The organism is Shinella sp. JR1-6 (genome assembly GCF_004284735.1).
Lineage (GTDB): Bacteria > Pseudomonadota > Alphaproteobacteria > Rhizobiales > Rhizobiaceae > Shinella.
This window is the reverse complement of sequence record NZ_SHMI01000009.1, coordinates 1-57488: the sequence shown is the minus strand read 5'-3', so window position 1 is coordinate 57488 and position 57488 is coordinate 1. Positions and strand designations below refer to the sequence as shown.

Below are 57488 nucleotides of genomic sequence, written 5' to 3'. Positions count from 1 at the left end.
TTCACCAGCGAACTCTATCCGGACGCGATCGACTATACGGATGTCTATGCGAAATACGGTCTGCTCGGCCCGAAAAGCCTGTTCGGCCATTGTATCCATCTCTCCGAACGCGAGGCGGACGCGATGAGCGAGGCGGGCGCCGTCGCGGTGCACTGCCCCACCTCCAACCTCTTCCTCGGCTCCGGCCTCTTTCCCCTCAAGGCGCTGTCGCGCCGGGAAAAGCCGGTACGCATCGGCGTCGCGACGGATGTCGGCGGCGGCACGAGCTATTCCATGCTGAAGACGATGGACGAAGCCTACAAGATCCAGCAATTGCTCGGCGAGCGGCTGAACCCGTTCGAGAGCTTCTACCATATGACGCTCGGCAATGCCGAGGCGCTGTCGCTGGAAGACCGCATCGGCACGCTGGACGCCGGCACGGACGCCGACTTCGTGGTGCTGGACGCCGCCGCAACGCCCGCCATGGCGCTGAAGATGGAAGTGGTTCGCTCGCTGACGGACGAACTCTTCCTGCTCCAGACGCTCGGCGACGACCGGGCAGTGCGCGAGACCTACGTGGCCGGCAAACCCATGAAGGCGACGCTCTAACGCATTGTCCGACGCCGAAGCGATCCCGCTTCGGCCGGACATTGCTCTAGCTGCCGCGATAGGTCGAGTAGCTGTAGGCCGAGAGCAGCAGCGGGACGTGATAGTGGCTCGACGGATCGGCGACGCCGAAGCGGAGCGGGATGCGGTCAAGGAAGGCGGGTTCGCTGACATCCGCCCCCGCCGCGCGCAGATAGTCACCGGCGTGGAACACCAGCTCGTAGGTGCCAGCCATGAAGCCGACGCCCTCGACCAGCGGGGCATCGACGCGGCCGTCGCTGTTCGTCACCGCACGCACGATGTGCTGGTGCTCGCCGTTCTCTATCCAGAACAGATCGATCGCGAGACCCGCGGCGGGCTTGCCGAGTGCGGTGTCGAGGACATGGGTCGTGAGGCGGCCGGGCTTGCTCATGGTTCCCTCAAGGGTGCTCGATGATGAAGGGCTCGTCGAAAAAGAACTCTTCCAGATTGACGCCGCCGCCGAGGCGATCGACGACGAGGAAATCGCTCACCGCATCCAGGGTCATCAGCGGGTGATGCCAGACGTTGCGGCGATAGTTGATGCCCTGCCGCCCGCCGGCGCGGAAGACCTGCGGCCGGCCCGGCTTGCCACCCTCGTCCTCCGCCACCACCACCAGCCAGGGCCGGTTGTCGATCGGCGAGAAGCTCTGGCTGCCGAAAGGGTGGCGCTCCATCATGTCGACGGCGTAGGGGAAGCGCCGCGGGCTGCCGCGGAAAAGGTTGATGATGACCTTCGCATCTTCGCCGACGGCCTCGGCCTCGGCAAGCGCATGGTAGCGCTCCGTGTTGCCGCCGTTGATATGGCGCATCGTGGCGGGATCAGCCTCGATCACCGTGCCGAAGGGGGCGAAGGCTTCCTGGGTCAACGGCCGGATCGTCAGTTTCTCAGCCATGAGACAGCCCTCCCGGGGAGAGGAAGGGCGGTCTTTGGTGGTCGGGCATGTTCATTCTCCGGGGAGGGCAGCGGTCAGTCTGAGAAGCGCGATGCGCTCCACCTGTTTCTTCGCGGTTTCGAATTCCACCGCCGTCGCATTGCCGATACGGGCTTCGAAGGCGGCAAGGATGTCGTCCTTGGTAAGCCCTTTCACCGCGATGATGAAGGGGAAGCCGAACTTTTCCATATAGGCGGTGTTGAGTTCGGTGAAGCGGGCGTGGTCGGCCGGGGAAAGCCGGTCGAGGCCGGCACCGGCCTGCTCGTTGCGGCTGTCCTCCGTCAACTCGCCCGCAATCGCCAGCTTGCCCGCAAGATCCGGATGGGCGCGCAGCACGCCGAGCTGCTCGGCCTTGCTCGCCCTGCGGAATGCCGCCGCCAGCACGGCATGCACGCCCTCTGCCGTCAGCGGCAAGGCAACGGTGCCGGCATCCAGCGCACGCTCGGCGATGAAAGGCGAGTGCTCGAAGACGCCGCCGAAGCGGGCGAGGAAATCGGCGCGGTCGATCATGCGCCCTTCGCCTTCGACGGGTGGTGATTCTCGATCCAGTGGCGCGCGATGTCGATGCGGCGCGGGATCCAGACCTTCTCGTGGCCGAGCACGTAGTCGACGAAGCGGGCAAGCGCCGCGGCACGGCCCGGACGGCCGACCAGCCGGCAATGAAGGCCGATGTTCAGCATCTTCGGGCTGCCTTCCGCACCTTCCTGGTAGAGCACGTCAAAGGCGTCCTTCAGGTAGTTGAAGAACTGGTCGCCGGCATTGAAGCCCTGCGGCGTCGCAAAGCGCATGTCATTGGTTTCGAGCGTATAGGGGATGATCAGGAAGGGTTCGCCATCGAGACCCGGCACGAAATACGGCAGGTCGTCGGCGTAGGAATCGGAGGAATAGACGAAACCGCCCTCCTCCATGACGAGACGCAGCGTGTTGTCGGAGGGCTTGCCCTGGTACATGCCGAGCGGGTGGGAGCCGGTCAGCTCCTTGTGCAGGCGCACGGCCTCGCGAATGTGCTCGCGTTCCTTCTCTTCGGAAAAGTCCTTGTATTCCAGCCAGCGATAGCCGTGGCTGGCGATTTCCCAGCCGGCTTCCTTCATGGCGGCGACGGCTTCCGGATTGCGCGCCATGGCAAGCGTCACGCCATAGACGGTGGTCGTGACGTTGCGGCTGGTGAACAGGCGATGCAGGCGCCAGAAGCCGGCGCGCGAGCCATATTCGTAGATCGATTCCATGTTGAGGTTACGCTGCCCCGGCCAGGGCTGCGCGCCGACGATTTCCGAGAGCAGGTTCTCCGATGCCGGGTCGCCGTCCAGCAGGCAGCTTTCGCCGCCCTCCTCGTAATTGATGACGAATTGCACGGCGATGTTGGCATCACCCGGCCAGCGAACCTTGGGAGGCGTGCGGCCGTAGCCGATCAGGTCGCGCGGATAGGTCTTCTCAGTCATTCGATCACCTCGACAATGGACGGCACCGGTGCAGCGGACGGCCGGAAGCCGAATTGGATCCGATGCATACCCTCATAAGGAACCATTACCGCCTTGGCCCGTTTCCTGTCCATCACAAGCAAGGAGAAACACCTATGGCCATGCAGGATGCAAACATTCGCGAAACCCAGGATCTGATCGCCAGCGACAAGGTGGAGGGAACGAGTGTCTACGGGGCCGACGGCAAGCATATCGGCTCGGTAGAGCGCCTGATCCTCGACAAGCGCAGCGGTCACGTCTCCTACGCGGTACTCAGCTTCGGCGGTTTCCTCGGCCTCGGCCAGGACCACTATCCCCTGCCCTGGGCGAAGCTGAACTATGACGAAGGCCTCGGCGGCTACCGCGTCGATGTGACGAAGGACCAGGTCGAGCGCGCGCCGCACTATGAAAGCGATGCTGAATACGACTGGAACCGCCGCAACGGCAAGGTGATTCACGACTATTACGGCGTGCCGCCCTACTGGATGTAAGGCACGGTCAGGTCCGTCCGGCTTCCTCGAAGTGGGCCGCGACGGTGAAGGAGGGCGGTACGCGAAGCGTGCCGCCCTCAATTTCGTCCACCACAGTGCGCGCCAGTTCATGCGCCAGGCCGAAGCTCACCTTGAAGCCCCCGGTCATCAGGCTGACATTCGGATGATCGGGATGCCGCCCCACCATCGGCTCCCGGCCGATCGCCTTTGGCCGCAGCCCTGCCCAGCGCTCCACGACCGGCGCCTCTGCCAGAACCGGAGCCGTCTGCCGCGCCTTGGCGATCAGCGCGTCCAGAAGGCCGTCGGTGCCTGAAGGATCGGAGAAGCTGTTCTCGCTGGTGCTGCCGATCGCAACCAGACCATCTTCATGCGGCACGATATAGAGCCCGTCAGCAAAGATCACCGGCAGCGCCGGATCGACAGAAGCCCGAAGCAACGCCGCCTGCCCCTTCACAGCGCTCCCCATCGGCCTTGCCAACGGAAGAGCAAGAGGGGCAAGCAAGGCAAAGGTCTCGACGCCAGCTGCCAGCACGCAATGGCCGAAGGCAAGGCTAGTTCCGTCCTCGAAACAGGCGACGCCGGTGGCAGGATCCAGTGCCTGAAGTCCAGCGCCTTCACAGATCGTCACCTTCGGCAGGCGCGCAAGAGCAGCCCGTAACACGGCGAGCAGTGCACGCGGCGCCAGGCGACCAGCAAGATGATCATGAACGAGCCCCGAGACCATCGCGACCTCGGCCGGCCATCCGGCGACGAGGGGGGCATCCAGCACCTCGAAGGCGAAGGTTCGATCAGGCATAGCCCAGGCGGACAATGCGTCCTGCGCATGGCCGATTGCAATGGCACGATTGTGCGGCTTCGAAAGAGGAATGAGGCGGCCCGAGCGGCGGTAACCGGCGGAAAGCCCGGTCTCGGCCTCCAGCGCCGCGATCTCCGCTTCGAGCGAGACCAGAGCGGCAAACTGGAAGGCCTTCTTGGCGTTCCAGCGATCCGGCAGGTGCGGCATCAGCGCGCCGAGCACGCCGCCGCTCGCACCGGCCCCGATCGTCCGGCGCTCGGCAAGGTGCACCGAGAGGCCCTGCCGGGCGGCAAAAAGCGCGGTCCACAGGCCCATCACCCCGCCGCCGACGACGATGAGGTCCACGGCCGGTTGACCGGCGGCCTTCCCGCGATTATCGGCATTCGACATGGCTGACCACAATCCTGAAAACGCGCCGCAGACCGAAGCCGCCCTCGACTGGCACGACGGCGATATGCCCTATTCCCGGGCCTTTGACGACCACTTTTATTGCCGCAGCGACGGCCGGCTGGAATGTGGCCACGTCTTCCTTGCCGGCAATGGCCTGCCGGACCGCTGGCGGCGGACGGAACCGTTCCGCATTGCCGAACTCGGCTTCGGCACCGGCCTCAACCTCTGCGAGACCTGGCGGCAGTGGCGCGGGACCGCGCCGGAAGGCGCAAGCCTCCACTTCACCTCCTTCGAGCGGTTTCCGATGGCGCGCGCGGATATCGCCCGGGCGCTCGCGCATTGGCCGGAAATCGAACACGAACGTAAAATCCTTGCCGAGAAATGGCCGGAGGCGCCGGACGGACGTGTCGAGATCGACCTTGCCCCCGGCGTCCGCCTCACCGTGGTCTGCGGCGCGGCCATCGAAAGCCTCGAGAGCGAGACGACGCCGTTTGACGCCTGGTTTCTCGACGGCTTCGCGCCTGCACGCAATCCCGACATGTGGTCGGCCGAGCTGATGGCCGCGGTTTTCCGCCTGACCGTTCCGGGCGGTCGCTTCGGCACCTATGCGGCGGCCGGTTTCGTACGGCGCAACCTTGCTGCCGCCGGCTTCGTCGTGGAGCGCCGCCCGGGTTTCGCCGGAAAGCGTGAAATGCTGTGTGGGGAAAGGCCGGCAACCTGAGCCGTCAGGACAGCGTGCCCGTCACGGCTTCCCTGCCGCTGCGCTTCAGCCAGCGGTCGAGCTTTTCTTCCAGCTTCTCGATACTGATCGGCTTCGTCAGATAATCGTCCATACCCGCCGCAAGGCATTCCTCGCGGTCGCCATCGAGCACATGGGCGGTGACGGCGACGATCGGCACGCGGCGGCCGGAGCCGCTTTCGATCGCGCGGATCGCACGGCTTGCCTGCAACCCGTCCATGACAGGCATGGAGATGTCCATCAGGATCATGCCGGGGTGCGACGCGCGGAAAACATCCACCGCCTCCTGCCCGTTCTCCACCAGCCGGAAGCGCAGGCCGCAGGCCATCAGCATCTGGGTGAAGAGGATCTGGTTGACCTCGTTGTCCTCGGCCACGAGGACATCGATGACTTCATCATCAGCAGCCGTGACCTCGGGAGAGGCCGCAAGCGGGCGTAGCGGCAGGACCTTGCCTTCGGTCACGCCTTGCGTCGGCGCCTTCATTCCCCGTGTCGCCCGCAGCACCTCGGATACCGTCTCCCGCAGCAGATCGGCCCGCACGGGCTTCATGAGATGGGCCTGGATATCCGGCGAGGAGAGCAACTTGTCCTCGGCCGAAAGGTTCATCGAGGTGAGCACGATCACTGCGGTGCCGGCGGTCGGGGCGCCTTCCCGCAGTGTTTGCACGAAATCGGGCGCACGGTCGGGGTGGTAGTCGAGCAGGATCGCATCGACCGACACGCCCATGTCGCCAGCGGCCGCAAGAACGGCAAGCGCTTCCGTCTCGGAGCCGACGGCGGTCGCGTCGAAACCCCAATCGAGCAGCATGTCGTGCGAAGCCTTGCGGGAGAGATCGTGCCCATCGACGACAAGAATGCGCGCACCGGGCGCCTTGGCCGGCACGATGCGGGCCGGCAGGGCGGCAACAGCAAGCGTCATCGGCAGGCGCACCGTAAAGGCCGACCCGTTGCCGACCTCGCTGGTCGCCGTCAGCGTACCGCCGAAGAGGCGCGTCAGCCCGTCGGTAATCGCAAGACCGAGGCCGGTGCCCTCATGGCGACGGGTCGAAGACGCATCGACCTGCGAGAACTTCTCGAAGATCGATTCCATCTTCTCGGCCGGAATGCCTGCCCCCGTATCCTCGACACGGATGATGATCTCCACCTTGCCGTCTCCACCCATCTGCGAGGAGAGGTCGATGAGAACGTGGCCGCGATCGGTGAACTTGACGGCATTGCCGACGAGGTTGGTGACGATCTGGCGGAAGCGGCCGGCGTCCCCCATCACCACCGCCGGCATGCTGGCCGCGCCGCGCACGACGAGCTCGATATCCTTCTCCGCTGCCTTCGTCGACAGCAGCGTCGCCACGTCCTCGATCGCCTCCACCGGGTTGAAGCTGACGGCGCGCAGCGTCATCTGGCCGGCATCGATCTTCGAGAAATCGAGGATGTCATTGATGATGGTGAGAAGCGCATTGCCGGACTTCACCATGATATCGATGAAGGTCTTCTGCCGCGTGTCGAGGTTCGATTTCGCAAGCAGTTCCGCCATGCCGAGCACGCCGTTCATCGGCGTGCGGATTTCATGGCTCATATTGGCAAGGAATTCCGACTTCGCCTTGTCGGCCATCTCGGCGCGCGTGACGAGGCGGCGCAGTTCGTCTTCGCGGCTCTTGAGATCCGTGATGTCCGAAAAGACCATGACGTCACGGCCGCGGCTGGTCGGGGTCACGTCGAGACGCAGCCAGCGCTGGTAGCCGCTGAAGATCGTCAGCGAAGCAGGCTTGCCGGTGAAGAGGATCGTCCCGAACTGGCTGGCATCGACCGGTTCTTCGCCGAGGAAGCCGGTAATGTTGCGATCGATGTTGCTTTGCAGCACATCCTTGACGAGCGCACCCGGCTGCAGGAGTTCGCTCGGCATGGCGATCATCTTCGACAGCGCCTCGTTGGAGAGAACCACCACACCATCTTCAATGATGAGGAGGCCCTGACTCATCGAGGAGACCGCATCCTTGACGAGGCTGCCGACCTCTTCAAGGGCACTGCGGGTTTCCAGTACCTCGCGCTCGCGCTCGCGCCGCTCCGTAATGTCGATATAGGTCAGAAGGCAGCGGCCGCCGGAAATTGCGCAGCCGGCCTCGATCACCGTCCGGCCATTGGCATAGGCGACCTCGCGCACCGGCGTCTCGCCGGCGCGGATGCCTGAAATGCAGGCCGCATACCCCTCGGCATGCGGGCCGTCCTCCCCGCTGATGCCGCCCTGTGCCTGCTGGAAGCGCAGGAGATCATCCAGCGGGCGCCCCTTCACCGGCGGCAACGCGCCGCCCCACAACTCCTCGAAGGCACCGTTCACCAGTTCGATATTGCCGGTCTCGTCGACGACGACGATGCCGACCGGCAGCGATTCGACGATACTCTCGATGTCCGCCCTGGCGGCTTCCGCCTGCCGCTGGGCCTCGATGAGCTGGCTTTCACGCTTCTTCAGCACCGTGGTGTCGGTGATCGAGCCGATGAGATAGCTCTTCTCGTCGAGCGTGGTGACCCGGTAGAGCCGCGAGATCGTCGGCAGCACCGAGCCGTCCGGCCGGATGTATTCGATCTCGGTCTCGAGCAGTTCGCCGGTATCGAGCACCTTCTGGTTCTGCGCGTGGAATTCCTCACCCTGCTCCGGATACATATCGAGCGTGGTGAGGCCGAGCAGCTCTTCCGGCTGCCGGCCCGTCAAGGCGACATAGGCGCGGTTGGCGAAGATCATGCGCTGGTTTTCGTCGCGCATGAAGCTTGCGACCGGTAGCTCGTCGAGCAGCGCCCGATAGAGACTGATCTCCTGCGAATGCTGCTTGAGGCGTCCTTCGCTTTCCTTCAGCGCCGTCACGTCGATGCGCAGCGCAACGAGCGTGCCATCGGGCCGACGCTGGGTGACGAGGCGCGTCCAGCCACCAGCGAGGCGGACGACACATTCATGCAGTGGCAGATCATAGCTGGCGAGCCGCGCCGCCACCCAGCGCTCGCACTCCGCCTCCGATGTGCGTCCCACCTCGATGTCGTGCAGCGCACGCGTGAGCGCGGCAAGACTGACGGGTCCATCGGCAAATTCACCAACGAGCACATGGTAGAATTCCCGCATGCTGCGGTTGGCATAACGCAGCCGGTTGTCGGCACCGAAGACGGCGACCCCGGCGCCGAGCGCGTCGAGCGCGTGCTCCACATGATCGGTGGCGGTCTCGCCCCGATCCGGGGCCAGGTCATCCACCGACACCCCTCCGGCACAATTCGCATTGGCGACCACGCCGACCGTGGCGGCCAGCGCTTCGACCGACGGCGTAAAGAGGCCGACAAGCACCGAGAGGGTCGCAGAGATCCGCTCGCGTTTCATGGCGATATCGAAACTGCCGCCGCCGAACGGATGCAGATAGCGGGCCCGCTCGGGATTTCCGAAGATCAGGCAGCGGCGCTCCGGATCGTCCCGGTCGCCATGCCCCGGCGTCTCGCCGATTTCCTCGCTGGTCAGCCCGATCATCTCCGCAGCGCTATGGCCGAACAGGCGGGCATAGGCCTCGTTCACCGCCAGATAACGCAATTCGCTGCTTTTGACGTATGCCGGGTGCAGGTGTTCGCGAACGCGCGCACAGGCCGCCACCAGCAATTCGTCTTGAGATTCAGCCACGCCAGTTGCTCCCCAAAGCGGCACGGAGGGAGAGATTCATACCCCTCGGGGAGTATCATCAATCCTTGAACGGATGGTTAACCGTTCGTTGCCGGAAGTCATGCATCCGGGCAGGCGTGTTCCGAAAATGCGCTTCGACACGACTGCTTATCCACCAGGGCATTTCGCTGTCGCAAATGGCGGAGGCACGCGCGTGCAAGATGTGCAACAAGGGCAAGAGGCAAACCAGACCAGGGCTGCGCTGCACATGGGCGACGTGATCAAACTCGAAAATCACCTCGAACAACCGGAGGCATCCGAGGCGCCCGTCGAGCGCCGGCGCCGCAGCGGCGGGCGCAGTGCAGAGCGCACCCGCCGGCCGCGGACCACATCGAAATATCTCAATCTCGTCAACACGACGGCCCCCTCCGCGGTGCTTTCCGAGGATGCGCTGGAGGCCGTCCATCAGGCCTCGCTCGCCATCCTAGAAGAGATCGGCATGGACATCATCCTGCCGGAGGCCCGCGAGCGCATGAAGGCGGCCGGCGCGGACGTGACGCCCGGTACGGACCGCGTGCGCTTCGACCGCGGCCTCATCCTGGATATGATGTCTTCCGTCCCGCCGGCCTTCACGATGCATGCGCGCAACCCCCTGCGCAATGTGGAGATCGGCGGCAACAATCTCGTCTTTGCGCAGATCGCTTCTGCCCCCTTCGTCGCCGACCGCGACGGCGGCCGGCGCGCCGGCAATCAGGAGGATTTCCGCAAGCTGGTGAAGCTCGCCCAGTCCTACGACATCATCCATACAACGGGCGGCTATCCCGTCGAGCCGGTCGACATCCACGCCTCCGTTCGCCATCTCGACTGCCTGTCGGACCTGGTGACGCTGACCGACAAGGTCTTCCACGTCTATTCGCTCGGCCGGCAGCGCAATCTCGATGGCATCGAGATCGCCCGCATCGGCCGCGGCATCTCGATGGAGCAGATGGAGCGCGAGCCCTCGCTCTTCACCATCATCAACACATCTTCGCCGCTGCGCCTCGACGGACCGATGCTGCAGGGCATCATCGAGATGTCGGCGCGAGGGCAGGTCGTGGTGGTGACGCCCTTCACCCTCGCCGGCGCCATGGCACCGGTGACGATATCAGGCGCAGTCGTACAGCAGAATGCCGAGGCGCTGGCCGGCATCGCCTTCACGCAGATGGTGCGGCGCGGCGTGCCGGTCATGTATGGCGGCTTCACCTCCAACGTGGACATGAAAACGGGCGCGCCGGCCTTTGGCACGCCGGAATACATGAAAGCGGTGGTTGCGGGCGGGCAGCTCGCACGCAAATACAACATCCCCTATCGCACCTCGAACACCAACGCCTCGAACACGCTGGATGCGCAGGCCGCCTACGAATCCGCCTTCTCGCTCTGGGCGCTCACACAGGGCGGCGGCAATTTCATCATGCATTCAGCCGGCTGGAGCGAGGGCGGCCTGACGGCCTCCTTCGAAAAGTTCATCCTCGACGTCGACATGCTGCAGATGGTGGCGGAATATCTGGCACCACTCGATGTCAGCCCCGATGCCCTCGGCCTGGAGGCCGTGCGCGACGTCGGGCCGGGCGGCCACTTCTTCGGCACACCCCATACGCTCGCCCGTTACGAGACGGCATTCTATTCGCCGATCCTCTCGGACTGGCGCAACTTCGAGACCTGGACGGAAGCCGGCCGGCCGACCACCTACGACCATGCCAACCGGGTCTTCAAGGAAAAGCTCAACGCCTACGAGAAGCCGCCGCTCGACCCGGCGATCGAGGACGAACTGGAAGCGTTCGTCGCCAAGCGCAAGGAAGAGGGCGGCGTTCCCACCGATTTCTAAGACGCTTTTCGCACAGAATCAGGCGTTGAACATGATGGACCGCACGGAGGAGATCAGCTTCTCCGTCGGCAGATTGGAAAAGTTTTTGTCGATTTCGGCCATGGTCAAGGTGCGCGTCTTGTCGGAGAGCTTGTTGCGCAAGTCCCCGAGTGTCTGCGGCGCGGCGCAGACGACAAGCCGGTCGAAGGCGCCTTCCGCGGCATAGTCATCGATGCGGCCGGCGACTTCGGCGGTGAACTTCTGCTGTTCCTCCCGCACCGGATCGCTCGAATATTCCATTGCGGAACGGCCGGGACCCACGGAGGAGTGGCTGCGGCCGGGTTTGTCGGCCATGATGTCCTGCGCCTTCTTCGGCTCCCAGCGAAAAACCTCCTGCTCCGGGCTCTGCTGGCCATCCTTCAACAGGTTCACCCCCTTGAGCAGGCGAGCCTGATTGCCATCAGCGGCGAGAATCCAAGTCGTAGCGGTCATATTTCACTCCCGTAGCGAGATTCATGGACAGGCGGACGAATCCGCCCCGCGCAGCATCCGACAGGATTGTGGCAGGATGCGCGTTGATCCAACGCAAGGAGGAGGCACATGTTCCTGATCGCGCGGGTCACGAAGCTGTTGGAAAGCCGCGCCCGCCCCTATCCCCACCCGGTGATGGCTCGCTAGGGTACCCGAAAGGACAGGAGAGCCCCGTGGCCGAACCGCTCAAGAACCTGCTGCATCCCGGACTGGTGAAGGAGATGGCGGATCACATTTCCCGCGTCGCACCGGATTTCGATGCGGCACGCTTCACGCAGCTTGCAAGCGACGGCATGGATGCACTGGAGCTGATGCAGCGTGCCGAACGGATCAAGGACGCGCTGGTAGAGACGCTGCCCGCCGACTATGCCGCCGCCGCAGAGATCCTCCGAAGGGCACTGCCCCAGGCGGATGGGCCGGGGGTTTCCGGTTGGGCCCTTCTGCCGGTCAACCAGTTCGTCTCGCAACAGGGCCTCTCGCATTTCGACCTGTCGCTTTCCCTCCTCAAGGCGCTGACACCGCATTTCACAGCGGAATTCGGCATCCGCCGCTTCGTCCATGCCGAGCAGGACCGCGCGCTTGCGGAAATCGCGCACTGGACGGCCGATACCAATCATCACGTCCGCCGGCTTGCCAGTGAGGGCACCCGGCCGCGGCTGCCCTGGGCGATGCGCCTGCCGGCGCTCGTCAGGGACCCGGCACCGATCCTGCCGATCCTCGTCGCCCTCCTCGACGATCCCGAAGACTATGTGCGCCGCTCCGTCGCCAACAGCCTCAACGACATCGCCAAGGATCATCCCGCCCTCGTCACCGGTTTCGTCGAGCGGCATATCGAGGACGCCTCCGCCGAGCGCCGGCAATTGCTGCGCCATGCTTCGCGTACGCTGCTGAAGAAGGGCGATGCTAAGGCGCTCGCCAATTTCGGCTTTGCGGAAGCCAGGGGCATCGGCGCGATCCTCACGCTCACAACGCCGAACGTCGTCTTTGGCGACAAGCTCGGCTTCTCCATCGTCGTGACGAACGGGGATGTGGCGCCGCAACGGCTGATGATCGACTATGCGATCCACCATGTGAAGGCAAACGGCACGCTGGCGCCGAAGGTCTTCAAGTGGAAGCAGCTCGATCTGCCGGCCGGCAGCAGCCAGACGATCGACAAGGAACACGCCATCCGGGCGATTACCACGCGGCGCTACTATCCTGGAGCGCACCGCATCGAGATCCTGATCAATGGCTCGATCTGTGCGTCGGCTGACTTCGACCTGCGCATGACGTGAAGCCTCCCCTTCGCATCTGCGAAAACTAGGACTTGACTTTTCACCGCAAAACAACGACATGAGCCGCAGCGTCGCCCTTCGGCCGCCGCGTGAGCGAGCCTGAGATGTCCCTGCAACGGGACGCTAAGAAGGACAAGCGCAAGAGAACGATCCGCCTCCCATTTGCGGATGACTGCGCAGACGATTGCAAACCAACCCACAAGTTCCCAATTCACGCGGGGTTCTTGACGCCAGACGAAACCGGAAGCGCATGGTGCGGTTCCGGTCCGAGGCAGTTCGAGCGAAAGCGGGACGCGATCCCGCGTCCGGAACTGCGGTCGGGAAAGTCGCCTGGCGCCCCGAAAGGTATTTGACTTGACCACTTTCCACGACCTCGGCCTCTCGAAGACCATCGTCGCAACGCTCTCCGCCCTCGGCTTTGAAAAAGCAACGCCGATCCAGGAAAAGGCCATCCCGCTCGTCCTCGAAGGCAGCGACCTGATCGGCCTTGCCCAGACCGGCACCGGCAAGACGGCCGCCTTCGGCCTGCCGATGATCGAAAAGCTTCTCGCCGACGCCCGCCGTCCCGATCCGCGCAACATCCGCGCCCTCATTCTCGCCCCGACCCGCGAGCTGGTGAACCAGATCGCCGACAACCTGCGCGACTTCGTCAAGAAGACGCCGCTGCGCGTCGTCACCGTCGTCGGTGGCGCATCGATCAACAAGCAGTCGGAAATGCTCTCGCGCGGCACCGACATCCTCGTCGCCACCCCCGGCCGCCTGCTCGATCTCGTCAACCGCAAGTCCGTGACGCTGACCCAGGCCCGCTACCTCGTGCTCGACGAAGCCGACCAGATGCTGGACCTCGGCTTCATCCACGACCTGCGCAAGATCTCCAAGATGGTGCCGAAGAACCGCCAGACGCTGCTCTTCTCGGCCACCATGCCGAAGCTGATCGGCGAACTTGCCGGCGAGTACCTCGTCAACCCGAAGAAGGTCGAAGTCACGCCCCCCGGCAAGGCTGCCGACAAGGTGGAGCAGTATGTCCACCACGTTCCCGGCAAGGACCAGAAGGCGCAGATCCTGCGCAAGACGCTGTCAGACAATCCGGACGGCCTGTCGCTCGTCTTCTCGCGCACCAAGCATGGCGCCGAGAAGCTGATGAAGCACCTCGACCATATCGGCTTCAAGGCCGCCTCCATCCACGGCAACAAGAGCCAGGGCCAGCGCGAGCGCGCCCTCAAGGCCTTCCGTGACGGCGAAATTCGCGTTCTCGTCGCCACCGACGTCGCCGCCCGCGGCATCGACATTCCGGGCGTCACCCACGTCTACAACTACGACCTGCCGGAAGTGCCGGACGCCTATGTGCACCGGATCGGCCGCACGGCCCGCAACGGCCGCGACGGCATCGCGATCGCCTTCTGCACGCCGGACGAAGCGCACCTGCTGCGCGATATCGAAAAGCTGATGGGCATCCAGATCACCGTCGCAAGCGGCGAAGCGCCTGCCGTCATCACCGCAGGCCCCGGCGGCAAGTCGCGCAAGCCCCGCTCGGGCAGCGGCCATCGCGCCAGCCAGGGTCGCGCAGGCCAGCGCCCAGCGCGCAAGCCGTTCGGCGAAGGTGGGCAGGCCGATGGCGGCGCACCGGCGGCCGGCAAGCGCGCGCATGGCAACCGCCCGCCGCAGAAGCAGGGCGAGCGCCAGAACCGCAACCACGGCGGCGGCAACGGCCAGGGCCGCCCGAACCAGAACGGCAAGCCGCGCCGTTCGGAAGGCCAGCGCCGCGAACAGGCATAAGCGCATCTTTATAGAATGAGGAAACGGCGGGCTTCGGCCCGCCGTTTTTGTTTGTTCATTCCGCCGGCGCAGGGTCCTCGCGGTTGGTGAGGTAGACACCGACAACGACGATCAGCGTGCCCAGGATCATCGGGATCGTCAGTTCCTCGCCGAAGATGGCAGCAGCCTGGAGGGCGGCGATCGGCGGCACGAGGTAGATGAGGGAGGCCGCACGGGACACCTGTCCACGGCGCAGCAGGTAGAGCAGCAGCAGGATCGCCCCCATGGAGATGCCGAGAACCGACCAGGCGAGCAACGCGACGAAAGCCCAGCCGAAATCGACATGCAGGTTTTCCAGACTGAGCGCGAGGGGCACGGTGACGATCAGCGCGCCGATATATTGCAGGGTCGCGATCGCCCTGATGTCCCCCGTCGGCAGATATTGCTTCTGGTAGATCGTGCCGTAGGTGACGGCTGCCATGCCGAGCATGTTGACGACGATGGCGAAGGCCGGGATTTCTGCCGCCCCTTGGCCGAAGAATTTCGGCAGTACGGCCAACAGCACCCCGAGGAAGCCGAGACAGAGGCCGGCCTTCTGTGCCGGGCTCAACCGCTCACCGATAAAGAACGGTGCGGCCAGCGCCGTCATCAACGGCTGCAGCGCCGCTATGATGGAGGAAAGCGCCGCCGGAACGCCCTCGCCGATCGCCCACCAGACCGCCCCGAGATAAAGGCCGTGCAGGAAAGCGCCGGAGACGACGGCGTGCACGACAGTGCGCCGGTCACGCGGCCAGGCAGCGCCGGTCACGACGCAGAAACCGGCAAAGAGCAGCGCCGCGGTCAGGTAGCGGATGCCGAGAAAGGTCAGCGGCTCGGAAACGAAGGTCGCGTATTTCGCGACGACCCAGCCGGTGGACCAGAGCAGGACGAAAATGGCAGGAGCCAGGCGATCGAGGGACATGGGACTTTCGGCAGGGAAACAATCAGTGCGCGAGCGATAGGCGCCGCTTCCACGACGGTCAAAGGAATTTCCTTGATGATTAGGTTCAGCGAAAGAGCGGGCAAAATCGCTTTTTCAGCATCTGCCCATGTTTTCGGCAGATCCGTCCCGCCCGCTCCCCGCAAACCAGCCCGGGGTAAACACGCGCATGGACCACGCATCGGGAAAACCGTCCTTCCGGCCGGTTTGGCTGTTCCCAAAGCGGTGTGAGAATTCTTTCCTGCTAATTGAGCATGGTTCTTGCATTGCCCCTGATGTTGTACTCAAATGGCGAAAAATGGGGAACACGCCTTTGGCATTTGATGAAATGATGAATGCGGACCAAGGCCCGCGGCAGCCATACGAAAACTACCATGACTGGTACGAAGGACAGGATCGGGCTCGCCTGATCGCCAAATCAAGAGACGCCGAGAACCTCTTTCGAAAGACCGGCATCACCTTCGCGGTCTACGGACACGAAGACAGCTCCGAAAAGCTCATCCCCTTCGACATCATCCCGCGTATCATTTCCGGCCGAGAGTGGCGCAGGCTCGCCCAGGGCATCGAACAGCGGGTCATCGCCCTCAACGCCTTCCTTGACGACATCTACCACAAGCAGGAAATCATCAAGGCGGGCCGCATTCCCCGCGAGCTGATCGAGCGCAACGTCGCCTTCCTGCCGCAGATGATCGGCTTCAAGCCGCCGGGCGGCGTCTATACGCACATCGTCGGCACCGACATCGTACGTACGGGCGAAGACCAGTTCTACGTGCTGGAAGACAATGCCCGCACACCCTCCGGCGTCAGCTATATGCTGGAAAACCGGGAAACCATGATGCAGATGTTCCCGGAACTGTTCCACCTCAACAAGGTGCGGCCGGTCGAGGATTATCCCAAGACGCTGCGCCAGAGCCTTGCCTCGCTGGCCCCGCCCGGCTGTTCGGGAAAACCGCGCGTCGCCGTGCTCACGCCGGGCATCTTCAATTCCGCCTATTACGAACACTCCTTCCTCGCCGACATGATGGGCGTGGAGCTGGTCGAGGGCTCGGACCTGCGCGTCGTCGACGGCAAGGTGAAGATGCGCACGACCCGCGGCTACGAGGCGATCGACGTGCTCTACCGCCGCGTCGACGACGACTTCCTCGACCCGATGACCTTCCGGCCGGATTCGGCGCTCGGCATTCCCGGCATCATGGATGTCTACAAGGCCGGCAACATCACCATCGCCAATGCGCCCGGCACCGGCATTTCCGACGACAAGGCGATCTATTCCTACATGCCGGAGATCGTCGAGTTCTATACCGGCCGCAAGGCGCTGCTCGAAAACGTGCCGACCTGGCGCTGCTCGGAAGAGGACAGCCTGAAATACGTGCTGGAACACCTCAGCGAACTGGTCGTCAAGGAAGTGCACGGTTCGGGCGGCTACGGCATGCTGGTCGGCCCAACCGCCTCGAAGAAGGAATGCGCGGCCTTCGCCGAAAAGCTCAAAGCCCGGCCGGCGAACTACATCGCCCAACCGACGCTGTCGCTCTCCACCGTCCCGATCCTCGTCAACAAGGGCATCGCGCCCCGGCACGTCGATCTCAGGCCCTATGTGCTCGTTTCCGACAAGGTGCAGATCATTCCCGGCGGGCTCACCCGCGTGGCGCTGAAGGAAGGCTCGCTGGTGGTCAACTCCAGCCAGGGCGGCGGCACGAAGGACACCTGGGTTCTGGAGGACTGAGCCGATGCTGGGAAGAACTGCAAACGGCCTCTACTGGATGTTCCGCTATATCGAGCGCGGCGAGAACATCGCCCGCCTCGTCGATGCGGGCCTGCGCATGGCGCTGACGCGCTCCGGTTCCTCCGACGAGGACTGGGACGGCGTCTTGCAAAGCGCCGGCGTACGCGAAGACTTCGACACCGTGCACACCAAGCTGACGAGCGCGGATGCCATCGACTATCTCCTGCGCGACCACGCCAACCCGTCGAGTGTGATGTCCTGCATCGAATCGGCGCGCAACAATGCCCGTATGGTGCGCACGGCGCTGACGCGGGAGACCTGGGAAGCGACCAACGAGTGCTGGATCGAGCTGAAGCTGGCACTCTCCAAACGCGTGAAGCCCGCCGACATGCCGGAGGTGATCGGGACGATCAAGCGTTGCACCGCCCTCATTCGTGGCGCGTTCCACGGCACCATGCTGCGCGACGACATCTACAATTTCTCGCGCATCGGCACCTTCATCGAACGGGCGGACAACACGGCCCGCATCCTCGACGTGAAATATTACGTGCTGCTGCCGGCGATCGCCAAGGTCGGCTCCTCGCTCGACAACATGCAATGGGAATCGATCCTGCGCTCGGTCTCGGCGCACCGCTCCTACAGCTGGGTCTATGACGGCGACTATTCCTCCACCAACATCTCCGACTTCCTGATCCTCAACGACCGCATGCCGCGCTCGCTCGCCTATAGCTACGACAAGATCGTCAGCAACCTCGGCTATCTGGCAAAGCTTTACGGCGACAACCACGCGGCGCACGAGACGGCCTCCGCCACGCTGATGCTGCTGCGCAGCCGCACCATCGACGACATCATGGAACAGGGGCTCCATGAGTTCATCGAGGAGTTCATCGTACACAACAACCGCCTCGGGGAAGAGATCTCCGACGGCTACCGCTTCTATCGCTAGCGGGAGCGAGCCATGCGACTGAAGATCAGCCACACGACAGAATATCACTACGACGACCCGGTGCAGTATTCGCTGCAACGCCTCCGCCTGACACCGAAAACCCAGCCCGGCCAGATCGTGCGCGACTGGAAGACCACCGTGCATGGCGCGCGGCTGGAGGCCGGCTACACCGATCATTTCGGCAATCATGTCGATCTCGTCAGCACCAATGCCGAGCAGGTGGCGATCCGTATCGTCGCCGAGGGCGAGGTGGAGACGGAAGACCGGGCCGGTGTCTTCGGCCCGCACCAGGGCTTCGTGCCGCTCTGGCTTTACCTGCGCGAAACGCCGCTGACCAAGCCCGGCAAGCTGATACGCGACCTTGCCAAATCCGCGAGCGGCGACAATGAACTGGCACGCATGCACGCGCTGATGGCCGCCATCCACGAGACCGTCGCCTACAAGCCGGGAGAAACCGCCCCCGACACGACGGCAGAGCAGGCACTGGAGAAGAAGCAAGGGGTCTGCCAGGACCACGCCCATGTCTTCCTTTCTGCCGCGCGCCATCTCGGGCTGCCGGCCCGCTATGTCTCGGGCTACCTGCTGATGGAAACGCCCGAACAGACGGCGAGCCACGCCTGGGCAGAAGTGCATCTGCAGGGCCTCGGCTGGGTCGGCTTCGATGCGGCCAACAAGATTTGCCCGGATGCGCGCTATGTGCGCCTGTCGACCGGCCTCGACTACAAGGACGCCGCCCCTGTTTCCGGCATGGTGCTCGGGCACTCGGCCGAGACGATGAGTGTCGCCATCACGGTGGAGCCGGCCGGCCAGAGCCAGTCGCAAAGCCAGAGCTGACCAGCCGAACCTGAATCAACATGCGCAAGGCGCGCCGTAAGCCTCTGAATCGATTCACAGGCCCTTACGTCGAAATCGCTTTAAGGGCCTGTGCAACTGCTTCAACGCGATGCCGCTTCGAGCAGACGGAAAAAAGACGGGCGTGATCCGAAGAGCGCGCCCGAAAAGTTCAGTGGCTGTCCTTGCCAACCGCACTGCCCCGACAACCCTTGAGGAAATCGAGATCGGCGCCGGTATCGGCGCCCTGGACGTGCTGCTGGTGCAGCCAGGCGTAACCGGATGTGGGCAGGTCGTGGTGCGGCTTCCATTCGGTGAGCCGACGGGCCAATTCCTCCTCGGGAATGTCGAGATGCAGGCGGCGGTTCGGCACGTCGAGCTCGATCATGTCGCCGTTCCTGACGACGGCCAGCGGCCCGCCGACGGCCGCTTCCGGCGAGGTGTGTAGGACGACGGTGCCATAGGCCGTGCCGGACATGCGCGCATCGGAGATGCGCACCATGTCGGTGATGCCCTTCTTCAGCACCTTCGGCGGCAGGCCCATATTGCCCACCTCGGCCATGCCCGGATAACCCTTCGGCCCACAGTTCTTCATGACCATGACGCAGGTCTCGTCGATGTCGAGCGCGTCGTCGTTGATCTTGGCCTTGTAGTCGTCGATGTCCTCGAAGACGACCGCCCGGCCCCGATGGGTCAGGAGATGCGGCGAAGCGGCCGAGGGTTTCAGCACCGCCCCCTTCGGCGCGAGATTGCCGCGCAGCACGACGATGCCGCCCGACTGGGTCAGCGCCTTCTCCGCCGGCAGGATCACGTCCTCGTTCCAGTTGACGACGTCCTTGACCTCATCCCACATCGTCTCGCCGGAGACCGTCAGCGCATCCTTGTGCAGGAGGCCGGCCTCGCCGAGACGCTTCAGCACCACCGGCAGGCCGCCGGCATAGAAGAACTCCTCCATCAGGTATTTGCCCGACGGCATCAGGTTGACGACGGTCGGCACGTCGCGGCCGCAGCGATCCCAATCGTCCAGCGTCAGATCGACGCCGACCCGGCCGGCGACGGCGAGCAGGTGGATCACCGCATTGGTCGAGCCGCCGATGGCCGCATTGGTGCGGATGGCGTTCTCGAAGGCTTCCTTCGTCATGACCTCTGATGGCTTCAGGTCGTCCTTGACCATCTGCACGATGCGCCGGCCGGTGAGCTGCGCCATGACCTTGCGGCGGGAATCGACGGCCGGGATCGCGGCATTGCCTGACAGCGCCATGCCCAGCGCCTCGGCCATCGAGGCCATCGTTGAGGCGGTGCCCATCGTGTTGCAGGTGCCCGACGAACGGCTCATCGACGCCTCGGCCTCGAGGAACTCGGCCTGCGTCATCTCGCCGGCCTTCACCATTTCGGAGAACTTCCAAAGATGCGTGCCCGAGCCGACCCGCTCACCGCGGAAATAGCCGTTCAGCATGGGGCCACCGGTGACGACGATCGCCGGCAGGTCGACCGAAGCCGCCCCCATCAGCAGGGACGGCGTGGTCTTGTCGCAGCCAACCATCAGCACACAGCCATCCATCGGCTGGCCGCGGATCGCCTCCTCCACCGCGAGCGCGGCAAGATTGCGGTACATCATCGCGGTCGGGCGGAAGGTGTTTTCCGAGGCCGAGAACACGGGCACTTCGAGCGGGAAGCCGCCCGCCTCCCAGACACCGGCCTTTACCTTCTCGGCGAGCTCCCGCAGGTGCCCGTTGCACGGCGTCATGTCCGACCAGGTGTTGAGGATGCCGATGACCGGGCGACCGTCGAACAGGTCGTGCGGATAGCCCTGGTTCTTCATCCAGCCGCGGTGGTAGATCACGTCGCGGCTGGTGCCGCCGTACCACTCCTGCGATCTCAGCCTGCGCGGCCACTCAGCTTTCTTTTTCATGTCCTCAGTCCTTGAAGGGACCGCTCGGCATGGGGTCGCCGAGCGGCCTTTGTCTCACGCCAGGGTGTAGGCGGTCTTGACGGTTGTGTAGAATTCGCTGGCGTATCTGCCCTGCTCACGCGGGCCATGCGACGAGCCCTTGCGCCCGCCGAAGGGCACATGGAAGTCGACGCCCGCTGTCGGCAGGTTGACCATGACCATGCCGGCCTCCGCATTGCGCTTGAAATGCGTCGCATGCTTGAGGCTGGTCGTGGCGATGCCGGAGGAGAGGCCAAAGGGCGTGTCGTTGGCGACAGCCAGCGCCTCCTCGTAATCCTTGACGCGGATGACGGCGGCGACGGGGCCGAAGATCTCTTCCCGCGAGATGCGCATGTCGTTCGTCGCCTCGGTAAAGAGCGCAGGCGAAAGATAGAAGCCGGGCGTGTCCCGCTTCAGAAGCTCGCCGCCGAAAGCGAGTTTTGCGCCTTCCTTCCGGCCGATCTCGATATAATCGGTGTCCTGCTTCAACTGGCTTTCATCGACGACCGGGCCGATATGCGTGCCGGCCTTCAGTGCATCGTCGACGACCACACCTTTCAAACGCTCACCAACGGCCGCGACGAACTTGTCGTGGATGCCCTCGGTGACAATGACGCGCGAGGAGGCGGTGCAGCGCTGGCCGGTCGAGAAGAAGGCCGAGTTGACGGCGGCTTCCACAGCGACAGAAAGGTCCGCATCGTCGAGAACGACGAAGGGGTTCTTGCCGCCCATTTCGAGCTGATACTTGCGGTTATGCTCGACGGAGGCGAGCGCCACGCGTTTTCCGGTGCCGGTGGAGCCGGTGAAGGTGACGGCGTTGACATCGGGGCTGTCGAGCATGGTCTGCCCGACGACGGAGCCCTTGCCCATGACGAGGTTCAGGACACCCTTCGGCAGGCCGGCGCGCACGAGAATGTCGACGATCGCCCAGGAACAGCCGGGCACCAGTTCGGCCGGCTTGAAGACGACGGTGTTGCCATAGGCAAGCGCCGGGGCGATCTTCCACGCGGGGATGGCGATCGGGAAATTCCAGGGCGTGATGATGCCGACGACGCCAACCGGCTCGCGGGTAATCTCGACGCCGATGTTCGGACGCACGGACGGCAGCGTCTCCCCGGCAAGCCGCAGGCATTCCCCGGCGAAGAAATCAAAGATCTGGCCGGCGCGCACCGTCTCGCCGATGCCTTCGGCCAGCGTCTTGCCCTCCTCGCGCGACAGCAGCCGGCCGAGTTCGTCCTTGCGGGCCAGAATCTCGTCGGCGGTTTTCCGCAGGATCGCGTGACGCTCAAGGATGCCCGAACGCGACCAGCCCGGAAAAGCGGCCTTCGCCGCCGCGATCGCTGCCCTGGTATCCTCGACGGAGGCGCGGGCATACTCCCCCACCACGTCGCCGGTATTCGACGGGTTGATGTTCTTGATCGCATCCGAGCCGACCCACTCGCCGGCAATCAGGTTCTGGTGGATGGTCATGGGTAAGGCCTCCTGTCTGTCCCGCGCCGCGCGAAGGCGGCACATCCCTTACAATTGGCGGATTTCGATCCGTTCTTCCCGGGCAATGGCCAGCGGATTGCGCAGCGGCAAGCCGAAACCATCCGCCCCGATCTCGAACACATCCCCAGTCTCGGTGCGGATGCCGTCACCGAAGGAGAGCGTCGCCGTGCCGAACATGTGGACGTGGATGTCGCCCGGCGCACGGAACAGGCCGTATTTGAAATGGTGGTATTCGAGATTGGCGAAGGTATGGGACATGTTCGCCTCGCCGGAGACGAAGGGCTTTTCCCACAGCACCGTGCCATTGCGCACGATACGCGAGAAACCGCGGATATCATCCGGCGCGGCGCCGATGCGGATTTCCGGACCGAAACTCGCCTGGCGGAGCTTGGAATGGGCAAGGTAGAGATAGTTGATGCGCTCCGTCACATGGTCGGAGAACTCGTTCGCAACGGCAAACCCGAGACGGAAGGGCGAACCATCGGCGGCGATCACATAGATGCCGGCCATCTCCGGCTCCTCGCCGCCATCGAGCGCGAAGGCTGGGGAGGTGAGCGGGCTGCCGGGCGCCACGGCCTGCGTGCCGTTGCCCTTGTAGAACCATTCGGGCTGCACACCCTTCTCGCCCGGCTTCGGCTTGCCATTTTCGAGACCCATGCGGAACATCTTCATGGAATCGGTCAAGGTTTCCTCGGCCGCCTCCGTCGTCTTCTTGTGCATGGAATCGCGCGTGGCGGCCGAGCCGAGATGGGTGAGACCCGTGCCGGTCAGATGGAGATGGGCGGCGTCCGGATGGGTGATCGGCGACAGCAGCCGGCCCGCGGCATAGGCCGCCTCCAGGTCGACGACCTCGCCGAACCCCCTTTCGTCGACGACGGCTTTCAGAGACTGCCCGCTGTTGGCGGCTTCCATGGCCAGCGCGTAGACGCTGCCCGCGCCCTTCACCGCACGGCCCTCGCCGCCTTCCTCGCGCACGACCACCGTGATCGAACCGTCGGCATTCGCTACCTGTGACATCAGCATTTTCGTTTCCTTCCTGAAGCCTGGACCAAGCCAAAGCTTCGCACCTGCGGCGGACAGACGTCACCGCACTGGCTGCATCCGCAGCCGGTCAAACACGTTGGCAACCCATGGGCGGACCGGTCCCCGGTCAGCCCTTGTTCTTGTTGTAGACGTCGAAGAACACGGCCGCGAGCAGCACCAGCCCCTTGATGAGCTGCTGGTAGTCGATGCCGATGCCCATGATCGACATGCCGTTGTTCATGACGCCCATGATGAAGGCGCCGATAACCGCGCCGGTGATCTTGCCGACACCACCCGACGCGGAGGCACCGCCGATGAAGCAGGCCGCGATGACGTCGAGCTCGAAGCCGACCCCGGCCTTCGGCGTCGCCGAGTTGAGGCGGGCCGCGATGATCATGCCGGCGAGCGCCGCAAGCGCGCCCATGTTGACGAAGGTGTAGAAGGTCAGCCGCTCGGTGTTGATACCCGAGAGTTTCGCCGCCTTCTCGTTGCCGCCCATGGCGTAGATGCGCCGGCCGATCGTCGTGCGGGTCGTGACGAACGTGTAGAGCGCGATGAGCAGGCCCATGACGACAAGAACGTTCGGCAGGCCGCGATAGGTCGAGAGCTGGAAGCCAAGGAAGATCGCCACGGCGCTGATGATCGCCATCTGCACGGCGAAGAAGGCGAAGGGCTCGTTCTCCGTCTCGTGCAGCGCGTTCATGCGGCGCTCGCGAAGCCCGGCATAGATGGCATAGCCGACGAGCAGGATGACGACGAGAAGGGCGAAATAGTTCTTGATGAGGCTGGTCGCGGGATCCGTGAGCGACAGGAAGTCCGGCACGAAGCCCGTGGAAAGGATCTGGAAGTCCTTCGGGAACGGGCCAACCGGGCGGCCGCCGAGCACGACATAGGTCATGCCGCGGAAGACGAGCATGCCGGCGAGCGTGACGATGAAGGACGGGATTTTCTGGTAGGCGACCCAATAGCCCTGCGCTGCGCCCATCAGCGCGCCGACGAAGATGCAGAGCGGCACGACGATGATCGCCGGCATCCCCCATTTCACCAGCATGATCGCCGAGATCGCGCCGATGAAGGCGACGATCGAGCCGACCGAGAGATCGATATGCCCCGCCACGATGATCAGGAGCATGCCCAGCGCCATGATGACGATGAACGAGTTCTGCAGCACGAGGTTGGTGATGTTGACCGGGCGGAAGAGCACGCCGTTGGTGATGACCTGGAAGAAGATCATGATGACGACGAGCGCGACGAGCAGGCCGTACTCGCGGATGTTCTTGCGCAGGTAGTCTCCCACCGAGGGCTGGGTCGTCTTGGTCGCGGTATCGGTGGACATTAGTGTTTCTCCCCGGAGCGCATGATGGCGCGCATGATGGATTCCTGGCTTGCTTCCGCCCTTGAAAGCTCGGCCACGATGCGTCCTTCGTTCATGACATAGATGCGATCGCAGGTGCCGAGCAGCTCCGGCATCTCCGAAGAGATCATCAGGATGCCTTTGCCCTCGGCGGCAAGCTGGTTGATGATGGTGTAGATTTCGAACTTCGCGCCGACATCGATGCCACGCGTGGGTTCATCGAGGATCAGAACCTCGGGATTGGTGAAGAGCCATTTCGACAGCACCACCTTCTGCTGGTTGCCGCCCGAAAGATTGACCGCTTCCTGGTAGATCGAGTGCGAGCGGATGCGCAGCTTCTGACGATAGCCGGAGGCGACCTTGGCTTCCTGGTGATTGTCGATGATCGTCGCCTTGGAAACGCCGTTGAGATTGGCGAGCGTCGTGTTGTGCATGATGTTGTCGATCAGCACGAGACCAAGCTGCTTGCGGTCCTCGGTCACATAGGCAAGGCCGGCCTCGATCGCCTTGGGGATCGTGCTCACATCCACCGGCTTGCCGCGCATGAAGACATCGCCGGTAATCTTGTGGCCCCAGCTCTTGCCGAAGAGGCTCATCGCCGTCTCGGTGCGCCCCGCCCCCATCAGGCCCGCAATGCCGACGACCTCGCCGGCGCGCACGGTGAAGCCGATATCGTGCAGGAACTGCCGGTCGCGATGGTGCTGGTGGAAGACGTTCCAGTTCTTCACCTCCAGCAGCGTCTCGCCGATCTTTGGCTCGCGCGGCGGGTAGCGGTCTTCCATCTCGCGGCCGACCATGCCCTTGATGATGCGGTCCTCTGAAATGTCCTCGTGATGACAGTCCAGCGTCTCGACCGTGCCGCCGTCGCGCAGGATGGTGATCTGGTCGGCGACCTTTTTGATCTCGTTCAGCTTGTGCGAGATGATGATCGAGGTCATGCCCTGCGTGCGGAACTCCATCAGCAGCTTCAAAAGCGCATCGGAATCCTTTTCATTGAGCGAGGCGGTCGGCTCGTCGAGGATGAGCAGGCGCACCTTCTTGGAGAGCGCCTTGGCGATCTCGACGAGCTGCTGCTTGCCGACGCCGATATCGGTGATCAGCGTGCCCGGCGGCTCCTTGAGGCCGACCTTGTTCAGAAGTTCCTGCGTACGCCGGAAGGCGAGCTTCCAGTCGATGATGCCGTTCGTCGCGACTTCGTTGCCCAGAAAAATATTTTCGGCGATCGACAGGAGCGGCACCAGCGCCAGCTCCTGGTGGATGATGATGATGCCCAGATGCTCGCTGTCCGAGATCGTGGAGAAACGGCGGACTTCGCCGTCGAAATGGATTTCGCCCTCGTAGGAGCCGGCCGGATAGACGCCGCTCAACACTTTCATGAGGGTGGATTTGCCGGCGCCGTTCTCGCCGACAAGGGCGTGGATCTCGCCTTCGCGGACCTTCAGGTTGACGTTGTCCAGGGCCTTCACACCCGGAAACGTCTTCGTGATGCCGCGCATTTCGAGAAGGGTCTTGCTCATGTACCAGTTTCCAGCGGCCGGCCATCACCCATCGATGGGGAAGCCGAGCCTATTCGCTCTGCGATCCGGAGAAAAGAGGGTTCGCGCGTCGCAGCGCGAACCCCGGAGAAGGAAGAAACGATCAGTTCTTCAGCTGGTCGGCCGTGTAGTAGGCCGAGTCCGTCACGAGGATCTTTTCCGCGTTGGACTTGTCGACGGCAACGGGCTTCAAGAGGTAGGACGGGACGACCTTGACACCATTGTCGTAGGTCTTGGTGTCGTTCACTTCCGGCTCCTTGCCTTCCAGGAGCGCGTTGACCATGCCGACGGTGACCTTGGCAAGCTCGCGCGTGTCCTTGAAGACCGTCGAATACTGCTCGTCGGCGAGGATCGACTTGACGGACGGCAGCTCCGCGTCCTGGCCGGTGACGACAGCCATCGGCTGGTCGCCCGAGCCGTAGCCGACGCCCTTCAGGGCCGACAGGATGCCAATGGAGAGACCGTCATAGGGCGACAGGACGCCATCGACGCGGCCATCGGTGTAGGTCGAGGACAGCAGGTTTTCCATGCGGGCCTGCGCGACCGCGCCGTCCCAGCGCAGCGTGCCGACCGTTTCCATGCCGGTCTGGCCCGACTTGATGACGATGTCACCCTTGTCGACCAGCGGCTGGATGACGGACATCGCACCATCGTAGAAGAAGAAGGCGTTGTTGTCGTCAGGCGAACCGCCGAACAGTTCGACGTTCCATGGCTTGGTGTCCGGGAACTTTGCCTTCAGGCCATCAACGAGGCTGGTGGCCTGGAGAACGCCGACCTGGAAGTTGTCGAAGGTGGCGTAATAGTCGACATTGCCGGAATCACGGATGAGGCGGTCATAGGCGATAACCTTCACACCAGCGTCGGCGGCCTTCTGCAGGATGTCGGAAAGCGTCGTGCCGTCGATGGCACCGATGACGAGGACCTTGGCACCCTTCGTCACCATGTTCTCGATCTGGGCGAGCTGGTTCGGAATATCGTCGTCAGCAAACTGCAGGTCCGGCGTGTAGCCGGCGTCCTTGAAGAGCTTTTCCATCGTCTCGCCGTCGGAAATCCAGCGGGTCGAGGTCTTGGTGGGCATGGAGATGCCGACCATGCCCTTGTCCTGGGCGAAGGCCGGCGCCACGAACGACGCGACGCTGATGGCGGCGGCGGCGAGGAGCGAAGTGATCATTTTCATTGAAAGGTCTCTCCCTGGTGCGCACTGGCCGAAATTGCGGCCAGGCATTGTTCTGTGCACGGGCGGGGTCGCATTCAGACGACGGCCTGGACTGGAAGGCATGGAGCCCGCCGGTCCCCACTCCCAAGGACCCCAGCGCACATTGGCGCAACGTCTACCGAATTGCCATAACTGTCAAATGCAATGAACTTCTATTTCGATATCAAAACTGGTATATGGAGGCAGATATATACTATTTTTACCGATCGAGATAACCATGCGTTTAGACGATGATATCGACGAACAGCTCTTCCCCGGCGAGGGCGGCGGGGATCTCAAGGACGTCGGCCTCCTGCGCAGCGGCCTGAAGCTCAGTCACCTGCGCATGATCGTCGCCATCGAGGAGCACAAGCAGGTCAGCGCCGCTGCCGATGCGTTGAACATATCCCAGCCCGCCGCCTCCCGCATGCTGACGGAAATGGAGACCATCCTCAAGGCGCAGCTGTGCGAGCGTGTCTCGCGGGGCGTGGCGCTCACCGCCTTCGGCCGGGCCTTTGCGCGGCGCGCGCGCACCATCCTTCTCGAACTGCGCGAAGTCGACCGCGAGCTTTCCGCCCTGAAATCCGGCACCGGCGGCTCGGTCTTCCTCGGCTCGGTGACGGCGCCGGCGATCAGCCTCGCCGTCCCGGCGATCCAGCAGGTCAGCGCCGCCTATCCCGGCATCGAGGTGAATGTGCGCGTGGAGACGAGCAACGTGCTCGCCCGGGAGCTTCTGGCGGCACGGCAGGACTTCATCATCGCCCGCGTGCCCGACGATCTCAATCCGCGGCTCTTCAACGTCACCGAGATCGGCATCGAAAAGGCTTGCCTCATCGTGCGCAAGGGCCATCCGCTGCTCGAAAAACCCGCCGCCAGCCTTGCCGACCTGCCGCACTACGACTGGGTCTTCCAGCCGGCTGGCACACTGCTTCGCCGGCGCATCGAGGAACTGTTCCTCGCTGCCGGCGTGCCGCTGCCCTCCACCGTGGTCAACACTTCGTCCATTCTGCTGACGACCGCCATCGTCTGCGGCTCGAACGCCATCGCCCCCGTCGCCCGCGACATGGCCGTCTTCATCGCCGATGTCGGCGCGCAGGCGGGTGAAATCAGCATCCTCAACACCGATTTCGAGATCGACATCAAGCCGTACAGCCTTATCTCGGTCAAAGGCAGGGCGCTGCCGCCGAGCGCCAAACTGCTCTATGATCTGATCCTGCAACGCAGCCGGATGCTTTCGCCGGATTGAGGAGGTCCTTCATGTTCGGCATGACCGTATTCGAATCCGTGCTGGAGCGGCTGAAGACCGAGGCACGCCACGCGGCTGAGGAAGAGGCGGCCGATGAAGGGCACGATAATGGGGGGCCGGCCGAAGTGCGCGGATTGCCCTCCGGCTTCGCCGGCCTCGGCACGGGCGGCGCCTTCATGTCCGGCTCGCAGGCTGCAGCCGCCTATCTCGATCTCTACGAGGAACCTGCCCCTGTGGAGCCGGAACAACCGGCTGCTGCCGAGCCCCCGCCACCCCCACCGCATCTCCTGCGCATCGCGCCGGAGGAGGTGGCGAGCGACCTTTGTCTCAACGGCAAGGAAAGCGTGGACGAACTGCTCGCCCGCCGGCGTGCCTTTGCCCGGGAAAACCACCCCGACCGCGCGCCGGAAGAGCTGCGCGCCAATGCGACCTTGCGCATGAAGATCGCCAACATGCTGATCGACGAGACCATCCGGCGGATCAATGTCGAAAAAAGCCTCGGCCTGGCGCGCTGAGACGATGCCCCTCCGAGCATTTCCGCTTTTCTACGAAAAGCTAAAACGCTCCAATTCCGGTTTCAACGCAATTCCGAACGCAAAACCGCTTCGCACTCTTGCTGGAATTGCGTTAGCCCTTCGGCTCCTGCTCTGGCGGTTTTGCGGCCGGATCGGACGGCTTGAAGAAGAGGATGAGCTGCGCGAAGGCATAGGCCGAGACGACGAGGAAGATGGTGCCCCAGGTCTGCTCGCCATTGTAGAATTCCACCGCCGTCCAGGCAGCACAGATCCCAACCAAAAGCAGCCGCCGCCAGAGCGGACGGTAGAACGGATGGTCGGGATCGATGAACTTCATGAACGTCTCCTCACGCTTCAGCGCCTACATAGGCGGTTTTCCCGTGCGAGGGAACCGGCTTTCAGGCATCGAGCCGATCGAGGAACGCTGCAAGCTCGGCTGGCGCGATATCGACGAGATGGCCCTTTTCCGGATAAGCGCCCGAGCGCACGTCGTCGGCATATTCGCGGAAGGCCGCGATGCGCTCCAGCTGCAGCCGGTCATATTCGGCAGCGAAGTTGCGGTAGACCTTCGCATGGCGCGGATAGTGCCCGCGATTCTGGCCGAGCACATCCTCGGCAAAGAGGTATTGCGCATCGCAGCCCGTGCCCGCCCCCATTGAGAGCATGACGAGCCCTGTCCTCGCGCTGATCGCCGTGGCGATCTCGCCCGGCACCACCTCGATCTCCGCCGCGAAGGCGCCTGCCTCCTCCAGTGCCTTCACCTGCCGGAAGATCTCCAGCGCGCTCTCGGCCGTCTTGCCAACGGCGCGGAAGCCGCCCGTCCAGGTGGCCTTGGAGGGAATGAGCCCGACATGGCCGCAGACCGGGATGCCCTCCTCCCGCAGGCGCCGGACGGTGGAAAGCCCGGCGGCGCAATAGACCGCATCGCCCCCGGCCTTCATCGCCTGGAAGGCGCTGCGCAGATAGTCGTCCGCCGTGACGAGATCGCCGTATTCCAGCCCCGGAAAGGCAAAGACAGTCGGCGCCGCCTCCCGGAAGGCCGGGCCCAGCAGCGCTGGCGGCACGGAAACGAGATCGACACCCGCCTTCTCGGCGGCCTCCGCCTCCTCCAGTGTCACGACGCGCAGCATGGTGAGCTGCCGCTTGCCCTTCATTGCCTTGAGGTCGGCAACGGTTGGTCTTCTGATCTTCATCTGTCCTCCGGACCGCCCTTCAGGCGGCAAGCAACGTCTTCAGTTTGGTTTCCGGCGCGGCAAGCGCGACAGGATCGGGATGGCGGCGGGCGGCGATCAGCATTTCCGCAAGGCGGATGTCCCGGGCGACCGCATTGCCCTTGCCGATGCCGCTTGCCGCGATCAGCCGGCCCGCGGCATCCAGATGGAAGAGGATGAAGGCCCCCTCGCCGAGGTCGCGCCGCACGGTCATCGCCGCGTCGTCGGCCAGCCCGGCGATCTGCAGCGTCATGTCGTACTGGTCCGACCAGAACCACGGCACGGCGCTATGCGCCTCGCCGCCGCCGAGCATGTTGGCCGCCGCAAGCTGACCCTGCTCCTGCGCATTGCGCCAGGATTCGAGCCGGACGCGCCGGTCGCCGTAGAGCGGCAGCGGATAGGAGGTGCAGTCGCCGGCTGCAAGGATATCCGGATCGGAGGTGCGCAGCAGGCCGTCGACAGCGATGCCATTGTCCACGGCAAGCCCCGCCATCTCCGCCAGTTCCGTGTTCGGCACCGCGCCGATGCCGACGACCAGCAGGCTGGCCGCAACGACGCGGCCGTCTTCCAGCGTGAGGCGAACCTCGCCCGGCCGCTCTTCGATGCCGGCAACCTTCGCAGCGCACAGCACCTCGACGCCTTCTTCCGCATGGCGGCTTGCGACGATCGCGGCGATCTCCGCCGGCACGCCGCGGCTGAGAATGCGCGGCAGGCCCTCGATGAGGGTCACGCTCGCGCCGAGCTTGCGGGCGCTCGCCGCCAGCTCCAGGCCGATGAAGCCGCCGCCGAGAATGGCGATATGGCTTCCCTCCACCAGATAGGCGCGGATGCGTGCGGCATCGTCATGGCTGCGAAGGGCGGCGATGCGCCCGCCGCAAACCGTGCCCGGCAGGCTGCGCGGGCGCGCACCGGTCGCCAGCAGCAATTTGTCATAGGGGACCGCCGTACCGTCGCCGAGCAGTACCCGCCGGGCCGTCCGGTCGATCTCGATGACCGGACGGCCGCAAAGCACCGCGATACCGGCGGCGGCATAGCGCTCCGCGTCCGCGACAAGCTTCGGGCCGTCGCCGGCGACCAGCGCCTCCTTGGAGAGGGGCGGACGCTCATAGGGCAGATGGTCCTCATTCCCGATCAGGGTGATCGTGCCATCAAAACCCTTTTCCCTCAGCGCAAAGGCTGCGCGCGCGCCGCATTCGCCGGCGCCGACGATGACGAAATCCGCCATGACGAGATCCTCCCGGCAGTTCCGGCAGCCGGAACCGCGAAAACAAAGAAAGCTAGAGCCCGATGAAGACCGTGCCGCCCTCGACCTTGACCGGATAGGTCTTGAGGTCGACACAAACCGGGGCGCCCTTTGCCTCACCGGTCTTGTAATCGAAGCGGCCGTTGTGCTTGGGACATTCGATGATGTGATCCATCACCAGCCCGTCGGCGAGGTGGATCTTCTCGTGGGTGCAGAGCCCGTCCGTCGCGTGATAGGTGTCTTCCGGGCTGCGGTAGATCGCGAAGGTGCGGCCCGCATGGTCGAAGCGGACGACGTCCTCCTCGTCGATCTCGTCCGCTGCGCAGACTTCTACCCAGGTGTCGCTCATGGTCTCTCCTCCGGTGGCGTGCTGGTTATTCGGCGGCCGCGACGGCCGCCTCGCTGTGGAATTCTTCCTTGTAGGGCCGCGCCGTCGCGGGCAGATCACGCTTGAGGAAATAGTCCTCGTTGCGAAGCTGGCGCAGGAAGGCGGGGATCATTTCCCGATAGCCGTGCCACATGGACGGGTTCGGCGCCGGCAAGTCGTGCTTGATCATGGCGTGCAGCCGCGGCAGCGCGTGGTAAGGCACCATCGGGAACATGTGGTGCTCCACATGGTAGTTCATGTTCCAGTAGATGAAGCGGCTGACCGGATTCATGTAGACCGTTCGGCTGTTCAGCCGGTGGTCGATGACGTTGTCGGCAAGGCCGCCATGCTGCAGGAGACCCGTAAGCACATGGTGCCAGGCGCCATAGAGCCGCGGCAGGCCGATCAGCATCGCCGGCAGGATGGAGCCGAGCGCGAAACAGAGCGCGATGGTCGCGGCATAGATGGCAAGCCAGATACGGGCGATACGGATCGCCTTCGGCTGCTCGGAGGCGGGAATAAAGGTCTTTTCCGCCGCGCTCATCACGCCCGCCGCGTTGCACAGCATGTCGATGACGGCATGCCACGCATCGAACAGGCCGAAGAAATTGAGCACGAGGCGCGCGAGATCCGGCGGGCGCATCACGGCGATCTCGGGATCGCGGCCGACGATGACCGTATCCGTATGGTGGCGCGTGTGACTCCAGCGCCAGGTCACCGGATTGCGCATGATCATGAAACAGGCGATCTGGTAGACGGCATCGTTCATCCACATCGTCTTGAAGGCCGTGCCATGGCCACATTCGTGCCAGCGGCTGTCGGAGGCCGATCCATAGAGTACGCCATAGACGAGGAAGAACGGTACCGCCCACCAGCTGCCCCACAGCCAGATGCCGGCAGCGCCGGTGACCAGCATGGTGCCGAGCCAGATGGCGGTGTCGCGGATCGCCGGCCCGTCGCCGCGTTGCATCAGCGCCTTCATCTCCTTGCGGGCGATCTCGGTGTGATACCACTCGGCAGCGGCCAGGCCGTTGGCCACGGCGGCCTCGGCGTCACGGCCAAGAAGGCTGTAGTCCCGCTTCGTCGGCTTCATCCCTCGTATCCTCCCTTGCGGCGTCACCTGCACGCCCCGCCTTGTCTGATGCACAAACGATACCGTCCTTGCCTGCATCCCTCAATCCTGCCATGATAGAATGCTTCAAAACACATCATTCAACATCATCCAGTTATGATGGAAAGATTTCAGGGAGGGGACATGGCATCGCGGCCCACCATTACGGATCTGGCGAAAGCCGCCGGCGTCAGCGTGGCGACAGTCGACCGCGTGCTGAACGGGCGCCACAAGGTGCGCGAGGAAACGGCGCGGCGCGTCTACGATGCTGCAAATACGATCGGCTATCACGCGATCGGGCTGATCCGGCAGCGGGTTTTTGAGGACCTGCCACAATACAGGCTGGGCTTCAGCTTCCAGCGCCCGGGCCAGGCCTTCTACCAGAATTTCGCACGCGAGATCGAAATCGCCTGCAATGCCTGCACCACGGCGCGCATCGTGCCGCAGATCGATTTTATCAATGCGCAGACACCGGCGGCGATGACAGAAATGCTGCGGCAGCTATCGGCCCGCAACCAGGCGCTTGCCGTCGTCGCCCCTGATTATCCGGCAACGACCACAATGGTGGAGGACCTGAAGAACCGGGGCATTTCCCTCTTCTGCCTGCTCTCCGACTTCGCCATGGACGTGCGCCAGGGCTATATCGGCCTCAACAACATGAAGGTTGGCCGCACCGCGGCCTGGATGATCGCCCGCGGCGCCCGTCGGCCCGGCAAAGTGGCGATCTTCGTCGGCAGCCATCGCTTCCACGGCCACGAACTGCGCGAGATGGGCTTCCGCTCCTTCTTCCGTGAGAAGGGCGAGGGCTTCGAGGTGCTGGACACGCTCGTCAATCTCGACACCAGCGAGATCACCCACGAGGCGACCGCCAACCTGCTCACCCAGCACCCGGATCTCGTCGGCCTCTATGTTGCCGGCGGCGGCATGGAAGGCGCGATTTCCGCCATCCGTGAAGAGGGTTTGGGCGGAAAGATCCAGCTCATCGTCAACGAGCTGACGCCCGAATCGAAGGCCGGCCTTGCGGACGACGTCGTCACCATGGCGATCAGCACGCCGTTGCCCACCCTCTGCCGCGAGCTCGTCTCACTGATGGTGACGGCCATCGAGAAGGGCGATGCCGCCGTACCCGGGCAGACCTTCCTGCCCTTCGACATTTTCCTTCCGGAGAATATCTGACAGAGGAAATGATGGTTTTCCATCATCTTCCCGATGAATTCTGTCAGCGATGAGGGCGTGGCCGGCACCTTCGGCTTTGACGCCCGCCTAGTGCTTCCCGATCCTCATGCGTGCATGCGAGGCGGCCCTGTCGGCAGCCTCGAAGACCGGAGGACCCCCATTCCATGCCGCCCCTTGACTTCGCTCTCAACCACATGACAGCGCCCGCGCTGAAACTCGACGCCTTCTTCGCCCTCGCCGTCTCGCTCGGCATGACGAAGGTCGAGATCCGCAACGACCTCAATGGCAACACCATCCTGGACGGCACCGCGCCGGCCGAGGTGAAAGCGCTCGCCGAGCGTCACGGCGTCACGATCATCTCGATCAACGCACTCCAGCGCTTCAACGAATGGACGCCCGCCCGCGCCGCCGAGGCCAAGGAGCTGATCGACTACGCGGCAGCGGCAGGTGCCCGCGCGCTCGTGCTCGTGCCGAAGAACGACGGCACCGGGCAGGCCGACGGCGAACGGCAGACCAACCTCGCTGAGGCGCTCATCGCCCTGAAACCGATGCTGGCTGCGGCCGGAATCATCGGCCTCGTCGAGCCGCTCGGCTTCGAAATCTGCTCGCTGCGCTCCAAGCGCGAGGCGGTCGAAGCGATCAGGGCCATCGGCGGGGAACAGATATTCCGTCTCGTGCACGACACGTTCCATCATCACCTTGCCGGCGAACCGGACCTCTTCGCGGAGCTCACCGGCCTCGTCCACATTTCCGGCGTCGAGGACGCCGACATCACGGTCCCGGCCATGCGCGATGGTCATCGCGTCCTCGTCGGCCCGCAAGACCGGCTTGGAAACATAAGACAGATCAAAGCCTTGCTCACTGCCGGTTATACCGGACCGCTCTCCTTCGAGCCCTTCTCCCCGGACGTGCACGGTGTCCCCGACCCCAGGGCGGCCGTGGCACAGAGCGTCGGCTTCCTGCGCGAAAACATCTAGACCAGGCGGTGCCGGCGACCTATCCACCGGCCCTTTTCCCCAAGGCCCTGCAGGATTCCCGATCCTGAAAATGGAACGGGCTTGACGTCCCGGACAGAAAATGGAATAAACATTCCGCAATACGGAATTCGCGGTTTGTTTATTCTGTTTTGGCCTTTTGCCTCCCGGGAGGAGCAAGGGGCCGGCTGCCCCGCAAGGGCCAGCTGTCCGGACAATCGGGTGGCGCTGCCGGACGCCACGTTGAGGAGGAGAACGACATGAAAAAATTCATTCTGAGCACGGCGCTTGCCGCAATGATGTCCACCGCCGCCCATGCCGAAACGATCGGCGTGACCATGGCGCAGTTCGACGACAACTTCCTGACCGTTCTGCGCAACGGCATGTCCGATTATGCCAAGACGCTCGATGGCGTTGATCTTCAGATCGAAGACGCCCAGAACGACGTTGCAAAGCAGCAGAGCCAGATCCAGAACTTCATCGCGTCAGGCGTCAGCGCCATCATCGTGAACCCCGTCGATACCGACGCGACCGCCGCCATGTCCAAGGCCGCCGCAGAGGCCGGCATTCCGCTCGTCTACGTCAACCGCGAGCCGGTCAACGTCAACGAACTGCCGGAAAAGCAGGCTTTCGTCGCCTCCGACGAAAAGGAATCCGGCACGCTGGAAACCAAGGAAGTCTGCCGCCTGCTCAACGGCAAGGGCAAGGTCGTCGTCATGATGGGCGAACTGTCCAACCAGGCCGCGCGCATGCGCACCCAGGACGTCAAGGACGTCATCGCCACCGACGAGTGCAAGGGCCTCGAAATCGTCGAGGAGCAGACCGCCAACTGGTCGCGCACGCAAGGGTCGGACCTCATGACCAACTGGCTCTCCGCAGGTCTCGAGTTCGACGCGGTCATCTCCAACAATGACGAAATGGCAATCGGCGCCATCCAGGCGCTGAAGGCTGCCGGCCGTTCGATGGACAGCGTCGTCGTCGCCGGTGTCGACGCCACGCAGGACGCCCTCGCCGCCATGGCGGCCGGCGACCTCGACGTGACGGTGTTCCAGGATGCCGCCGGCCAGGGCAAGGGTTCGGTCGATGCCGCGCTGAAACTGGCAAAGGGCGAGAAGGTGGAAACCAAGGTCTACATTCCCTTCCAGCTCGTGACCCCGGCCAACATCGCCGACTACCAGGCGAAGAACTAACCGGCTCTGCCCGTCGCTGAAAACCTTCAGACTGCTCTGGACGTGCGCACGCAAGCGTGCGCGCGTCCGACCCGTTTCTGGTTGCTCCGGGAGGGAGGGGACGATGGTCAGTCCGACCACCATGGCCGCGGTTCGTGCAAGCGGCGCCATTCCGAATGCTGAATATCTCCTGTCTGCGGAAGGTGTCCGCAAGGAATTTCCGGGCGTCGTTGCGCTCGACGATGTTGAGTTCAAGCTGAAGCGCGGCACCGTGCACGCCCTGATGGGCGAGAACGGCGCCGGCAAATCCACACTGATGAAGATCCTTGCCGGCATCTATACGCCCGACCAGGGTGAAATACTGCTCAAGGGCCAGAAGATCCGTCTGCAATCGCCGCTCGACGCGCTGGAAAACGGCATCGCCATGATCCACCAGGAGCTCAACCTGATGCCGTTCATGACGGTGGCGGAGAACATCTGGATCCGCCGCGAGCCGAAGAACCGCTTCGGCTTCGTCGACCACGGCGAGATGAACCGCAAGACCGCCGCCCTCTTCAAGCGCCTCAACATCGCGATGGACCCGGAAGTGCAGGTGCGCGACCTCTCCGTCGCCAACCGCCAGATGGTCGAGATCGCAAAAGCCGTGTCCTATGAGAGCGACGTGCTCATCATGGACGAGCCGACCTCGGCGCTGACCGAGCGCGAGGTGGAGCACCTCTTCACCATCATCCGGGACCTCCGCTCGCAAGGCATCGGCATCGTCTACATCACCCACAAGATGAACGAGCTGTTCGAGATCGCCGACGAGTTCTCGGTGTTCCGCGACGGCAAGTACATCGGCACGCACGCCTCCTCGGACGTGACGCGCGACGACATCATCCGCATGATGGTCGGCCGCGAGATCACCCAGATGTTCCCGAAGGAGGAGGTGCCGATCGGCGACATTGTCCTCTCGGTGAAGAACCTCACCCTCAAGGGCGTGTTCCACGACGTCTCCTTCGATGTGCGCGCCGGTGAAATCCTCGGCCTTGCCGGCCTCGTCGGCTCGGGCCGCTCGAACGTCGCCGAAACGATCTTCGGCGTGACGCCGGCGACCTCGGGCACGATCTCGATCAACGGCAAGCAGGTGAACATCGACAGCCCGAACACGGCGATCAAGCACCGCATGGCGTTCCTGACAGAAGACCGCAAGGACACCGGCTGTCTGCTGATCCTCGATATCCTGGAAAACATGCAGATCGCCGTGCTTCAGGACAAGTTCGTCAAGAACGGTTTTGTCGCCGAGGGCGAACTGACCAAGGTCTGCGAGGAGATGAGCCGGAAGCTGCGCGTCAAGACGCCGAACCTGTCCGAGCGCATCGAAAACCTCTCGGGCGGCAACCAGCAGAAGGTGCTGATCGGCCGCTGGCTGCTCACCAATCCGCGCATCCTCATCCTCGACGAGCCGACGCGCGGCATCGATGTCGGCGCCAAGGCGGAAATCCACCGCTTCGTGACGGAGCTCGCCCGCGACGGCGTCGCCGTCATCATGATCTCGTCGGAAATGCCCGAGGTCCTCGGCATGAGCGACCGCGTCATGGTCATGCACGAGGGGCGGGTCACCGGCATTCTCGACCGGGCGGAAGCGACGCAGGTCAAGGTCATGGAACTGGCTGCCCAGTAAATTTTACGGCGGCCGTGGCGCCGCAAGGGAGGTAATCATGAGCACGAATTCCGCCGCGCAGGCTCAAGGCTCCGCGCAGAAATCTGCCCGCCGGCTCCCGCCGGAACTCAACATCTTTCTCGTCCTCATCGGCATCGCGCTGGTCTACGAAATCCTCGGCTGGATCTTCGTCGGTCAGAGCTTCCTGATGAACCCGCAGCGCCTGACGATCATCATCCTGCAGGTCTCCGTCATCGGCATCATCGCCGTCGGCGTCACACAGGTCATCATCACGGGGGGCATCGATCTCTCCTCCGGCTCGGTGGTCGGGATGACGGCGATGTTCACCGCCTCACTGGCACAGGCCTCGACCTGGCCGCGCGCGCTCTATCCCTCGCTGACCGACCTGCCGGTCATCGTGCCGGTCGCGCTCGGCATCGGCGTCGGCCTGCTCGCCGGCTTCATCAACGGCCAGCTCATCGCCAAGACGAAAATCCCGCCCTTCATCGCCACGCTCGGCATGATGGTGTCCGCCCGCGGCATCTCCAAGTGGTACACCAAGGGCCAGCCGGTTTCGGGTCTCACCGAACAGTTCAACTTCATCGGCACCGGCATCTGGCCCGTCGTGATCTTCCTCGTCGTCGCGGTCATCTTCCACATCGCGCTGCGCTATACCCGCTACGGCAAGTTCACCTATGCGATCGGCGCGAATGTGCAGGCCGCCCGCGTCTCCGGCATCAACGTCGAATCCCACCTGGTAAAGGTCTATGCCATCGCCGGCGCACTCGCAGGCCTTGCCGGCGTCGTCACCGCGGCACGTGCCCAGACAGCCCAGGCCGGCATGGGCGTGATGTACGAACTCGACGCCATCGCCGCGACCGTCATCGGCGGCACCTCTCTTGCCGGCGGCGTGGGGCGCATCACCGGCACGGTCATCGGCACCGTCATCCTCGGCGTCATGACTTCGGGCTTTACCTTCCTGCGCGTCGATGCTTTCTACCAGGAGATCGTCAAGGGCGTGATCATCGTCGCCGCCGTCGTCGTCGACGTCTACCGGCAGAAGAAGCGCAAGACATAGTTCCTATTCCGCGGGTTTTCCGCGGCGCCGTTGCGGGGCGAGCGCATCGCCCCGCCCCTCCCGCCGGCAAGGCCGGTACACCAGAGAGAATGAAGATGACTGTGAGATTTGGTCTTCTCGGCGCAGGCCGCATCGGCAAGGTCCACGCCAAGGCCGTAACCGGCAATCCGGATGCCGTGCTCGTCGCCGTTGCCGATGCCTTCCCCGCCGCCGCCGACGCGATCGCCAAGCAGTATGGCTGCGAAGTCCGCACCATCGAGGCGATCGAGGCCGCCAAGGATATCGACGCCGTCGTGATCTGCACCCCGACCGACACCCATGCCGACCTCATCGAGCGTTTTTCACGCGCGGGGAAAGCCATCTTCTGCGAGAAGCCGATCGATCTCGACGTCGAGCGCGTCAAGGCCTGTATGAAGGTGGTCGACGAGACCAAGGGCAAGTTGATGGTCGGTTTCAACCGCCGCTTCGACCCCCATTTCATGGCCGTGCGCAAGGCGATCGATGACGGCCGCATCGGCGATGTCGAGATGGTCACCATCACCTCGCGCGACCCCGGCGCCCCGCCGGTCGACTACATCAAGCGCTCCGGCGGTATCTTCCGCGACATGACGATCCACGACTTCGACATGGCCCGCTTCCTGCTCGGCGAAGAGGTCGTCTCGGTCTCGGCCACCGCCGCCGTGCTGGTCGATCCCGACATCGGCAAGGCCGGCGACTACGACAGCGTTTCGGTCATCCTGCAGACGAAATCCGGTAAGCAGGCCGTCATCTCCAACTCGCGCCGCGCCACCTACGGTTATGACCAGCGCATCGAGGTGCACGGCTCGAAGGGCATGGTCGCCGCCGAAAACCAGCGCCCGGTCTCCATCGAGATCGCCAACGGCGACGGCTACACCCGCCCGCCGCTGCACGATTTCTTCATGACCCGCTACACCGAAGCCTATGCCAACGAGATCGCGAGCTTCATCGCCGCCATCGAGAAGGGTGCGACCATCTCGCCCTCCGGCGCCGATGGCCTCGCAGCCCTCGCACTGGCCGATGCAGCCGTTAAGTCGGTCGAGGAAAAGCGCCAGATCTCCGTCGCCTGACGGGCACCTCCTCCCAAGGCAACTGGCCGGGCGATTTTCCGCCCGGTCTTTTTGTTGGGCCTCCGCCCCACTCTCCTCCGTCAGTCTCCAACCGTCCGCGCCACGATGACATCATGGTCCATCTCCGCCAGCGCGCGGTCGAGATGGCCTTCCAGCACCAGCGTGGCCTCCTCCGGCACGACGGAGATCGGCGGGGCGCCGAAAAGACGGACCTGCTGCGATTGTGCAAGCCCCTCTTCGAGCCCCCGCTGGAGGAGATCGAAATAGCGGGTGCCGGGACCGGTGATGGCAATCGGCATGTTCTCGTAGAGGCTGACGACACGCGAAAGCCCCTGCCCCAGCGCAAGGCCCGCCTGGCGGAAGGCATATTCCGACATGCGGTGGCCCTGCCGGGCGCGCAGCGCGATCTTGTCCATCTCGGCCAGCGGCACGAATTTCGCCGGGATCGTATCCGGCGGCACTTCGAAGGCGGTGCGCAGGATGCCGTAGAAGCCCGCGGACGCCTCGATGCAGCCCTGCGCGCTGCAGCGACACAGTTTTCCATCCGACGAGTTCAGCATGTGCCCGAAATTCGGCGCCGTCACCGAGAGCTCCCCCGACCGGTCGAACCGCGCGATGCCGAGGCCGATGCTGTGGCCGAGCGAGAGCGCGGCAACCGCCTGCAGATCCCGCACGCCTGCCTTCTCCATGCGCAGCGCCATGGCATGAGCGACGAGCAACGTCTCGTTGCTGAGGAGGATCTTCGCCCGCCAGGGCGGCTGCAACAGCGCCGCAAAATCCACCTGCTGCGCGCCGAAGACCGGCGACCAGACGAGCCGTGCCGTCTGGGGATCGACGAGGCCCTTGCTGCTGATCGACACGACCAGCACCTGTCCACGGTCGATCCGGGACCGGTCCGCCAGCTTGTCGAGCGCGGCCACGAAGGCTTCGGTAAAAGGCCGCGTCGCGGTATCGGCATGGTTGCGTGGCTCCTCGAACCGGTCGAGCAGCGTGCCGCCATAGTCGGCGAGTGAATATTGCACCATGTCGGAAGAGATGCGCACGGTCGCAAGGTAGCCGGCATCGCGCCGCTGGCCGAAGATGACGCGCGGCCGCCCGCGCGAGGCCGACGCCAGCTGTTCGCGCCGTTCCAGCACCTCGGCCTTTTCCAGCTCCGCCGTGATCACCGATACGGTCGCCGAAGCGAGGCCCGTATGATGGGAAATATCGGTATGGGCAAGCGGACCATGCCGGCGCAGCGAGGCGAGCACCAAGGCACTGTTCTGCTGACGCACAAGCTCCGTGCTCGACTTGGTCAGCATCGTCGGTTTCCGCTCGCTTTCACAGGATGCAACACATGCCCCTCCCAAAGCATCTGTCACGCCGTCGTTCAAGGCCTTTCAAGCCGTGTTGACAGCCTTCGAAACTTCTGACATTTATTTTCTCGACTGTCGAGAAAAAAGTCCCGAGGCCATCGGGAGGGGTATCGAGACAGTAGATCGTGGCCGGTCGTTGATTGGGCGGGAGGTTCGCCCAGGCGGTCGGTGTTCACTTGGGAGGATATTATGAAGTTCGTTCTGAAGCTGATGGCAGGGGCTGCCATCATCGTTTCCCTGCATTCCGTAGCGCACGCCAAGGACCTCGTGGTCGGCGTTTCCTGGTCGAACTTCCAGGAAGAGCGCTGGAAAACCGACGAAGCCGCCATCAAGGCAGCGCTCGAAGCCTCCGGCGACAAATACATTTCAGCTGACGCCCAGTCGTCCGCCGCAAAGCAGCTGACGGACGTCGAATCGCTGATCGCCCAGGGCGCCAACGCCATCATCGTTCTCGCCCAGGACTCTGAAGCGATCGGCCCGGCCATCGAAAAGGCTGCCGCGGAAGGCATCCCGGTCGTCGGCTACGACCGCCTGATCGAAAACCCGGCCGCCTTCTACATCACCTTCGACAACAAGGAAGTCGGCCGCATGCAGGCCCGCGAAGTGTTCAAGGTGAAGCCGGAAGGCAACTACGTCTTCATCAAGGGCTCCTCGTCCGACCCGAACGCCGACTTCCTCTTCGCTGGCCAGCAGGAAGTGCTGAAGGAAGCGATCGACGCCGGCAAGATCAAGACCGTCGGCGAAGCCTATACCGATGGCTGGAAGCCGGAAAATGCCCAGAAGAACATGGAGCAGTTCCTGACGGCGAACGACAACAAGGTCGACGCGGTCGTCGCCTCGAACGACGGCACGGCCGGCGGTGCGATCGCGGCACTGGCCGCCCAGGGCCTTGCCGGCTCCGTCCCGGTCTCCGGCCAGGATGCCGACCACGCTGCGCTGAACCGCGTCGCGCTCGGCACACAGACCGTTTCCGTCTGGAAGGACTCGCGTGAACTCGGTAAGCGCGCGGCGGAAATCGCTGCCTCGCTCGCCAGCGGCAAGACCATGGACGAGATCGAAGGCGTCACCACCTTCAACGGCGGCCCGAAGGGCGTCGAAATGAAGTCGGTCTTCCTCGCCCCGCTGCCGATCACCAAGGACAACCTGAACGTCGTCATCGACGCCGGCTGGATCCCGAAGGAAACCGCGTGCCAGGGCGTCGCCGCCGGCTCGGTCGCAGCCTGCAACTGACAGGCAATGATCCGGTACTGACCTGACCATCCCAGGCGCCGCAGCGGCTTCCGTTGCGGCGCTTGCGCAAGATGGACAGCGGGCAGAGGATGAGGCGGCGAAAATCCTCGAAGCGGAATGAGGGAGGTGGGAAACGGGTTTCCGTCCGTGCCGCCGGAACCTCGGACCACGCCCGAACGACACGTTCAACAAAAGTGGGGGGACGGCAAAGCCATGGCCGACATCACGAATACCACGCATGCCAATCGCGCGCGATCGGCGGGCGAGAACCCGGTCAAGCGCTTCTTCCGCGCGACCGAGATCGACACGCGCCTGCTCGGCATGGTCGGCGCCATGCTGATCATCTGGATCGGCTTCAACATCCTGTCCGGCGGCCTGTTCCTGACGCCGCGCAACCTGTGGAACCTTTCGGTCCAGACCGCCTCCGTCGCCGTGATGGCGACCGGCATGGTGCTCGTCATCGTCACGCGCAACATCGACCTCTCCGTCGGTTCGATCCTCGGATTCGTCGGCATGATCATGGGCGTGCTGCAGGCGGAACTGCTGCCGCAACTGCTCGGCTTCAACCATCCCGCCACCTGGATCATCACCCTCCTCGCCGGCCTCCTGCTCGGCGCGGGCATCGGCGCGCTGCACGGCGCCATCATCGCCTTCCTCAACGTGCCCTCCTTCATCGTCACGCTCGGCGGCTTGCTCGTCTGGCGCGGTGCCACCTGGTTCGTGACGAGCGGCCGCACCGTCGCCCCAATGGACGCGACCTTCCGCCTGATGGGCGGCGGTACGGAAGGCTCGATCGGCGCCACCGCCAGCTGGATCGTCGGCATCCTCGCCTGCATCGCCATCGTCGCCACTATCATCAATTCCCGCAAGCAGCGCCAGCGCTTCGGTTTCCCGCAGCGCCCGATGTGGGCCGAGTACTTCCTCACCGCCGTCGGCTGCGCCCTGGTGCTCGGCGCCGTCGCTGTCGTCAACAGCTATCCCTGGCCGGTCGCCATCGCTCGCAAATATGCCGACGCCAACGGCATCGCCTGGCCGGAAGGCGGCCTGTTCATCCCGCACGGCATCGCCGTACCGGTGCTGATCGCCATCCTCGTCGGCATCGTCATGACCTTCATCTCGACGCGCCTGCGCTTCGGCCGCTACGTCTTCGCGATCGGCGGCAACCAGGAAGCCGCCGAGCTTGCCGGCATCAAGACGCGCTGGGTAACGGTGAAGATCTTCGCACTGATGGGCATGCTCTGCGCCATCGCCGCCGCCATCTCCACCGCCCGCCTCAATGCCGCAACCAACGCGCAGGGCGAGCTCGACGAACTCTACACCATCGCCGCAGCCGTTATCGGCGGCACCTCGCTTGCCGGCGGCATGGGCACAATCGCAGGCGCCATGCTCGGCGCCCTCGTCATGCAATCGCTGCAGTCGGGCATGGTGCTGGTCGGCATCGACACCCCGTTCCAGCGCATCGTGGTCGGCATGGTTCTTGTCGTCGCCGTCTGGCTCGACACGGTCTACCGCGCCCGCGCCAAGTAAGAGGAGCCCATCCAATGACGGACACAAGTACGCCCCTCGTGGAGCTGAAGAACATCTCCATCTCCTTCGGCGGCATCCATGCCGTCGACAACGCCTCGGTCGATCTCTTTCCCGGCGAGGTCGTCGCCCTGCTCGGCCACAACGGTGCCGGCAAGTCGACGCTGATCAAGATCCTCTCCGGCGCCTACAGGCGCGACGCGGGCGAGATCCTGATCAACGGCGAGCCCGCCGACATCAACAACCCGCGCGACGCCAAGAAATACGGTATCGAGACGATCTACCAGACGCTCGCCGTCGCCGACAATGTCGACGCCGCCGCCAACCTCTATCTCGGCCGCGAACTGAGGACCCCCTGGGGCACCCTCGACGACGTTGCGATGGAGGCGAAGACCCGCGAAGTGATGGGCCGCCTCAACCCCAACTTCCAGCGCTTCAAGGAACCGGTGAAGGCCCTTTCCGGCGGCCAGCGCCAGTCGGTGGCGATCGCCCGCGCTATCCTGTTCAACGCCCGCATCCTGATCATGGACGAGCCCACCGCAGCGCTCGGGCCCCAGGAGACGGCCCAGGTCGGCGAACTGATCAAGCAGCTGAAGAAGGAAGGCATCGGCATCTTCCTGATCAGCCACGACATCCACGACGTCTTCGACCTCGCCGACCGCGTCTCGGTGATGAAGAACGGCCAGGTCGTCGGCCATGCGCGCACCGAGGATGTCACCAAGGACGAGGTGCTCGGCATGATCATCCTCGGCAAGGTCCCGGAAAAGGCCATCCCCGGCCCCGGCGCCATGCAGACCACCTGACCGACCCCACCGGAAGCCGCCGGCCACCCGGCGGCCTTCCACCCAGACCATGCCGGAGCGCGCGATCTGCGGAACAGATTGCCCTTTCTGCATTTTCCCGATTGAAGCCCGCCCCCAGCTAGGCTAAGAACCCTCTCATCGGATAGGCGAGTCATCGCCAAGGCAGGCACCCGTAGCTCAGCTGGATAGAGTGTTGGATTCCGATTCCAAAGGTCGCAGGTTCGAATCCTGCCGGGTGCGCCATATAACCGTTTGAAATCATTATTTTATCAGTTTTTTCTTGTTCTGGCATGGGCTGGAAATATGCTAGCTCAGTCCTAGCCCAGTAGCGCATGCGCTTGGGAATTCTTCAATGATTTCAAGGTAGCCTTCCAGGGCTTGGACACGTCGCTAGCGCAGTTTCAGCGCAGCGCACCGACCATAGCAACTCGAAAGGTGCCCCACGTAATGCTGCAAAGCCCGGCCTCAACGAAGAAGACCCCGTTTTCGCTCTTCCAGCGGGAAGGTACGCGGAACTGGTCGATGCGATATTCGCTCGGCGGCAAACAATACAAAAGGACGCTGGGAACCGCGAACGAGGAAGAGGCGCTGCAACGCGCCTACGAAATCTGGCACGAGCAGAGCTTTCGCAACAAGCAAGGCCTTTCGCTGGATAGCCGCTCCTTTGTCGAGGTGGCGGAAGAGTTCATCGAAAAGGTCGTGGCAGAGGCAGAGCGCGATGAACGCAGCAAATATCACCCGATTTATTGGCCACCGATCATTCGCCGTTTCCCTGTCGGTTACTTCGGAGACCGCGCCATCGAGACGATCACCACCGCCGACATCGAAAGATATCTGGAATGGCGCAAGACCTACTGGACAGCGGGTCCTGGCATCCACATTCAGAAGATTCAGTGCGAACGCGAAGATGGCCGGGTTTTCACTCGCCCTGCACCGCGGAAGGTCGCGGCCTTGAGTACGGTCAAGGGCGAGATGGTCATCATACGCGAGCTATTCGAGCAGGCGGCGAAATGGGGCTATTGCAAGCCGATCATAATCCCGGCCGTCAGAGCGAAAAAGAAACCCGACACGCGCCGTCCGGGGTTCGCGCCGGAGGAATACGAACGTCTGCTCGGCAAGAGCTTGGAGAGGATCAGCGAGCCTCAGCAATCGGTGAGGCTCATCAAGGCTAAAGACGGTCGGGTCTGGACGCAAAGCACGCTCACCAGCCGCGTGCGGTCGGATCGTATCCGTCTGCACGCCTATATCGAGTTCATGGCAAGTTCGGGCCTGCGCCCCACGGAGGCGAAGAACCTCAAATGGCGCAATATTCTCCGCTATCGCGATACAAAAGACCTTCCGCTTTTCCAGCAGGACGCCCGGCTACAAGTCCATGGAAAAAGCAAACATGGAAATGCCGTGCCACTGCATGGTGCGATTCAGGCCCTTCATATGTTGTGGAACGTGTTTGTCGGCGAGGTAGGCCGCGAGCCCACCGATGACGATCCTGTCTTTGCGGATGCAAGTGGCAAGCCCATCCTGTCGTTCCAGCGCGGTTTGAACGCCTTGCTCAAAGCGGCCGATTTGGAATACGACAACCGAGGCGTCAAGCGAACCGCCTATTCATTCCGGCATTTCTATATCTCGCAGATGCTCGCGAACAATGTCTCGGTCCACCATGTCGCTCGCAACACCCGCACCTCGATTGCGATGATCGACAAGCACTACGCGCAGGTCAACACCGAGCAGATCAAGGACTTCCTTCGCCCCGGCGAGGAGGACTTGATGAAGGAACCGAAGCTGCTTGATGACGAGACCTACGACGAAATCGCTTTGTTGGAAAAACGCTTAGCCGAGTTGAAAGCCGGGGCGACCACCGAGCGCACCGCTGACAAACTATCGCAAAGATACAGCGGGCGGCGCGCATAGTACCAGCCGCATCAAGCGGCTCTCGTTATCGTGACTGGCATCGCGCACCACTTTTGATGTCGATGGGAGGCTCGACAATCGGTAAATTGATGCACGACGATGCCGTTTTCCACGATCAGCGTCGTTGAGCAATCGCCGCTGTCAAAGCTGATTTCGGTGATGATCTCCCTTATCGCGGCATGTGCCTCCGAGCGAAGGTCGTATCGGGTCATGTCTTCGGCTTGCTCCCACGCGTCTCGCAGCCTGCCGATCCGGTCGCATGTTTCCATGGGGCTCTCGTGCCGGATTGACCGGCGCTGTCGTTCTGCCTGCTGGTGCCTTAGCTCGGCTTCGATGGCCTTCCGTTCGCTTTGCCGGGCCTTCAGCAAATCGACCACGGCATCTGGCGGTGCGGTATCATCCTCGATTATCTGTGCTAGCCGTTGCTCCTTCCGCCGAAGCTCCTCCAGTTGCAGCGACAGACCGGCGATGGTCCCATCAAGCTCCCGCACGGTGTCATCGAAGCGTGCCGATTGCAGCGTCTCCGCGAGATTGATTTCCGTGACGTGATCAAGGATAGCCGCCTCCAGCGGCTCATATCGGAAGTGCCGGTTGCCATCGAGCACCGCCGTCGTCTCCGGCAATCTGGATGCCTCCGCACCTGTCGGAACGACCTATTCGGCCCCTTCGACCTTCTACGACCAGAACGGCGCGTTGCAGGTGCTCGACTGCGACTATGTGATGACCACCGATGGCTGGGAGTTCACGGTCAGCTATGCCGGAGACGTGTTGTTTTCGGATCAATTGCATGCGGACGAATTCGACGCAGCCGGCGACTACATCGATCCGGAGGATGTCGTGCTGCCGCAGTTGGATCTCGGCGGCGGCGTCTTGTTCGGCCCGGTAACGATTTCACAGGTCGGCCTGACATCGCTTCCCGCCCCGTCCACCATCAGCCAGACGTTCAACGGCAGTCCGGCGATGCCGGGTGGGATCGAGTTGCAGTTCGATGCAAGCGGCAAGCTCGTCACGCCCGCTTCGTTATCGCTCCTGGGCCTGACGGATAGCGGCGCGGTGCTCAATCCGCTCGACATCGACATATCCGGTTCCACGCAGCTTGCCGCTGATTTCGGCGTTTCCAACGGCAAGATCGACGGGAATGGAGCCAGCCAGGTCGTCGGCTACGAGATCAGCGATGAAGGTGTTATTTTCCTCAAGTACGACAATGGCGAGCTCTCGGCAAAATACCGCATCGCCATGGCATCGGTTCAAAGCCCCGACAAGCTGAATACGCTGCCCGGCAACATCTACACGCAGAGCAACGCGTCGGGCGTCGTCGTCATGGGCTATGCCGGCAACGGCGGTTTCGGGACGATCCTTTCTGGCGCGCTGGAGGATTCGAACGTCGACATTGCCGAGGAACTGACGAGCATGATCGAAGCGCAGCGGAATTACACGGCGAACTCCAAGGTCTTCCAGACCGGCTCAGAATTGATGGAAGTGCTGGTCAACCTGAAACGCTGACGCCTTTGTGCCGATGTGCTCGGCCAAGTGTGGTCGGGCGGCGCGTTCGGCAGAACTCTTTGCTCGCCCTTTTGGCAGACGGCTTTATCCGGGAAACACGTTCAACGGTTTCGGAAAGGATCACAGCATGTCCCATCTCAAGGCTCTCAAGCTCACCTCCGCAGTCCCGGTTCGCGCTGCCGTCGATCCGGTGCAGCGTGCGCGGGAAAAGATGATCGCGGCGCTGGCCGAGCAAAAGCAGATGGCCGAGGCGAAGATCGCCGGTCAGGCGTTCACGCCCACGCATATCGTGCGCAAGAAGAATGCCGAAGGCGTCCGCGTCGAGGTCGAGGCTCCCAAGCGCGTGCGTCAGGGCTGGTTCACCGATGGCAACGGCAAGGTGTTTTTCTCGATCCGCTATGCCGGAAAGACCATCGAGTTCGCCAAGGACAAGAACGCCATCGAGGCCGGCGAGCTTTCCGCCCTGCCGAAGGTCATCGACACGCTGGTTGAAGCTGTCCGCGCCGGTGAGCTGGACGCGCAGTTGACGACCGCTGCCGCTGAGCGCGGCCAGATGCTGCGCAAGCCGAAGTAAACCGCGCAGTTTTCGCGAGACAAGCATCCGAAGGCCATAGGATCATGAATGATCCTATGGCCTTCGTGCGTTCCGGCCGGGCCGGAACGCTGTCAAAGAGCGTCACGGACGCGCGGTCAGGTCGGTACGCTATGCGGTAATGTTTTCGGGCCGGACCGCATTCCTTGATGCTTCTGTGCTTCTGCCTGATGCGCGTTGCCCCGCAAAACTTGCCCCCCGGAGCCTGTGCGCTGTCCCTGTTCCGCGGGGCTCCACTTTGAACTCGCCCTTTGTGCCATCTGGAATTTTGTTTTCGCCGAACCGAAGCGGAAACCAGATGCAGAATTCCTCAAACGACGATCACGACGAGAAACCGCCACAGGCACATATCGACTTGGCCATGCTGTTCATGACCGACCTTCATGTGGGGTCCGAACGCCTCTACAAGATCAAGCGCAAAGGCACGTCGCTGAACCTGCGCTACGAGGTCGATGGCGAGATATTCCATCGAAGCTACCTGTCGGCGCTGTCATGGCGGGCAATCCTGCTGTTCGCGCTGTCCGAGGGCAAATCCGTCACTGTTCATGAGATGGACCAACCCGGCCGGTACCGACGGCTGTTCCCGCAAACGCTACTGCGCCGCCTTCAATGGCATGCTCGGCCGGAGGCAAATTTCCCGCCGGTCGCTCGGCTCTACGATCCGAATAGCGATGCCGTCCTATTGCTGACCCGCAGCCGGCTATGCGGTCATGCCGTCGATGCCCTGCATAACCTCACCGACGGCGGGCCAGTGTTTCAGCCTTTGTGGATTTCCGACATCATGGCTTTGCGGCCCATGCTAGGCATCGAGCTTGTCCGTGACGAAACATTCTCGGCTTCCATGCCGATCAGCGCATATCTGGAAGCTGCCGCGATGACCGGCAGGATCGTCGAAGAGCCCGAGCTTTCCGAATTTTCCCTTGCCGGCAATGTGTCCCGGCTCGCTGTCCCGCCGTCATCGAAAGCGGTTGCCAGCGTCTTCGATCGGGCGTACCGGGAGAATCCGCCAATGGCGAAGCTGCGAGGCCGCACGATCTATGACGATTATTCATTCCGGGCAGAAGAACGGTCGAGCTAAGACGATAACGCCGGCACTTACTCAAACGATAATCTTCTTGCGTCTGCTTCCCCAGCAATTTTGCCAAAACTGCTTCAGGTCGTGCATATGGCTGTCCGGCTTCATCGCCAAGCCTTCGTTCGAATACATCTGCGCGAGCCTCGTGTAGCCGATTTTCATCTGGGCCGTTCGATCTACGCCGAAATGGCTGGTGCCGCTAAGCTCCCGTAGCACGATGTTTCCGCATTGCATGACCGAATACCCTGTCCTCACCGCTTCAAGCGCAAAGTGCCGGTCTTCGCCATGCAGGGTAAAATTCGGATCGGGTAAAACGACGGGCTTGCCTTCCTTCCTGAAGTTCCGCACAGCAAACATGCTGCCCTTGACGTCTATGCTACGCTGAAAGACGTGATGCGCCGCATAGAGCGGAGGATCGGCCGCGTAGATGGGTGAGAAGCCGATCTTTTGCGGATTGATCGGAAAGAACACGTCCACGCCGTCGTACGCTGCAATTCCGTTGGCGATCATCTCGGGGAACAAGCGCGGTCCACGATTGTGTTGCGGCCCATCGTACAGGACAGCATCGTCGTCCAGCATAATCCCCCAATCGTGTTCGCTGGCATAGAAGGCTTCGAGGCAGGCGATCCGATTGAGGATAAGCAACTGGCCGGGCCGCTCGACGATGGTGAGCTTCGCAATGTCGATGGAGAGGCCGACCAGCGCAAAGTCGGCAGAACGCCAGTTCGATGCAACGATGGTGATCGGGATGGTAGTTTTCGTCATCCACCAGTCGAGCACCGCTACGAGGTCGTCGCGGCGTTCTTTTCGCATGCCAAGGCCATCGGGCAAGTAGCTGACGATATAGGCGCCGAACGGGTGCCGATGGGTCATCTTCACGCCTCGTCTGCGCGGTCTTCGACCCTCGCCGTGATTTTGCTACCGGGTCGACTAAGGAGCCGTTGAAGATCGATCAGAGCTTGGCCGGACCCAGCAATGGCCTTGTCAATCATCCCGATAGCCAGAGAGATGTCGTAGGGTACGAGGCCGTTCATCCCCTCTTGAGCCATGTCCACGAGCCGATTGGCCTGGAGGATCGCAGAAAGCTCAGAATAAACGGAATGGTGCGACAGCATATTATTTCCGACCATATCTGACGGGGTCGTGGTCGGATCTGTACCCGGCAAGAAGTCACCCACCGTACAAAGATCCGCCAGCGGGCTGCGATATGGGAACGGGGTCAGCGAGTTAAATTCGCCGCCACGGTTCGGCATGGTGTGGTTCACCAAGCGAAAATCCTTCCGATCCGCCTGAAGTCCCGTAACGATCTGGCCGAACTTCTGAACGAAGGTGAAACTGGTCGAGCTATCGAAGGTGACGGCGAGATCGGCGCGCACATATTTCCGCAACGCCCGTTGAAGTGCGGTCGCGAGAACGGCAAACCGGGGCTGGGCAGTGCCAAGGAAATGGATGTGGGCCACGGTATCGAATAGCCCACGATCCATCATGCTACGGAACCGCCTGATCCAATCGGCTATTTCCAATCGGGTATGTCCAGCGATGGCCATGCCCTCAAAATTCGGCTGAAAGGTTTCCATGACCCCGGCCCACTTGTCAGCCTCGAATTTTGTCCGGCCCTGATAGACGGCGAGCAACTTGAGATCAGGCCGTGAGCGATTGCCGATGGCGAATTTCGCGTTATCGACGGTCTGATCAAGGCATGACTGGAAACTCGTATAGCCGCTGGCAAGCACGTCGATCGCGCGGGTCGGAACGTCAACGATAATCCCGACGTCGCATTCGGCTTCTTGCCAATCGAGGGTGGCCGCGCGCCATGACCCCATGGACGAACTGACCGCACCGCTGATCAGCGAAAAACCGCCGCTGTCACCAAGGACAAAAGTTTTCGTGCGGTCGCGGTTGGAAATGATGGTTGGCTTGCCATTTCCGACTGCAAAGGTCGCCGTGTAGAGTACATTGGGCCAACAAAAGAGCGGCGATGCCGGATTTAGAAAGTTCGTGTGCTTAGCGCGAACGCCTCTCGGAAGGCGTTTCTTGAGCGCGCTGGTGGTCGCCTGTTCGGCGAATTTCACAAAGTGATCGTTCGGCGCTGGTAGATAGCGCGCATAGTCGGCCCAATGATCTTTGAACTTCATCGCGGTATTCCTTTTAGCGGAATGAAGGGAGAGAGTGGGGAGCGAAGCGCTCCCCACGTTGCAGGTCACTCGGCCTCAGCCGCTTCGCTGCCCTCGGTCGAAGCGAGACCCGGCCACACCTGCGGCTCCAGTTTGCGCATGAAGCGGTCGGAACGCTTCCCATCAATGCCCTGCTTCGGGATGTAGACCGAGTAGGAGGCCGACGTAGTCTGGAAGCTCAGCACCAGCATTTCGGGGTCGAGGCCTAATGCGATACCGGTGGTGATATCGAGATCGGCAAGCGCGCTGGAGACCGCGGAGAAGTCGTCGGCACGGACGTTGAGCGAAAAATTCGTCGGCACATCCGAGTGATTGATGGACCTCTCCGCCTTACCGACGGAGAACGTGAGCTTACCCCTTGAGCCGGCGATCTTGACGGGCTTCGTCTTTTTGATGGCATCTCCGCACGCCGCCGCGATCTCCTTCATTGCCGAAAGAACATCTACGCCGGCGATCATGGACTTCGGGGTGAAGGTGACGAGCGCAAGCGGCAGTACGCCGGAGTTCGAATAGACCTGCTGCACCAACATAGAGACGGTCTTGGTTTTGCCGTCCTGGTCCTTCACTGCCGCCTGCGACGACAAGACAATACGCGCGACACCGTTCTTGGTGTCGGTGGCACCCTCCACACTCAAATCGAAAGCATCGGCACGATCGCCAGCCAGATTCGCCTCGACGGAGCGTACCTGCTGTGTGCGGAACGCAACGTGGCCTTCAATAGGCATCCCGAGCAGGTTGCCCGTTGGCTCCACCTTGACGATAACGCTCGCGTCGGACAGGATCGAGGAAACCGTGATATTTCCACCTGGATCGAAGACGTAGTGACGGCGAGTAAACCGGCGAGGCGCAGACTTATCGTCGGGATCATCGAAACGGTCCACGAGAATATTGGTCGCGATCTCCGGCACGCAACGCCCCACGGCCAGAAGCTCTTTCAGGAACTTCACATCCTTAGGAGGGAAAGAGAACTGTGACGCAATCGCGCTCTTTGCGGCAGCAGTAAGCCGAATCTCCTCTTCAACCAGGACGGACTTTTCGCTCTCTCGGCGTCCCAACCCAACAATCAACTCGTTGCCGCCGGCGAGGCGATCTGCAAATCTCTGCATACGAAGCTCGGCCAAATCCTCGGTGTCGAGCGCAATGAGATCGGTGCTGGCGTTCCCTTTCTTTGCCTCCAAGTGGAGCTTCATCAACGCGTTGATGCCGCCTTTATCGGCGATAATCCTCATCAAGCTAGCCACGCCTTGCGCATCGAAGAACGCGCCGAGTTTTCCGTTATTATCGCGCAGAGCTTCCGTACGGAGCTGGCGGCCAGCACTGACATATCGGTTCAAGGCTTTTGAATTGTTGTTCTTGATCGTCTTGTCAGTGTGCGTGACGTCGATGCCCATATGGCAAACCATAGCGAGCGTAAGCGCATCCTTGTTTTGCGGGAGGCCGATGTTCTGGATCTTGATCTCGGCTTTATAGAATTCCACGTCGTGCAACTCAGCATCCAGCACGATCATTGCAAGCATCTTGTGCGATGCTTTATCGCTACGCGTCTGCAACTCGGTCGCGGACTTTGAGACTTCCTGGGTGGTCTCATACCACCGCGTCACATCAGCAGCGCCGTGATCAGGAGCAACAGAAGGAATGTCATCGATGACGAGATCGGCGCCGGAGGTCGAAGCCGCTGCGATTGCAACGGCAGATGAGGACGCGACGGTTTCAAGTTTCTTGGACATGATGTCACCTTTCTAGTTCGAAAGGTGAGCCACGGCGTCTTCCTGTTTGCGCACAACGGCTCACCCCCGGAGTTACCCGGTTTTGGTGAGCCGCATCGCAGAACGGTCTCTTGTTGGTGCCGCCTCTATACTGACGGTTCCTACCGTTTCCGATAGCCCCTGCCGGGGACAGATTTCCATCTGCTAGCGGATGGAAATTTTAACTGTTCTTTTTGAACCGCGCCCCTCTCGGAGCTGCACCTGCCTGCCCCATGATGCTGGTGAAAACCGGCCTCGCCTGCTGCAAACAGGGAAGCTGCCCGAAGGCTGCATCATGGGTTGGTTTTGGGGCTTAAACCGCCCCGTTCCACTTCCCGCTCTGCTGACACATGAACGGTCTCCCCGGCTGGCAATAAGCCGGAGCCACGATGAGGAGCGATATGCGGGAGAGGCTGAAATTTGTCAATACAGATAGTAAAGAAATGGTTAATTTCATTGAAATGTAAGGGAAAAATGGCCTTATGTTCCTCTAAAAGGAAGTTTTCTGCGAAAAGACAGTGTGCAGAATGGCCGTTACTTAGGTGGGGTTTTCGATAGTCTCGATGTTTGAGTGTTTGTCGTCTTCGACCGCATCAGGGTCTACGCATGTATTTCGAAGACGTTCTTGGTTCTCTTGAACCTTGTCATCTGCTGGTAGAATTCAATTACCGCTCTGTAGGAAAAGCGGTTCTGGAAAATTCGGCCATACCGCGTTGGGCTGCTCGATACTCAGCGATGCCAAGCTGTCACAGCATGCGATAGGTTAGTTCGAGATTTCCTTCATGAAATCCCGCGTGAAAGCGACCTGGTCCGGGTTGAAACCGAAGCGGGTCATTTCCTTGGTGCAGTAGCTGGCGACACCTGCGCGGTCATAGACCTCCTGCAGATCGAATTTGCCGTCGCGGCAGACGCGATGCCATTGCATCTTCGTCAGCGCGTCGAATTCTTTCAAAGAAGCTTTCGGCACGCGCAGCAAGCCATGTGCATGAATGTTGCTGCCGATATGTTCGATGAAGAATATGCCGTCGGTTCTTTCATGCGGCAAATAACGTGCGAATTTCTTGCCCAGCAAGGCGCGGTCAATACGCCCGCAAAGCTTGCCGAGCTTTTCCCGCATCGTTGCGAGGTGTGGCTCGGTTGGATCCGTAAGCGTGATGTAGAAGTTGGGCTCGAATGCCTCCACGAATTCTACCCACGCCTGGCGAAGACGCTTCTTGTGCCGGTAGTCGTATTCCATGCCGTTTCTCCCGCTGCTTAGTCAGCAGCATCATCCGATAAATATCTCCGGCTATTTATGGATCAGCAGCAGCACCCCGCATCAAACGGGGCAAAAAAGCGCAAGTCGCAGGGAGGGAGCAAAATGAACAACGAAATCGAATTTTTGGAAACAGTCTGCGAACGAATGCAGCAGTTGGGGCTCGTGCAGAGCAAAGCCGATTTCTCGGCGCGGATGCTCGGCAAGGGACAAAGCTATCTCACATCGATGAGTGCGAGGGATCGAAAGGTGCCGGATGAAGTCATCGCGCATCTTGCCGGACAGCTACAAGATGGCATTGCCCATGACGATGCGGCACTGGCAGGGCTTCACGAGGAAGCGACGCGGCACGAACGCGACCGCAAACACCGTGCCGATATGCTGGAATGGGTATCTCGGCATCGAACAACAGAATCGGTTCGGGATGAACCGCGACAACGCCTCTCCAGCATTCCGCTATCCTTGAGAGAAAAGCTTTCGAGCTGGCTGGCGCGCGGGCGGATGGTCATGCCCTGACAGACGAGCGGTCGTTGTCCCGACAACTCGGTTACAGCAAATCCACCGCGGCTTTCATCATCTCATCACGCACATCTATGTATCGCTGCGTCGTTGTCAGGTTGCGGTGTCCCGCCAGCGTCATGATGACCTTCGGACTGACGCCCGAATGTGCGAGCCTCGTGATGAACCAGCGGCGACCGCTATGCGACGTAGCCCCTTCCAGACCGGCACTCCGATAAAGCTGCCCCAGCAATTGGCAGAGCGTGTTCGCGGAAAATGCCGTACGTTTCTGCGTTAACAGCAAGGGAGTATCGGCCTGCCGATCCTGGGACCACTCATCCTTGTGTTTTTCGATTTCCCGGCGCAGCTTCTCATTCAGGAACACGACACGAGCATGCCCGCCCTTGGTGACTTCCGCGCTCAGCCGCAATTGCTCGCGCACCTTGCCTTCATTGTCGATGACATCGCGCACGGTCAGCGCCGCGATTTCCCCGACGCGCAATCCGGCGAAATGCGACAACATGAGCGCCAGCCGGTTGCGTCCCGCGTGCTTCATCTGCGCGACCACGGCCAGCAGCCGCTTGAATTCCGCATCCGTTAAAACCCGAGCTTGCTTCATCAGAACCTCACGAAAGGCAACGTTTTCATGCCGTTCGTTATGTTGCCGATGATCAGAAAGGGCGAGAGCCTATTGCTGACGGAAAATTGCTCTTTGGGTGCAGCAGGTTAGCGAGCAAAGACGACGAGACCTAAGAAAATGCGTATTTTCTGAGGTTCCTTTTAAAACGTTTAGAGGACCGTGATTCCAAACAATGGAGGCAACTTCCTTGCGCAAGAACGCCACAGGTAGCAACTTACTCAAATCAACCAGACCCAAAATCGAAAAAGCACCGCAACGGGGTATATCAAGAAGGATTACAAGGCGCTGCAACTCCTTCACCTGATTCTGAAGCGCCCGGTATTCGGAGGCCGTCGCCGCACACGCGCCTTGTGGCGCCAGCTTGCGCCAGGCGAACAACTGGTTCGGCTGGATGCCGTACCGACGCGCGACGATGCTCACCGTCGCGTCCAGCTCGTAGGTTTCATGGACAATGGCCAGCTTTTCTGCCGTGCTCCAGCGCCGCCAACGTTCAGGCTCCGAAAGGACCTGCATCTAATGGGTGGTGATATTCATAATACCAACATTACTTCTGTGGTTGCCGTCCGTTGCGCAAGAAGTTTCCAACCCTTCTGACGTGTGATCGAGTGCGGTCTTCTGTCAGGCCTTTTATTGCGGCACTTCGAAAGACCGCTGGCCGGTATGGTGATCTGCGGATCGGGTCCAAATCTCCTACACGGGCTACAGACCCTGAGTAATGTTCTGGTTTTCCCAATCCCGATCAGTTCGATCATGCGCCCATTCAGGTCGTCGACTTCTCGCACCTCATCGCCGGCTCTGCTACTCGCAGCCGGTTCTTGTCAGGCCACAACCAACGCCTGGTTTCGATAATCCTCCTGCTTCATCAACATTGCCCATATTCTTCGGGCCATCTTGTTCGCCAGTGCAATCGCTACCAGCAT

Annotated in this window: 51 protein-coding genes, 1 tRNA gene and 1 pseudogene (1 of these 53 running past the window's edge); 26 read left to right on the top strand and 27 right to left on the bottom strand. The window is 62.5% G+C overall.

All coding sequences use genetic code 11. The annotated features are described in order from the left end of the window. Positions 1-588 carry the final stretch of a guanine deaminase gene (guaD, locus tag EXZ48_RS17190; protein WP_023513849.1) on the top strand. The gene continues 720 nt to the left of window position 1, outside the view, so the window shows 588 of its 1308 coding nt (coding positions 721-1308); its start codon lies off the left edge, out of view; it ends in the stop codon at positions 586-588. A 46-nt stretch (positions 589-634) separates the two neighbouring features. Here guaD and uraH read toward each other — a convergent pair whose 3' ends face one another. From uraH to puuE, 4 genes are read right to left on the bottom strand one after another with little or no spacing between them, the layout of a single operon-like run. After that, entirely contained in the window at positions 635-997 is a 363-nt protein-coding gene (gene uraH / locus EXZ48_RS17185) for a hydroxyisourate hydrolase (RefSeq protein WP_130517237.1), read from the bottom strand. A 7-nt stretch (positions 998-1004) separates the two neighbouring features. After that, on the bottom strand, positions 1005-1499 hold the full coding sequence (locus tag EXZ48_RS17180; protein ID WP_130517235.1) for an ureidoglycolate lyase: 495 nt from the start codon (positions 1497-1499) through the stop codon (positions 1005-1007). Between the two features lie 51 nt (positions 1500-1550). Beyond that, positions 1551-2048, bottom strand: coding sequence for a 2-oxo-4-hydroxy-4-carboxy-5-ureidoimidazoline decarboxylase (gene uraD, locus EXZ48_RS17175; protein ID WP_130517233.1), 498 nt, complete (start codon positions 2046-2048; stop codon positions 1551-1553). Beyond that, on the bottom strand, positions 2045-2977 hold the full coding sequence (gene puuE / locus EXZ48_RS17170; RefSeq protein ID WP_050744142.1) for an allantoinase PuuE: 933 nt from the start codon (positions 2975-2977) through the stop codon (positions 2045-2047). Before puuE ends, uraD begins: the two co-directional genes overlap by 4 nt. A gap of 134 nt (positions 2978-3111) precedes the next feature. Here puuE and EXZ48_RS17165 point away from each other — a divergent pair, with 134 nt between their 5' ends. Further along, positions 3112-3486 (top strand): PRC-barrel domain-containing protein, encoded by a 375-nt coding sequence (locus EXZ48_RS17165; RefSeq protein ID WP_023512048.1) that lies wholly within the window; start codon positions 3112-3114, stop codon positions 3484-3486. Positions 3487-3493: 7 nt separating this feature from the next. Here the strand turns inward: EXZ48_RS17165 and EXZ48_RS17160 are convergent, their stop codons facing one another. Then, the gene (locus EXZ48_RS17160) at positions 3494-4672 is read right to left on the bottom strand and encodes an FAD-binding oxidoreductase (protein WP_130517231.1); all 1179 of its coding nucleotides are present in this window, start codon (positions 4670-4672) and stop codon (positions 3494-3496) included. Between EXZ48_RS17160 and mnmD the strand changes: the two genes are divergently transcribed. Beyond that, positions 4671-5393: a tRNA (5-methylaminomethyl-2-thiouridine)(34)-methyltransferase MnmD gene (gene mnmD / locus EXZ48_RS17155; protein ID WP_165909369.1), complete on the top strand. Its 723-nt coding sequence runs from the start codon at positions 4671-4673 to the stop codon at positions 5391-5393. The genes EXZ48_RS17160 and mnmD overlap by 2 nt on opposite strands. 4 nt (positions 5394-5397) lie before the next feature. Here mnmD and EXZ48_RS17150 read toward each other — a convergent pair whose 3' ends face one another. Then, positions 5398-9057: a PAS-domain containing protein gene (locus EXZ48_RS17150; protein WP_130517229.1), complete on the bottom strand. Its 3660-nt coding sequence runs from the start codon at positions 9055-9057 to the stop codon at positions 5398-5400. A 247-nt stretch (positions 9058-9304) separates the two neighbouring features. Between EXZ48_RS17150 and EXZ48_RS17145 the strand changes: the two genes are divergently transcribed. Then, positions 9305-10900: a trimethylamine methyltransferase family protein gene (locus tag EXZ48_RS17145; RefSeq protein ID WP_130517228.1), complete on the top strand. Its 1596-nt coding sequence runs from the start codon at positions 9305-9307 to the stop codon at positions 10898-10900. Positions 10901-10918: 18 nt separating this feature from the next. On the opposite strand, the gene EXZ48_RS17140 is transcribed toward EXZ48_RS17145, so the two are convergent. After that, positions 10919-11371 carry a host attachment protein gene (locus tag EXZ48_RS17140; protein ID WP_023512043.1) on the bottom strand — a complete coding sequence of 151 codons (453 nt, stop codon included), beginning with the start codon at positions 11369-11371 and terminating at the stop codon, positions 10919-10921. 212 nt (positions 11372-11583) lie between these two features. On the opposite strand from EXZ48_RS17140, the gene EXZ48_RS17135 reads away from it, so the two are divergent. Further along, positions 11584-12684, top strand: a complete 1101-nt coding sequence (locus EXZ48_RS17135) for a DNA alkylation repair protein (RefSeq protein ID WP_130517226.1) — start codon at positions 11584-11586, stop codon at positions 12682-12684. 354 nt (positions 12685-13038) lie between these two features. After that, positions 13039-14460: a DEAD/DEAH box helicase gene (locus EXZ48_RS17130; protein WP_024270171.1), complete on the top strand. Its 1422-nt coding sequence runs from the start codon at positions 13039-13041 to the stop codon at positions 14458-14460. Between the two features lie 55 nt (positions 14461-14515). On the opposite strand, the gene EXZ48_RS17125 is transcribed toward EXZ48_RS17130, so the two are convergent. Next, positions 14516-15400 (bottom strand): DMT family transporter, encoded by an 885-nt coding sequence (locus EXZ48_RS17125; RefSeq protein ID WP_130517224.1) that lies wholly within the window; start codon positions 15398-15400, stop codon positions 14516-14518. 316 nt (positions 15401-15716) lie between these two features. Here EXZ48_RS17125 and EXZ48_RS17120 point away from each other — a divergent pair, with 316 nt between their 5' ends. The 3 genes from EXZ48_RS17120 to EXZ48_RS17110 are packed head-to-tail and all read left to right on the top strand — an operon-like array spanning position 15717 to position 18921. Beyond that, positions 15717-17141 carry a circularly permuted type 2 ATP-grasp protein gene (locus EXZ48_RS17120; RefSeq protein ID WP_082342417.1) on the top strand — a complete coding sequence of 475 codons (1425 nt, stop codon included), beginning with the start codon at positions 15717-15719 and terminating at the stop codon, positions 17139-17141. A gap of 4 nt (positions 17142-17145) precedes the next feature. Next, positions 17146-18087: an alpha-E domain-containing protein gene (locus tag EXZ48_RS17115; protein ID WP_023513794.1), complete on the top strand. Its 942-nt coding sequence runs from the start codon at positions 17146-17148 to the stop codon at positions 18085-18087. A 12-nt stretch (positions 18088-18099) separates the two neighbouring features. After that, positions 18100-18921 carry a transglutaminase family protein gene (locus EXZ48_RS17110; RefSeq protein ID WP_023513793.1) on the top strand — a complete coding sequence of 274 codons (822 nt, stop codon included), beginning with the start codon at positions 18100-18102 and terminating at the stop codon, positions 18919-18921. Between the two features lie 169 nt (positions 18922-19090). On the opposite strand, the gene araD is transcribed toward EXZ48_RS17110, so the two are convergent. The 6 genes from araD to chvE form a co-directional block, all read right to left on the bottom strand. Further along, complete coding sequence (gene araD / locus EXZ48_RS17105) at positions 19091-20830, bottom strand: L-arabinonate dehydratase (protein WP_130517222.1); 1740 nt, start codon at positions 20828-20830, stop codon at positions 19091-19093. 54 nt (positions 20831-20884) lie between these two features. Continuing rightward, the gene (locus EXZ48_RS17100; RefSeq protein ID WP_050744229.1) at positions 20885-22318 is read right to left on the bottom strand and encodes an aldehyde dehydrogenase family protein; all 1434 of its coding nucleotides are present in this window, start codon (positions 22316-22318) and stop codon (positions 20885-20887) included. A 48-nt stretch (positions 22319-22366) separates the two neighbouring features. Continuing rightward, entirely contained in the window at positions 22367-23362 is a 996-nt protein-coding gene (araD1, locus tag EXZ48_RS17095; RefSeq protein WP_130517220.1) for an AraD1 family protein, read from the bottom strand. 127 nt (positions 23363-23489) lie between these two features. Then, positions 23490-24698, bottom strand: coding sequence for a multiple monosaccharide ABC transporter permease (gene mmsB, locus EXZ48_RS17090; RefSeq protein WP_024270172.1), 1209 nt, complete (start codon positions 24696-24698; stop codon positions 23490-23492). Continuing rightward, positions 24698-26233, bottom strand: a complete 1536-nt coding sequence (gene mmsA, locus EXZ48_RS17085; protein WP_024270173.1) for a multiple monosaccharide ABC transporter ATP-binding protein — start codon at positions 26231-26233, stop codon at positions 24698-24700. Before mmsA ends, mmsB begins: the two co-directional genes overlap by 1 nt. 121 nt (positions 26234-26354) lie before the next feature. Next, the gene (gene chvE, locus EXZ48_RS17080; protein ID WP_024270174.1) at positions 26355-27428 is read right to left on the bottom strand and encodes a multiple monosaccharide ABC transporter substrate-binding protein; all 1074 of its coding nucleotides are present in this window, start codon (positions 27426-27428) and stop codon (positions 26355-26357) included. Positions 27429-27684: 256 nt separating this feature from the next. On the opposite strand from chvE, the gene EXZ48_RS17075 reads away from it, so the two are divergent. Together EXZ48_RS17075 and EXZ48_RS34915 are read left to right on the top strand one after the other, a co-directional pair. Then, on the top strand, positions 27685-28692 hold the full coding sequence (locus EXZ48_RS17075) for a LysR family transcriptional regulator (protein ID WP_050744128.1): 1008 nt from the start codon (positions 27685-27687) through the stop codon (positions 28690-28692). 11 nt (positions 28693-28703) lie between these two features. After that, positions 28704-29207 (top strand): hypothetical protein, encoded by a 504-nt coding sequence (locus EXZ48_RS34915; protein WP_050744127.1) that lies wholly within the window; start codon positions 28704-28706, stop codon positions 29205-29207. Positions 29208-29319: 112 nt separating this feature from the next. On the opposite strand, the gene EXZ48_RS17070 is transcribed toward EXZ48_RS34915, so the two are convergent. From EXZ48_RS17070 to EXZ48_RS17050, 5 genes are all read right to left on the bottom strand, one after another. Further along, positions 29320-29544, bottom strand: a complete 225-nt coding sequence (locus EXZ48_RS17070; RefSeq protein ID WP_023513188.1) for a hypothetical protein — start codon at positions 29542-29544, stop codon at positions 29320-29322. Between the two features lie 61 nt (positions 29545-29605). Beyond that, a complete protein-coding gene (locus EXZ48_RS17065; RefSeq protein ID WP_050744126.1) occupies positions 29606-30400 on the bottom strand; it encodes a 3-methyl-2-oxobutanoate hydroxymethyltransferase in 795 nt (264 codons plus the stop codon). A gap of 19 nt (positions 30401-30419) precedes the next feature. Beyond that, complete coding sequence (locus EXZ48_RS17060; protein WP_130517218.1) at positions 30420-31643, bottom strand: NAD(P)/FAD-dependent oxidoreductase; 1224 nt, start codon at positions 31641-31643, stop codon at positions 30420-30422. 52 nt (positions 31644-31695) lie between these two features. Next, positions 31696-32010 (bottom strand): MocE family 2Fe-2S type ferredoxin, encoded by a 315-nt coding sequence (locus tag EXZ48_RS17055; RefSeq protein WP_024270176.1) that lies wholly within the window; start codon positions 32008-32010, stop codon positions 31696-31698. A 25-nt stretch (positions 32011-32035) separates the two neighbouring features. Then, positions 32036-33121, bottom strand: a complete 1086-nt coding sequence (locus tag EXZ48_RS17050) for a fatty acid desaturase family protein (RefSeq protein WP_130517216.1) — start codon at positions 33119-33121, stop codon at positions 32036-32038. Positions 33122-33283: 162 nt separating this feature from the next. Between EXZ48_RS17050 and EXZ48_RS17045 the strand changes: the two genes are divergently transcribed. From EXZ48_RS17045 to iolG, 6 genes are all read left to right on the top strand, one after another. Beyond that, positions 33284-34315, top strand: a complete 1032-nt coding sequence (locus tag EXZ48_RS17045) for a LacI family DNA-binding transcriptional regulator (protein WP_130517214.1) — start codon at positions 33284-33286, stop codon at positions 34313-34315. Between the two features lie 164 nt (positions 34316-34479). After that, complete coding sequence (locus tag EXZ48_RS17040; RefSeq protein WP_130517212.1) at positions 34480-35292, top strand: TIM barrel protein; 813 nt, start codon at positions 34480-34482, stop codon at positions 35290-35292. A 257-nt stretch (positions 35293-35549) separates the two neighbouring features. Then, positions 35550-36479: a sugar ABC transporter substrate-binding protein gene (locus EXZ48_RS17035; RefSeq protein WP_023511953.1), complete on the top strand. Its 930-nt coding sequence runs from the start codon at positions 35550-35552 to the stop codon at positions 36477-36479. Positions 36480-36582: 103 nt separating this feature from the next. Beyond that, complete coding sequence (locus tag EXZ48_RS17030; protein WP_130517210.1) at positions 36583-38121, top strand: sugar ABC transporter ATP-binding protein; 1539 nt, start codon at positions 36583-36585, stop codon at positions 38119-38121. A 37-nt stretch (positions 38122-38158) separates the two neighbouring features. After that, positions 38159-39178 carry an ABC transporter permease gene (locus EXZ48_RS17025; RefSeq protein ID WP_023513838.1) on the top strand — a complete coding sequence of 340 codons (1020 nt, stop codon included), beginning with the start codon at positions 38159-38161 and terminating at the stop codon, positions 39176-39178. Positions 39179-39273: 95 nt separating this feature from the next. Then, positions 39274-40266, top strand: coding sequence for an inositol 2-dehydrogenase (gene iolG, locus EXZ48_RS17020; RefSeq protein ID WP_130517208.1), 993 nt, complete (start codon positions 39274-39276; stop codon positions 40264-40266). Between the two features lie 80 nt (positions 40267-40346). Here iolG and EXZ48_RS17015 read toward each other — a convergent pair whose 3' ends face one another. Continuing rightward, on the bottom strand, positions 40347-41567 hold the full coding sequence (locus tag EXZ48_RS17015) for an ROK family transcriptional regulator (protein ID WP_130517206.1): 1221 nt from the start codon (positions 41565-41567) through the stop codon (positions 40347-40349). Positions 41568-41810: 243 nt separating this feature from the next. Here EXZ48_RS17015 and xylF point away from each other — a divergent pair, with 243 nt between their 5' ends. From xylF to EXZ48_RS16990, 5 genes are all read left to right on the top strand, one after another. Continuing rightward, entirely contained in the window at positions 41811-42851 is a 1041-nt protein-coding gene (gene xylF / locus EXZ48_RS17010) for a D-xylose ABC transporter substrate-binding protein (protein ID WP_024270851.1), read from the top strand. 213 nt (positions 42852-43064) lie between these two features. Continuing rightward, the gene (locus EXZ48_RS17005; protein ID WP_050744120.1) at positions 43065-44378 is read left to right on the top strand and encodes a sugar ABC transporter permease; all 1314 of its coding nucleotides are present in this window, start codon (positions 43065-43067) and stop codon (positions 44376-44378) included. A gap of 14 nt (positions 44379-44392) precedes the next feature. Beyond that, on the top strand, positions 44393-45178 hold the full coding sequence (locus EXZ48_RS17000) for an ATP-binding cassette domain-containing protein (protein WP_023515279.1): 786 nt from the start codon (positions 44393-44395) through the stop codon (positions 45176-45178). A gap of 166 nt (positions 45179-45344) precedes the next feature. Continuing rightward, a tRNA-Arg gene (locus EXZ48_RS16995) sits at positions 45345-45421 on the top strand. 204 nt (positions 45422-45625) lie between these two features. Beyond that, positions 45626-47086: a site-specific integrase gene (locus EXZ48_RS16990; protein ID WP_130517204.1), complete on the top strand. Its 1461-nt coding sequence runs from the start codon at positions 45626-45628 to the stop codon at positions 47084-47086. Between the two features lie 11 nt (positions 47087-47097). Here the strand turns inward: EXZ48_RS16990 and EXZ48_RS16985 are convergent, their stop codons facing one another. Beyond that, complete coding sequence (locus tag EXZ48_RS16985; protein WP_130517202.1) at positions 47098-47709, bottom strand: hypothetical protein; 612 nt, start codon at positions 47707-47709, stop codon at positions 47098-47100. Here EXZ48_RS16985 and EXZ48_RS16980 point away from each other — a divergent pair. The 3 genes from EXZ48_RS16980 to EXZ48_RS16970 all read left to right on the top strand — a co-directional run bounded on the left by EXZ48_RS16980 (position 47678) and on the right by EXZ48_RS16970 (position 50259). After that, positions 47678-48589, top strand: coding sequence for a flagellar hook-basal body complex protein (locus tag EXZ48_RS16980; protein ID WP_165909368.1), 912 nt, complete (start codon positions 47678-47680; stop codon positions 48587-48589). The genes EXZ48_RS16985 and EXZ48_RS16980 overlap by 32 nt on opposite strands. A gap of 127 nt (positions 48590-48716) precedes the next feature. Beyond that, positions 48717-49163, top strand: a complete 447-nt coding sequence (locus EXZ48_RS16975) for a DUF6641 family protein (protein WP_130517198.1) — start codon at positions 48717-48719, stop codon at positions 49161-49163. A gap of 316 nt (positions 49164-49479) precedes the next feature. Then, positions 49480-50259: a DUF2958 domain-containing protein gene (locus EXZ48_RS16970; RefSeq protein ID WP_165909367.1), complete on the top strand. Its 780-nt coding sequence runs from the start codon at positions 49480-49482 to the stop codon at positions 50257-50259. A 21-nt stretch (positions 50260-50280) separates the two neighbouring features. Here EXZ48_RS16970 and EXZ48_RS16965 read toward each other — a convergent pair whose 3' ends face one another. The 4 genes from EXZ48_RS16965 to EXZ48_RS16950 all read right to left on the bottom strand — a co-directional run bounded on the left by EXZ48_RS16965 (position 50281) and on the right by EXZ48_RS16950 (position 55412). Further along, positions 50281-51129, bottom strand: coding sequence for a hypothetical protein (locus EXZ48_RS16965; protein WP_130517194.1), 849 nt, complete (start codon positions 51127-51129; stop codon positions 50281-50283). A 2-nt stretch (positions 51130-51131) separates the two neighbouring features. Continuing rightward, on the bottom strand, positions 51132-52391 hold the full coding sequence (locus EXZ48_RS16960; RefSeq protein ID WP_130517192.1) for a hypothetical protein: 1260 nt from the start codon (positions 52389-52391) through the stop codon (positions 51132-51134). A 65-nt stretch (positions 52392-52456) separates the two neighbouring features. Beyond that, positions 52457-54157 (bottom strand): hypothetical protein, encoded by a 1701-nt coding sequence (locus tag EXZ48_RS16955; protein ID WP_130517190.1) that lies wholly within the window; start codon positions 54155-54157, stop codon positions 52457-52459. 781 nt (positions 54158-54938) lie between these two features. Then, positions 54939-55412, bottom strand: coding sequence for a hypothetical protein (locus EXZ48_RS16950; protein ID WP_130517188.1), 474 nt, complete (start codon positions 55410-55412; stop codon positions 54939-54941). A 123-nt stretch (positions 55413-55535) separates the two neighbouring features. On the opposite strand from EXZ48_RS16950, the gene EXZ48_RS16945 reads away from it, so the two are divergent. Beyond that, a complete protein-coding gene (locus tag EXZ48_RS16945) occupies positions 55536-55946 on the top strand; it encodes a DUF6626 family protein (protein WP_130517186.1) in 411 nt (136 codons plus the stop codon). Between the two features lie 31 nt (positions 55947-55977). Here EXZ48_RS16945 and EXZ48_RS16940 read toward each other — a convergent pair whose 3' ends face one another. Together EXZ48_RS16940 and EXZ48_RS16935 are read right to left on the bottom strand one after the other, a co-directional pair. Beyond that, complete coding sequence (locus EXZ48_RS16940; RefSeq protein ID WP_130517184.1) at positions 55978-56547, bottom strand: site-specific integrase; 570 nt, start codon at positions 56545-56547, stop codon at positions 55978-55980. A 297-nt stretch (positions 56548-56844) separates the two neighbouring features. Next, positions 56845-57081 (bottom strand): annotated as a pseudogene (locus EXZ48_RS16935) (transposase); the annotation flags it as partial. Positions 57082-57488 lie beyond the last annotated feature (407 nt).

Coding starts and splice junctions, on each gene's coding strand:
- uraH (WP_130517237.1), bottom strand. CDS start 997: ATGAGCAAGCCCGGCCGCCTCACGACCCATGTCCTCGACACCGCACTC.
- EXZ48_RS17180 (WP_130517235.1), bottom strand. CDS start 1,499: ATGGCTGAGAAACTGACGATCCGGCCGTTGACCCAGGAAGCCTTCGCC.
- uraD (WP_130517233.1), bottom strand. CDS start 2,048: ATGATCGACCGCGCCGATTTCCTCGCCCGCTTCGGCGGCGTCTTCGAG.
- puuE (WP_050744142.1), bottom strand. CDS start 2,977: ATGACTGAGAAGACCTATCCGCGCGACCTGATCGGCTACGGCCGCACG.
- EXZ48_RS17165 (WP_023512048.1), top strand. CDS start 3,112: ATGGCCATGCAGGATGCAAACATTCGCGAAACCCAGGATCTGATCGCC.
- mnmD (WP_165909369.1), top strand. CDS start 4,671: ATGGCTGACCACAATCCTGAAAACGCGCCGCAGACCGAAGCCGCCCTC.
- EXZ48_RS17160 (WP_130517231.1), bottom strand. CDS start 4,672: ATGTCGAATGCCGATAATCGCGGGAAGGCCGCCGGTCAACCGGCCGTG.
- EXZ48_RS17145 (WP_130517228.1), top strand. CDS start 9,305: ATGGGCGACGTGATCAAACTCGAAAATCACCTCGAACAACCGGAGGCA.
- EXZ48_RS17140 (WP_023512043.1), bottom strand. CDS start 11,371: ATGACCGCTACGACTTGGATTCTCGCCGCTGATGGCAATCAGGCTCGC.
- EXZ48_RS17125 (WP_130517224.1), bottom strand. CDS start 15,400: ATGTCCCTCGATCGCCTGGCTCCTGCCATTTTCGTCCTGCTCTGGTCC.
- EXZ48_RS17120 (WP_082342417.1), top strand. CDS start 15,717: ATGGGGAACACGCCTTTGGCATTTGATGAAATGATGAATGCGGACCAA.
- EXZ48_RS17115 (WP_023513794.1), top strand. CDS start 17,146: ATGCTGGGAAGAACTGCAAACGGCCTCTACTGGATGTTCCGCTATATC.
- EXZ48_RS17110 (WP_023513793.1), top strand. CDS start 18,100: ATGCGACTGAAGATCAGCCACACGACAGAATATCACTACGACGACCCG.
- araD (WP_130517222.1), bottom strand. CDS start 20,830: ATGAAAAAGAAAGCTGAGTGGCCGCGCAGGCTGAGATCGCAGGAGTGG.
- EXZ48_RS17100 (WP_050744229.1), bottom strand. CDS start 22,318: ATGACCATCCACCAGAACCTGATTGCCGGCGAGTGGGTCGGCTCGGAT.
- araD1 (WP_130517220.1), bottom strand. CDS start 23,362: ATGCTGATGTCACAGGTAGCGAATGCCGACGGTTCGATCACGGTGGTC.
- mmsB (WP_024270172.1), bottom strand. CDS start 24,698: ATGTCCACCGATACCGCGACCAAGACGACCCAGCCCTCGGTGGGAGAC.
- mmsA (WP_024270173.1), bottom strand. CDS start 26,233: ATGAGCAAGACCCTTCTCGAAATGCGCGGCATCACGAAGACGTTTCCG.
- chvE (WP_024270174.1), bottom strand. CDS start 27,428: ATGAAAATGATCACTTCGCTCCTCGCCGCCGCCGCCATCAGCGTCGCG.
- EXZ48_RS17075 (WP_050744128.1), top strand. CDS start 27,685: ATGCGTTTAGACGATGATATCGACGAACAGCTCTTCCCCGGCGAGGGC.
- EXZ48_RS34915 (WP_050744127.1), top strand. CDS start 28,704: ATGTTCGGCATGACCGTATTCGAATCCGTGCTGGAGCGGCTGAAGACC.
- EXZ48_RS17070 (WP_023513188.1), bottom strand. CDS start 29,544: ATGAAGTTCATCGATCCCGACCATCCGTTCTACCGTCCGCTCTGGCGG.
- EXZ48_RS17065 (WP_050744126.1), bottom strand. CDS start 30,400: ATGAAGATCAGAAGACCAACCGTTGCCGACCTCAAGGCAATGAAGGGC.
- EXZ48_RS17060 (WP_130517218.1), bottom strand. CDS start 31,643: ATGGCGGATTTCGTCATCGTCGGCGCCGGCGAATGCGGCGCGCGCGCA.
- EXZ48_RS17055 (WP_024270176.1), bottom strand. CDS start 32,010: ATGAGCGACACCTGGGTAGAAGTCTGCGCAGCGGACGAGATCGACGAG.
- EXZ48_RS17050 (WP_130517216.1), bottom strand. CDS start 33,121: ATGAAGCCGACGAAGCGGGACTACAGCCTTCTTGGCCGTGACGCCGAG.
- EXZ48_RS17045 (WP_130517214.1), top strand. CDS start 33,284: ATGGCATCGCGGCCCACCATTACGGATCTGGCGAAAGCCGCCGGCGTC.
- EXZ48_RS17040 (WP_130517212.1), top strand. CDS start 34,480: ATGCCGCCCCTTGACTTCGCTCTCAACCACATGACAGCGCCCGCGCTG.
- EXZ48_RS17035 (WP_023511953.1), top strand. CDS start 35,550: ATGAAAAAATTCATTCTGAGCACGGCGCTTGCCGCAATGATGTCCACC.
- EXZ48_RS17030 (WP_130517210.1), top strand. CDS start 36,583: ATGGTCAGTCCGACCACCATGGCCGCGGTTCGTGCAAGCGGCGCCATT.
- EXZ48_RS17025 (WP_023513838.1), top strand. CDS start 38,159: ATGAGCACGAATTCCGCCGCGCAGGCTCAAGGCTCCGCGCAGAAATCT.
- iolG (WP_130517208.1), top strand. CDS start 39,274: ATGACTGTGAGATTTGGTCTTCTCGGCGCAGGCCGCATCGGCAAGGTC.
- EXZ48_RS17015 (WP_130517206.1), bottom strand. CDS start 41,567: ATGCTGACCAAGTCGAGCACGGAGCTTGTGCGTCAGCAGAACAGTGCC.
- xylF (WP_024270851.1), top strand. CDS start 41,811: ATGAAGTTCGTTCTGAAGCTGATGGCAGGGGCTGCCATCATCGTTTCC.
- EXZ48_RS17005 (WP_050744120.1), top strand. CDS start 43,065: ATGGCCGACATCACGAATACCACGCATGCCAATCGCGCGCGATCGGCG.
- EXZ48_RS17000 (WP_023515279.1), top strand. CDS start 44,393: ATGACGGACACAAGTACGCCCCTCGTGGAGCTGAAGAACATCTCCATC.
- EXZ48_RS16990 (WP_130517204.1), top strand. CDS start 45,626: ATGCTGCAAAGCCCGGCCTCAACGAAGAAGACCCCGTTTTCGCTCTTC.
- EXZ48_RS16975 (WP_130517198.1), top strand. CDS start 48,717: ATGTCCCATCTCAAGGCTCTCAAGCTCACCTCCGCAGTCCCGGTTCGC.
- EXZ48_RS16970 (WP_165909367.1), top strand. CDS start 49,480: ATGCAGAATTCCTCAAACGACGATCACGACGAGAAACCGCCACAGGCA.
- EXZ48_RS16965 (WP_130517194.1), bottom strand. CDS start 51,129: ATGACCCATCGGCACCCGTTCGGCGCCTATATCGTCAGCTACTTGCCC.
- EXZ48_RS16960 (WP_130517192.1), bottom strand. CDS start 52,391: ATGAAGTTCAAAGATCATTGGGCCGACTATGCGCGCTATCTACCAGCG.
- EXZ48_RS16955 (WP_130517190.1), bottom strand. CDS start 54,157: ATGTCCAAGAAACTTGAAACCGTCGCGTCCTCATCTGCCGTTGCAATC.
- EXZ48_RS16950 (WP_130517188.1), bottom strand. CDS start 55,412: ATGGAATACGACTACCGGCACAAGAAGCGTCTTCGCCAGGCGTGGGTA.
- EXZ48_RS16945 (WP_130517186.1), top strand. CDS start 55,536: ATGAACAACGAAATCGAATTTTTGGAAACAGTCTGCGAACGAATGCAG.
- EXZ48_RS16940 (WP_130517184.1), bottom strand. CDS start 56,547: ATGAAGCAAGCTCGGGTTTTAACGGATGCGGAATTCAAGCGGCTGCTG.